Origin of the sequence: Pseudomonas sp. AM14(2022) (assembly GCF_036346455.1) — a bacterium.
In the GTDB taxonomy this organism is placed as follows: Bacteria; Pseudomonadota; Gammaproteobacteria; order Pseudomonadales; family Pseudomonadaceae; genus Aquipseudomonas; species Aquipseudomonas putida_A.
In genome coordinates this window covers 113,444-171,114 of record NZ_JAOTNY010000013.1, presented here as the reverse complement: position 1 = coordinate 171,114, position 57,671 = coordinate 113,444, and the positions used below count along the sequence as shown (strand labels likewise).

At 60.4% G+C, this 57,671-nt stretch carries 41 protein-coding genes and 1 pseudogene (2 of these 42 running past the window's edge); 25 read left to right on the top strand and 17 right to left on the bottom strand.

Annotated features, from left to right (window positions below):
* The 5 genes in view from V3W27_RS23050 to V3W27_RS23030 are tightly spaced (at most 40 nt apart) and all read left to right on the top strand, a layout consistent with a single transcriptional unit that may run on beyond the window.
* Positions 1–1,629: the 3' portion of a GGDEF/EAL domain-containing response regulator gene (locus V3W27_RS23050; protein ID WP_330207639.1), read on the top strand. Its footprint begins 636 nt before the window's first position; the window shows 1,629 of its 2,265 coding nt (coding positions 637–2,265); the start codon falls outside the window, past its left edge; it ends in the stop codon at positions 1,627–1,629.
* Positions 1,626–3,500 (top strand): putative bifunctional diguanylate cyclase/phosphodiesterase, encoded by a 1,875-nt coding sequence (locus V3W27_RS23045; protein ID WP_330207638.1) that lies wholly within the window; start codon positions 1,626–1,628, stop codon positions 3,498–3,500. Before V3W27_RS23050 ends, V3W27_RS23045 begins: the two co-directional genes overlap by 4 nt.
* A gap of 40 nt (positions 3,501–3,540) precedes the next feature.
* Positions 3,541–4,494, top strand: a complete 954-nt coding sequence (locus V3W27_RS23040) for a cytochrome-c peroxidase (protein ID WP_330207637.1) — start codon at positions 3,541–3,543, stop codon at positions 4,492–4,494.
* Positions 4,491–6,305 (top strand): DAHL domain-containing protein, encoded by a 1,815-nt coding sequence (locus V3W27_RS23035; protein ID WP_330207636.1) that lies wholly within the window; start codon positions 4,491–4,493, stop codon positions 6,303–6,305. Before V3W27_RS23040 ends, V3W27_RS23035 begins: the two co-directional genes overlap by 4 nt.
* Positions 6,302–7,705, top strand: coding sequence for an ATP-binding protein (locus tag V3W27_RS23030; RefSeq protein ID WP_123588571.1), 1,404 nt, complete (start codon positions 6,302–6,304; stop codon positions 7,703–7,705). Before V3W27_RS23035 ends, V3W27_RS23030 begins: the two co-directional genes overlap by 4 nt.
* A 6-nt stretch (positions 7,706–7,711) precedes the next feature.
* On the opposite strand, the gene V3W27_RS23025 is transcribed toward V3W27_RS23030, so the two are convergent.
* Entirely contained in the window at positions 7,712–9,037 is a 1,326-nt protein-coding gene (locus tag V3W27_RS23025; RefSeq protein ID WP_330207635.1) for an APC family permease, read from the bottom strand.
* Positions 9,038–9,244: 207 nt separating this feature from the next.
* Complete coding sequence (locus tag V3W27_RS23020; protein WP_330207634.1) at positions 9,245–10,066, bottom strand: carbon-nitrogen hydrolase family protein; 822 nt, start codon at positions 10,064–10,066, stop codon at positions 9,245–9,247.
* A gap of 125 nt (positions 10,067–10,191) precedes the next feature.
* On the opposite strand from V3W27_RS23020, the gene V3W27_RS23015 reads away from it, so the two are divergent.
* Both V3W27_RS23015 and V3W27_RS23010 read left to right on the top strand, forming a co-directional pair.
* Positions 10,192–10,992 (top strand): helix-turn-helix transcriptional regulator, encoded by an 801-nt coding sequence (locus V3W27_RS23015; RefSeq protein ID WP_330207633.1) that lies wholly within the window; start codon positions 10,192–10,194, stop codon positions 10,990–10,992.
* 233 nt (positions 10,993–11,225) lie between these two features.
* Complete coding sequence (locus tag V3W27_RS23010) at positions 11,226–12,845, top strand: FMN-binding glutamate synthase family protein (protein WP_150368542.1); 1,620 nt, start codon at positions 11,226–11,228, stop codon at positions 12,843–12,845.
* Positions 12,846–12,851: 6 nt separating this feature from the next.
* Here V3W27_RS23010 and V3W27_RS23005 read toward each other — a convergent pair whose 3' ends face one another.
* Together V3W27_RS23005 and V3W27_RS23000 are read right to left on the bottom strand one after the other, a co-directional pair.
* Positions 12,852–14,339 (bottom strand): glucosyltransferase domain-containing protein, encoded by a 1,488-nt coding sequence (locus V3W27_RS23005; RefSeq protein ID WP_330207632.1) that lies wholly within the window; start codon positions 14,337–14,339, stop codon positions 12,852–12,854.
* A 164-nt stretch (positions 14,340–14,503) separates the two neighbouring features.
* Positions 14,504–15,922, bottom strand: coding sequence for an amino acid permease (locus V3W27_RS23000; RefSeq protein ID WP_027612097.1), 1,419 nt, complete (start codon positions 15,920–15,922; stop codon positions 14,504–14,506).
* A gap of 626 nt (positions 15,923–16,548) precedes the next feature.
* Between V3W27_RS23000 and V3W27_RS22995 the strand changes: the two genes are divergently transcribed.
* The 3 genes from V3W27_RS22995 (at position 16,549) to V3W27_RS22985 (ending at position 25,234) form a co-directional block, all read left to right on the top strand.
* Entirely contained in the window at positions 16,549–17,007 is a 459-nt protein-coding gene (locus V3W27_RS22995; protein WP_330207631.1) for an REP-associated tyrosine transposase, read from the top strand.
* A gap of 265 nt (positions 17,008–17,272) precedes the next feature.
* Entirely contained in the window at positions 17,273–20,386 is a 3,114-nt protein-coding gene (locus V3W27_RS22990) for a transglycosylase domain-containing protein (RefSeq protein ID WP_330207630.1), read from the top strand.
* A 165-nt stretch (positions 20,387–20,551) separates the two neighbouring features.
* Positions 20,552–25,234, top strand: coding sequence for an NEL-type E3 ubiquitin ligase domain-containing protein (locus V3W27_RS22985; protein WP_330207629.1), 4,683 nt, complete (start codon positions 20,552–20,554; stop codon positions 25,232–25,234).
* Between the two features lie 48 nt (positions 25,235–25,282).
* On the opposite strand, the gene V3W27_RS22980 is transcribed toward V3W27_RS22985, so the two are convergent.
* The 5 genes from V3W27_RS22980 to V3W27_RS22960 form a co-directional block, all read right to left on the bottom strand.
* Positions 25,283–25,774, bottom strand: a complete 492-nt coding sequence (locus tag V3W27_RS22980; protein ID WP_096795545.1) for a CS1 type fimbrial major subunit — start codon at positions 25,772–25,774, stop codon at positions 25,283–25,285.
* Positions 25,771–26,535, bottom strand: coding sequence for a molecular chaperone (locus tag V3W27_RS22975; protein ID WP_330207628.1), 765 nt, complete (start codon positions 26,533–26,535; stop codon positions 25,771–25,773). Before V3W27_RS22975 ends, V3W27_RS22980 begins: the two co-directional genes overlap by 4 nt.
* Before the next feature lie 59 nt (positions 26,536–26,594).
* Positions 26,595–27,851, bottom strand: a complete 1,257-nt coding sequence (locus V3W27_RS22970) for a hypothetical protein (protein ID WP_247268042.1) — start codon at positions 27,849–27,851, stop codon at positions 26,595–26,597.
* A 28-nt stretch (positions 27,852–27,879) separates the two neighbouring features.
* Entirely contained in the window at positions 27,880–30,402 is a 2,523-nt protein-coding gene (locus tag V3W27_RS22965) for a CS1-pili formation C-terminal domain-containing protein (protein ID WP_330207627.1), read from the bottom strand.
* Positions 30,403–30,507: 105 nt separating this feature from the next.
* On the bottom strand, positions 30,508–30,984 hold the full coding sequence (locus V3W27_RS22960; protein ID WP_330207626.1) for a CS1 type fimbrial major subunit: 477 nt from the start codon (positions 30,982–30,984) through the stop codon (positions 30,508–30,510).
* A gap of 515 nt (positions 30,985–31,499) precedes the next feature.
* On the opposite strand from V3W27_RS22960, the gene V3W27_RS22955 reads away from it, so the two are divergent.
* Both V3W27_RS22955 and V3W27_RS22950 read left to right on the top strand, forming a co-directional pair.
* Positions 31,500–32,081 (top strand): PadR family transcriptional regulator, encoded by a 582-nt coding sequence (locus V3W27_RS22955; protein WP_096795541.1) that lies wholly within the window; start codon positions 31,500–31,502, stop codon positions 32,079–32,081.
* On the top strand, positions 32,078–32,863 hold the full coding sequence (locus tag V3W27_RS22950; RefSeq protein WP_330207625.1) for a siderophore-interacting protein: 786 nt from the start codon (positions 32,078–32,080) through the stop codon (positions 32,861–32,863). Before V3W27_RS22955 ends, V3W27_RS22950 begins: the two co-directional genes overlap by 4 nt.
* A 106-nt stretch (positions 32,864–32,969) precedes the next feature.
* On the opposite strand, the gene V3W27_RS22940 is transcribed toward V3W27_RS22950, so the two are convergent.
* Positions 32,970–33,608: a Pr6Pr family membrane protein gene (locus tag V3W27_RS22940; protein ID WP_330207624.1), complete on the bottom strand. Its 639-nt coding sequence runs from the start codon at positions 33,606–33,608 to the stop codon at positions 32,970–32,972.
* Between the two features lies 1 nt (position 33,609).
* On the bottom strand, positions 33,610–33,840 hold the full coding sequence (locus tag V3W27_RS22935) for a VF530 family DNA-binding protein (RefSeq protein ID WP_003227831.1): 231 nt from the start codon (positions 33,838–33,840) through the stop codon (positions 33,610–33,612).
* 300 nt (positions 33,841–34,140) lie between these two features.
* Between V3W27_RS22935 and V3W27_RS22930 the strand changes: the two genes are divergently transcribed.
* The 11 genes and pseudogenes from V3W27_RS22930 to cmoB all read left to right on the top strand — a co-directional run bounded on the left by V3W27_RS22930 (position 34,141) and on the right by cmoB (position 47,236).
* A complete protein-coding gene (locus V3W27_RS22930) occupies positions 34,141–35,502 on the top strand; it encodes a carbohydrate porin (protein ID WP_330207623.1) in 1,362 nt (453 codons plus the stop codon).
* 225 nt (positions 35,503–35,727) lie between these two features.
* Positions 35,728–38,139 (top strand): glucose/quinate/shikimate family membrane-bound PQQ-dependent dehydrogenase, encoded by a 2,412-nt coding sequence (locus V3W27_RS22925; protein WP_096795537.1) that lies wholly within the window; start codon positions 35,728–35,730, stop codon positions 38,137–38,139.
* Between the two features lie 540 nt (positions 38,140–38,679).
* On the top strand, positions 38,680–39,054 hold the full coding sequence (locus V3W27_RS22915; RefSeq protein WP_115988969.1) for a DUF6124 family protein: 375 nt from the start codon (positions 38,680–38,682) through the stop codon (positions 39,052–39,054).
* A 755-nt stretch (positions 39,055–39,809) separates the two neighbouring features.
* Positions 39,810–42,227 carry an endopeptidase La gene (gene lon / locus V3W27_RS22910; protein ID WP_027612113.1) on the top strand — a complete coding sequence of 806 codons (2,418 nt, stop codon included), beginning with the start codon at positions 39,810–39,812 and terminating at the stop codon, positions 42,225–42,227.
* A 178-nt stretch (positions 42,228–42,405) separates the two neighbouring features.
* Complete coding sequence (locus V3W27_RS22905; protein WP_330207622.1) at positions 42,406–42,834, top strand: hypothetical protein; 429 nt, start codon at positions 42,406–42,408, stop codon at positions 42,832–42,834.
* 46 nt (positions 42,835–42,880) lie between these two features.
* Positions 42,881–42,958, top strand: a pseudogene (locus V3W27_RS28270) (hypothetical protein); the annotation flags it as partial.
* Positions 42,959–43,138: 180 nt separating this feature from the next.
* Positions 43,139–44,158: a hypothetical protein gene (locus V3W27_RS22900; protein WP_330207621.1), complete on the top strand. Its 1,020-nt coding sequence runs from the start codon at positions 43,139–43,141 to the stop codon at positions 44,156–44,158.
* Between the two features lie 141 nt (positions 44,159–44,299).
* Entirely contained in the window at positions 44,300–44,692 is a 393-nt protein-coding gene (locus V3W27_RS22895) for a protease inhibitor I42 family protein (protein WP_096795534.1), read from the top strand.
* A 2-nt stretch (positions 44,693–44,694) separates the two neighbouring features.
* Positions 44,695–45,330 carry a lysoplasmalogenase gene (locus V3W27_RS22890; RefSeq protein WP_177408920.1) on the top strand — a complete coding sequence of 212 codons (636 nt, stop codon included), beginning with the start codon at positions 44,695–44,697 and terminating at the stop codon, positions 45,328–45,330.
* 245 nt (positions 45,331–45,575) lie between these two features.
* A complete protein-coding gene (cmoA, locus tag V3W27_RS22885; protein ID WP_219737930.1) occupies positions 45,576–46,283 on the top strand; it encodes a carboxy-S-adenosyl-L-methionine synthase CmoA in 708 nt (235 codons plus the stop codon).
* Positions 46,280–47,236 carry a tRNA 5-methoxyuridine(34)/uridine 5-oxyacetic acid(34) synthase CmoB gene (gene cmoB, locus V3W27_RS22880; RefSeq protein ID WP_330207620.1) on the top strand — a complete coding sequence of 319 codons (957 nt, stop codon included), beginning with the start codon at positions 46,280–46,282 and terminating at the stop codon, positions 47,234–47,236. The genes cmoA and cmoB overlap by 4 nt, the downstream gene beginning before the upstream one ends.
* Before the next feature lie 126 nt (positions 47,237–47,362).
* Here cmoB and tadA read toward each other — a convergent pair whose 3' ends face one another.
* Both tadA and V3W27_RS22870 read right to left on the bottom strand, forming a co-directional pair.
* A complete protein-coding gene (gene tadA / locus V3W27_RS22875; protein ID WP_183783944.1) occupies positions 47,363–47,860 on the bottom strand; it encodes a tRNA adenosine(34) deaminase TadA in 498 nt (165 codons plus the stop codon).
* Positions 47,860–49,236, bottom strand: a complete 1,377-nt coding sequence (locus V3W27_RS22870; RefSeq protein ID WP_096795530.1) for a multicopper oxidase family protein — start codon at positions 49,234–49,236, stop codon at positions 47,860–47,862. Before V3W27_RS22870 ends, tadA begins: the two co-directional genes overlap by 1 nt.
* A gap of 226 nt (positions 49,237–49,462) precedes the next feature.
* Between V3W27_RS22870 and V3W27_RS22865 the strand changes: the two genes are divergently transcribed.
* Entirely contained in the window at positions 49,463–52,405 is a 2,943-nt protein-coding gene (locus tag V3W27_RS22865) for a membrane-targeted effector domain-containing toxin (RefSeq protein ID WP_330207619.1), read from the top strand.
* Between the two features lie 82 nt (positions 52,406–52,487).
* On the opposite strand, the gene guaA is transcribed toward V3W27_RS22865, so the two are convergent.
* From guaA to V3W27_RS22845, 4 genes are all read right to left on the bottom strand, one after another.
* Positions 52,488–54,065 (bottom strand): glutamine-hydrolyzing GMP synthase, encoded by a 1,578-nt coding sequence (gene guaA, locus V3W27_RS22860; RefSeq protein WP_150368528.1) that lies wholly within the window; start codon positions 54,063–54,065, stop codon positions 52,488–52,490.
* 99 nt (positions 54,066–54,164) lie between these two features.
* The gene (guaB, locus tag V3W27_RS22855; RefSeq protein WP_027612123.1) at positions 54,165–55,634 is read right to left on the bottom strand and encodes an IMP dehydrogenase; all 1,470 of its coding nucleotides are present in this window, start codon (positions 55,632–55,634) and stop codon (positions 54,165–54,167) included.
* 218 nt (positions 55,635–55,852) lie between these two features.
* On the bottom strand, positions 55,853–56,401 hold the full coding sequence (locus tag V3W27_RS22850) for a sugar ABC transporter ATPase (RefSeq protein WP_330207618.1): 549 nt from the start codon (positions 56,399–56,401) through the stop codon (positions 55,853–55,855).
* A gap of 173 nt (positions 56,402–56,574) precedes the next feature.
* Complete coding sequence (locus V3W27_RS22845) at positions 56,575–57,348, bottom strand: sulfite exporter TauE/SafE family protein (protein WP_223008014.1); 774 nt, start codon at positions 57,346–57,348, stop codon at positions 56,575–56,577.
* Between the two features lie 100 nt (positions 57,349–57,448).
* Here V3W27_RS22845 and V3W27_RS22840 point away from each other — a divergent pair, with 100 nt between their 5' ends.
* Positions 57,449–57,671, top strand: partial view of a LysR family transcriptional regulator gene (locus V3W27_RS22840; protein WP_330207617.1) — the 5' end (the start) only. Its footprint extends 707 nt past the window's final position; the window shows 223 of its 930 coding nt (coding positions 1–223); its start codon is at positions 57,449–57,451; its stop codon lies off the right edge, out of view.

The window sequence follows — 57,671 nt, the reverse complement described above, 5'->3', positions numbered from 1 at the left end:
ATCTCCCACAACATCACCCGCTACGGCCATGTCGCCGCTGACCTGCTGCGCTCGCCCAACTGGGCGCAGGAACTGATTCACCCGGACGATCAGGCCAGCGTCGATGCCGCCATGGCCCGGGTGCTGGATCGGCATGCGTCGGGCGCGTCGATCGAATTTCGCCTGAGAACCGGCCAGGGCACTTGGCGCTGGGTGGAAAACCGCTACATCCCGGTGCGCGATGATGACGGCCGTCTGCTGGAAGTCGAAGGCATCATCCTCGACATCACCGAGCGTCGCGTGGCCGAAGAAAAACTGGCGTTGCTGGCCCGCTCCGACGGCCTGACAGGCCTGGCCAATCGCGCCACGCTGATCGAACGCCTGCATCAGGCCTTCGCCGCCGCGCGTCGGGGCGCTGCGCCTTTTGCGGTGTTTTATCTGGATCTTGACCACTTCAAACGGATCAACGACACCTTGGGCCACCCGGTCGGCGATCTGCTGCTGCAGGAAGTCGCCCGCCGCATCAAATCAGGCGTGCGCGAAAGCGACGTGGTGGCGCGTCTGGGCGGCGATGAGTTCGCGATCCTGCAACTGGACGTCAGCGATCCGACCCAATCAGCCGCCATGGCAGCCAATATCCGCGACACGCTGCTGGCGCCCTACAACCTGGCCGGCAATGCGCTGCACATTTCGGTGAGCATCGGCATCAGCAGTTACAGCGGGCTCAGCCTCGACGCCGACAGCCTGCTCGGGCAGGCCGACATGGCGCTGTACCGCGCCAAGGAAATGGGGCGCAACCAGTATCACTTCCACTCCGAGGACATCTCGCGGGAAGTGGCCGAACGCATGACCCTGGTCGACGAATTGACCAGCGCCCTTCAGGGCAATCAACTGTTGCTGCATTACGCACCGGAGATTGATCTGCACAGCGGCAGGATTCTGGGCATGGAGGCGCAAATCCTCTGGCAACATCCGCGCCTCGGCCTGCTGCCGGCCTCCGCTTTCGTACCGATAGCGGAGAAAACCGGCGCGATCATTCCGCTCGGACGCTGGGTACTGAATCACGCCTGCCACCAGATGCACCTGTGGCGAAATGACGGGGTCGCCCCGCCAGTGATGGCGATCAAGATTTCCCTGGCACAGCTCAAAAGTGGCCCCGAACTGATCTACGACGTTCTGCGCACCACCGCACGCTGGGAACTCGCCCCCTGGGACCTGCGATTCGATGTCACCGAAGCCACGCTGGCCCAGACCAAGTGGACCCACAACGATGCATTGCCGCGCCTGCGTGAGCTGGGCGTGGCGATTGCCATCGATGATTTCGGCACCGAATATTCCTCGTTCGATTACCTGAAAACCTACCGGGTCAATCACCTCAAACTGGCCCAGGGCTTTATCGCCAGCGCGTCCCAGGATGCGGCCGGAGCCAACGCCCTGCGAGCGATCGTCAATTTCGCCCGGGATCTGGACATCGGCATCATCGCCGAAGGCCAGACACCCCTGAATCGACCCGATGTGCCCCATGCCGAAGCACCGCTGCCCAGCGCACAGGGGTTGTATTTCAGCGAAGCGGTCAGCGCCGAACAGGCGGGCCGGTTGCTCCGGGACGTGCCCCGCCCGGCGCCCTCCCCCAAGGAGGATGAGGCATGAAAACGGCCTTCCCCCAGACCAACCGGCGCATCCTGATCATCGATGACACGCCAGCGATTCATGAGGACTTTCGCAAGATTCTGGCCCCGCAGGCGCAGGACGAGGTCGACTTGCATCAGTTGGAACAGACGCTGTTCGGTACCCGCCAATCGCCGCACCTGACCTTCCAGCTCGACTCCGCCTATCAGGGCCAGGAAGCCCTGGCCCTGGTCAAACACGCGCTGGCCAGCGGTAACCCGTATGCCCTGGCGTTCATCGACATGCGCATGCCACCGGGCTGGGATGGCCTGGAAACCATCGAGCAGCTATGGCGTGTCGATCCAAATCTGCAGGTTGCCCTGTGCACCGCGTACAGCGACTACAGCTGGGAAGCGATGGCCGAACGGCTGGAATTCGGCGACCAGTTGCTGATCCTGAAAAAGCCGTTCGACAGTCTGGAAATCCGTCAGATGGCCAACGCCCTGACCTGGAAATGGCAACTGGCGCAGGACGCGGCGCTGAAGATGCTCAGCCTTGAGCAGACCATCGAGGCGCGGGTTCACGAATTGCTCAAGGTCTCGCATCTGTTGCAATACGACAGCCTCACGGAGCTGCCCAACAGCACCCTGCTGGGTGATCGCCTGAGCCAGGCCATGGCTGTCTGCCGGCGCCATGACAAGCAACTGGTGGTGATGTTTCTCGGCCTGGATCGCTTCAAGCGCATCAACAATGCGCTGGGCCATCCGGCGGGCGATGAAATGCTCAAACGCACCGCCCGCCAACTGCTGTCATGCGTGCGTGATTCCGACTCAGTGTTTCGCTATGGCTCGGACGAGTTCGTGGTGATCCTCGGCGACATCAACCATCCCCAGCAAACCCACGGCGTCGCGGAAAAACTGCTGGCCGCCATTCGTCTGCCGCAGACGATAGCCGGGCATGACGTCAGCGTCACCGCCAGCGTCGGCATCAGCGTGTACCCCGATGACGGCCTCGAAGCCATCGAGCTGATCAAAAAAGCCGAGACGGCGATGCGCAACGTCAAGGAGCACGGCCCTGACAGCGTTGGCTTCTTCATCGAAGCCATGAACCAGCACGCCCGCGAGCAGCACAGCATCGAGTCGGGCATTCGCCGCGCTCTGCACGAGCACGAGTTTGTCCTGCACTATCAGCCGAAAATCGACCTGCGCAGCGGCACCGTGGTCGGCGCCGAAGCGCTGATACGCTGGCAGAAACCGGGACACGGCTGGATCTACCCGGCGGAGTTCATTCCGGTGGCAGAGGACAGTGGACTGATCGTGCCCTTGAGCAAATGGGTACTGGGCGAAGCCTGTCGCCAGACCCGCGCCTGGCAAACAGCCGGTCTGCCGCCGATCCGCATGTCGGTGAACATGTCACCCATCGATTTTCGCCAGCGTGACTTCGTTGCGGGCGTCGAACGCGTGCTTGAGCAGACAGGCCTGGCCCCTGACTGGCTGGAGATCGAAATCACCGAAGGTGTGCTGATGCAGAACGTCGAAACAACGATGGTAGCGCTCAATCGTTTGAAGGCGCTGGGCACCCGCCTGGCCATCGATGACTTCGGCACCGGCTATTCCAGCCTGAGTTACCTGCGCCGGTTTCCGATTGATGTGCTGAAGATCGACCAGTCGTTCATTCGCGGTCTGTGCAACGACAGCAACGATGCGGCACTGGTCAGCGCCATCATCAGCCTGGGCAAGAGTCTGGGGCTCAACGTCATCGCCGAAGGCATCGAAACCGCCGAGCAACTGGCGTTTCTCAAGGCCCACGACTGCGAAGAAGGTCAGGGCTACTTTTTCAGCAAGGCATTACCGGCTGACGACTTTGCGCACTGGCTGGCCAGCGCAGCCCCGCCACCGTGGACAGCGCGATGAACGCCTCGATACCGGCCTTGAGTCAAGGAGACGATTGCCGATGAACCTGTTCCGTCACGCCATGGAGCTGCTGCTGTGCGGACTCTGCGCCGGGGCCGGTGCCGACCCGCTGGACGAGCCGCTCAAACCGTTGCCCGCCGTGCCACAGCAGGACGCCCGGCGCGTGGAACTGGGACGTCGGTTATTCCACGAGCCACGCTTGTCGATCAACAACACACTGTCCTGTGCCAGTTGCCACCAACTGGACAAGAACGGTGCCGACAGCCGGGCGCTCTCGCTGGGGTTCGACGGCAAACCGGTGGCGGTCAACACACCGACCGTGTTCAACGCCAGCCTCAATTTCCGCCAGTTCTGGGACGGCCGCGTCGAGACGCTGGAAGAACAGAGCAATGTCGTCATCACCAGCCCCCATGAAATGGGCAGCGACTGGAGCACGGTCGTCGAGCGGATCGCCAACGACGCCGATTACCGCCGCGATTTCGCCGCCACCTACCCGGACGGCGTGACCAAGACCAACATCCAGCAGGCGCTGGCCAGTTTCGAACGTACCTTGCTGACCCCCAACTCACGCTTCGATCAGTACCTGCTGGGCAATACCGACATCCTCACGCTGGACGAAAAATACGGTTATCAGCGCTTCAAGGAGTACGGCTGTATCGCCTGCCATCAGGGGGTGAACATCGGCGGCAACATGTTCCAGAAATTCGGCGTGTTCGGTGATTACATTGCCGATCGCGGCAACCCGACCGTGGCCGATCAGGGTCGTTTCAACGTGACCGGCGACGAAGTCGACCGGGCGGTGTTCAAGGTGCCGAGCCTGCGCAATGTCGCGATCACCGCACCGTATTTCCACGACGGCTCGGCGCCCACCCTCGAACGGGCCGTGGATGTGATGTTCCAGTATCAGTTGGGGCGCATGCCCAGCGAAGAGGACAAACGGCTGATCATGCTGTTTCTGACAACCCTGACCGGCCAACGGGAAGACAAACCATGATCAACATCTCGCGGCGACGCAGCCTGCTGTTGCTGACCCTGGTCGCCCTGGCACTGGCCTCGATCCTGCTGTTTCTGTACTTCAAGTCCAGCTCCGGCCAGACCATGACGTACACCGAGTCGCGGGATCTGATCCGGCAGATCAAACAGCAGAACTCACTGTGGGAAAACGAGATCCTCAAGGCCAGGGTGGCACTGACCCACAATTACGATCCGCTGGTGTCACCGATGAACGAGATGAACCGGCTCTGGGCGCGCTTCGACGCAATCGAATCCGGGCATGGTCGCAGCGACTCGGCGCAATGGAACGAAGCTCACGAGGGTTTTCTGCAGGCGATGCAGGAGAAGACCCGTCTGGTCGAACAGTTCAAATCGCACAACGCGCTGCTGCGCAATTCCCTGGCCTTTTTGCCCACCGCCGAAGACGACATCCAAGAGCAGCTCGCCAACCTGGCGGACCTGGATAAATTACAGCTGCAGAACATCACCACCGACACCTATGACCTGCTGCTCAGCGCCTTGGAATTCGCCCAGGTCACCTCCGACGACAGGGCCGCCGACATCGAGGTCGGCCTGAACAAACTGAAGGTCAACGCCCAACGCCTTCCGCCGGCGTTTGAAGCCCCGATCAAGATCATGAGCAATCACATCAGCCTGATCGCTCGCGAGCAGCCACTGGTCAATCAGTTGCTCGAAAGCATCGAAAACATTCCCGTGGCCGAGCGCCTGGACACCCTCACCACCATGCTCGATCGCGATCAACAGCGCGTCGATCAGGTCGACCGCCAATACCACTTCTATCTGCTGCTGTTCTCGGTGCTGCTGATGTTGTCGCTGGTGTGGCTGGCCATCCGCCTGATCGGCAGTTTCGCCGAGATCAATCGGGTCAATACGGCCCTGCAAACCGCCAACGATGCACTGGAGCAACGCGTCGAGGAGCGCACCCGGGAACTCAAGAACGCCCAGAGCGAGCTGCTCGACGCTGCACGTCAGGCCGGCATGGCGGAAATCGCCACCAACGTGCTGCACAACGTCGGCAACGTGCTCAACAGCGTGAACATTTCCAGCGATCTGATCGCGCGCAAGCTGCGCAGCAGCAAGACCCAGGGCCTGGGCAAGGCGATGCAGCTGATCAACGAGCACCCGCACGACCTCGGCGCCTTTCTCAGCGAAGACGCCAAGGGCAAATTGCTCCCCGGTTATCTCAACCAGTTGGTCGGAGCCATCGCCCAGGAACAGCAGGAAATGATCGACGAATTGAACCAGATGAACAAAAGCGTCGATCACATCAAGGACATCGTCGCCACCCAGCAATCCTACGCCGGCGCCAACAGCATGACCGAGCCGCTGTTTATCAACGAGCTGCTCGAAGATGCGTTGCGCATGAACGCCGGGGCCCTGACCCGGCATCACGTCACGGTGGTCAAGGAGTACGCCGAGGTGCCGCAGGTGATGGGCGACAAACACCGTTTGCTGCTTATCCTGATCAACCTCATCAGCAATGCCAAATACGCGATGTCCGACCTCAGCAACCGCCCCCGCACCATGACTCTGGCGGTAAGGATCGTCGATGACAACTTCCTCGAAATCAGCGTCAGGGACGACGGCGAAGGCATCGCGCCGGAAAACATGACGCGGATCTTTGCCCACGGTTTCACCACCCGCAAGGAAGGTCACGGCTTTGGTCTGCACAGCTGCGCGCTGGCGGCCATCGAGATGAACGGACACCTCACCGCGCACAGCGACGGACCGGGCAAAGGCGCGCTGTTCACCTTGCAGATCCCCCTGATCAGCGTCACGGAGAACGCATGAGCGAGCTGTCGAACCGCCGCATTCTGCTGATCGACGACATGCCGTCGATTCATGAAGACTTCCGCAAGATCCTCGCGCCACCGGCAGCACAGTCAGTGGAACTGGACGAGATGGAAGCAGCACTGTTTGGCGCTCAGATTCGCGCCGAACGTCCGCCGTTCGAGCTGGACTCGGCCTACGGCGGCGAGGAAGGTCTGGGCAAACTGATGCAGGCCTTGCAGGAACAACGCCCTTACGCGCTGGCCTTCGTCGACATGCGCATGCCCGATGGCTGGGACGGCGCGAAGACCATCGAGCATCTATGGCAGCAAGACCCGCTGTTGCAGGTGGTGGTGTGCACCGCCTACTCGGATTATTCCTGGGATGAACTGCTCGAACGTCTGCAGGCGCATGACCGATTGCTGATCCTGAAAAAGCCGTTCGACAACATCGAAGTGCAGCAGATGGCCAACACCCTGCTGACCAAATGGCAGATGACCGAACGCGCCTCGTTGCAGATGCATCATCTGGAACATCTGGTCGATCAGCGTACCGCGCAGTTCAAGCAGGCCAGCGAAGAACTGCAGCGCGAAATAGATGAACGCAAGCAACTGGAAAGTCAGTTGGTGCAGTCGGAAAAGCTTGCTTCACTGGGACAAATGGCGGCCGGCGTGGCCCATGAAATCAATAACCCGATCGGATTCATCTCCTCCAACCTCGGCACCCTCGACGGCTACTTCAACCAATTGTTGAGCGTACTCGATGCCTGGCAGACGCTGGGCCCCACGCCGGACAGCGAATCCGTGGCCCGGCTTGAGCAACTGCGCAAAGACGCCGATCTGGATTTTCTGCTCGAAGACATTCCGGTGTTGATCCGCGAATCCAAGGAAGGCATTGGCCGGGTCGGACAGATCGTCAAGGATCTGAAAGATTTCTCCCGGGTCGATACCCATCAGCAATGGCAGTGGGCCAATCTGCAACAAGGCATCGACTCGACGCTGAACATCGTCGCCAGCGAACTCAAGTACAAGGCCGATGTGATCAAGGAATATCAACCGTTGCCGGACATCGAGTGCCTGCCCTCGCAAATCAATCAGGTGATCATGAATCTGGTGGTCAACGCGGCGCAGGCCATGGGCCCCGAGCGCGGCACCATCACTTTGCGTACCGGGCAGCAGCAGGACACGGCCTGGGTGGAAGTCGCGGATACCGGCGCGGGGATCGCGCCGGACATCCTGCAGAAAATCTTCGATCCGTTTTTCACCACCAAACCGGTCGGTCAGGGCACCGGGCTGGGCCTGTCCCTGTCCTACGGCATCGTGAAAAAACACGGTGGCGACATTTCAGTCCGCAGCGAACCGGGCGTAGGCACAACCTTTCGCATCGAGTTACCGATGCGCCAGAGCCGACCCGCAGCCTGAGGTGTCTCAGGTCGCTTCCTGAAAATCCATCTCCGGCGGCTGCCGACGAAAGCCGCCCGTGAGCACCGCCAGATACACCACGCCAATCGCCAGCCAGCTCAGGCCCAGATACACCGCCAGGTGATCCAGGCTGACCATCAGCCACAAGTCCGCCACCAACCCGATGAACGGGAAGAGCAGAAACAGCACCAGCTCACGCGGGCCTTTTTTCTCGCCGCCGATCCAGTAGTGAAAGATCACCGACAGGTTGACCAGACTGAACGCCAGGAACGCGCCGAAGTTGATGAACGAAGTGGACGTGGTCACGTCGAGTTTCAGCGCCAGCAACGCCACCACTGCACACAGCAGGATGCTGTTGACCGGTGTGCCGAAGCGCGCATGCAAGGTGCCGAAAAACGACTTGGGCAACACGCCGTCGCGGCCCATGGCAAACAGCAGGCGCGAACCGCTGGCCTGAGCAGATAGCCCCGAGGCGAACTGGCCGACGATCAAGCCAATGAGGAAGATCGAGACGAACAGATCGCCGCCGATGTTTCGCGCAATTTCATAGGCCGCCGAGTCGACGCTGTCGAATTCAAACGACGGGTGGGCGATCTGCACAAAGTACGACACCCCGACGAAGATCAGCCCGCCAATCAGCGTAATCAACATGATCGCCCGTGGAATGGTGCGGCGTGGGTCGCGGGTTTCTTCGGTCAGCGTACTGACCGCGTCGAAGCCGAGGAACGAATAACAGGCGATGGCCGCGCCGCTCATGATCAGCGGCATCTGCATGTCGCCGTTGAAAAACGGTTTGATCGACCACAACGGCGTGCGCGCATCGCCGCCGACGTAGTGCACGCACAACGCGACGAAAGCGATCAGCACCAGAAATTGCACCAGCATCAGCAAGGCGTTGATGCCGTTGGCCAGTTTCAGACCGATGATGTTGATCGCGCTGGTGATGCCGATGAACGCCAGTACCCAGATCCACTGCGGGATCGACGGGAACGCCGAAGCGAGGTACGCCGCGCCGATCAGCCAGATGGCCATCGGCAAAAACAGGTAATCGAGCAGCACCGCCCAACCGGCGATGAAGCCGAGCTTGGGGCTGATCGCCTTGCGCACGTAGCTGTAGGCGGAACCGGCGACGGGGAACGCGGCGGCCATGCGCCCGTAGCTCATGGCGGTGAAGAACATCGCCACCAGTGCTGCCAGGTACGCGGCCGGGACCATGCCGGCGGTGGATTGCGCGAGGATGCCGAAAGTGCCGAGGACAATGATCGGCGTCATGTAGGCGATGCCGAACAGCACCACCGACCCTAATGACAGGGTGCGTTGCAAACGAGCCATGGGCGACTTACTCCGAATGTTATTGGATTTATGGCAGAGCCGAGTTCGGCGAATGTTTCGGGTGTGGCTTTGTTGTTTTTTGGATCAAGCAGGTGTGTTGTCTGGACTGGCCTCTTCGCGAGCAAGCCCGCTCCCACAGTGACCGCATTCCCCTGTGGGAGCGGGCTTGCTCGCGAAGGCGTCAGCCCGACCGACACAGCATCCCGATCAGTGCGCAGGAATCAGCAACTCGCGCAGTCCGCCAGCGTGCTCCACCACCTCCCCCGGCAGTTTCAAACGCTGATCATCCAGGTAGCGGTAATCCTTGCGCGCAATCACCAACCGGTCGAAATCCAGCTCGACGCTGAACTGCCCCTCTTCCCGCCCCGCTTCGAACAGCAATTCCCCCAACGGATCCACCAGCGCACTGCCGCCGGCAAACATCAAACCGTCATCCCCGGCCTCGACGCGGTTGACCATCAGCGCAAACGCCTGGTTTTCCTGGGCGCGGGCCATGATCGCGGTGCGGTGGGTCGGGGCGTATGGGTCCATGTTGCCGTTGGTCACGATCAGCAACCCGGCGCCCAGTTGCGCCAGTGCACGGGCGGATTCGGGGAACTCGATGTCGTAGCAGATCAGCAGGCCGACGCGCACGCCCTTCCACTCGCAAGTGGCATAGCGGTCGCCGGGCTCGAACACGCCGCGATCCGAAGCCCAGAGGTGGGTCTTGCGGTACTTGAGGGCGATGCCTTCGGGAGTGATCAACAGCGTGGTGTTGTAGAAGCGCCCGTTGTCGCTTTCGGCCATGCCGATCACCACGGCGATATTGCGCTCGCGGGCGGCGGCCAGCACCGCGCTGACGGTCGGGCCATCCAGCGGCTCGGCGATCTGCGCCACGGTGTCGGCGCTCGGGAAGCCCATCAGGTGGGTTTCCGGGAACACGATCAATTGCGTGTCGGCGGCGCATGCGGCAATCGCCGCGAGGGCACGTTCGAGGTTGTACGCCGTGTCTTTGTCACGGCCCGCCAGTTGGGCGAGTTCGACTTTCATCGCGAGTCCTTATGGTCATGGCCGGGCGCTGAAAGATTGCCCGGTGGCTGTCTGTGGGCCAGTATGCGCAGCAAGCAACCGGCCAGGGAATCACGCGGCCGGGGTAACCCGATAGGGGTAGATCCATGACCGTTTCGTTTGATGACATCACCTGGCACCGCGCCGTCGGGCAACTGATCGACGCGCTGGACAAGCCGAATTTCTGGGCGCAACTGGTGCGTCTGCTCGACCAGTACGTGGCGTTCGATAGTTGGGTGGTGCTGCTGTTCAGTGCCGATCAGCACCCGCAGGTGTTCGCCGAATGCCCCGGCGAGGACGGCAGTCCCGACTCGCTGTTTCAGGATTATCTGCGCGGGTTGTACCTGCTCGACCCGTTCTACATCGCCTGCCGCGAGCAGTCGCGCACCGGGCTGTACCGCCTGTCCGAGGTGGCACCGGAGCATTTCGAGCTGACCGAGTATTACCAGCGATACTTTCGTCTGAATGTGGTCGCCGACGAAATCCAGTTCAATTGCCAACTCGAAGGCGAGCGCATGCTGTGTCTGTCGCTGGGCAGTGAAAAACGTTTCACTGGCGAACAGATCGCCTTGCTGTCTTTGATCCAGCCGTGGGTGCTGGGCCTGTTGCGTCAGCGCCTGCCGTACGAGATCAACCAGACCGTGGCCCTCGCTGCCGCGCCAGCTGCGGCCGACTGGCGGGTGCAACTGGAAGCCTCGGTGCAACAACTCAAGGGTGCGCAACTGACCGCCCGGGAGCTGGATGTCGGGCGTTTGATGCTCAGCGGTTGCTCCAGTAAAGAAATCGCCCGTAAGCTGGAAATCTCCGTAGAAACCGTGAAAGTCCATAAGAAACACATGTACAGCAAGCTGGGGATCAAATCCCAGTCGGAGCTGTTTTCGATTTTTCTCCAGGCGCAGAACGCCTGAATAGCCTTGGTACGCAGGAGATATCTGAAGCTTGGAATCCCCTGTGGCGAGGGAGCTTGCTCCCGCTCGACTGCGCAGCAGTCGCAAAACCTGGTCACGCGATGCAGCAGACAGACCGTGATGGCCGGGTTTGGGGCTGCTGCGCAACCCAGCGGGAGCAAGCTCCCTCGCCACAAGAGCAAGCCAGTCTGCGCGCCATGGGTAACCATTGAGTCCGAACCCAAGGAAACCGTATGAGCCTGTCACTCCTGAGCCGCTACGCCTTCTTTGCCGTCTGCGTGATTTTCACCCTCGCCAGCCTGCCCTTTCTCGAACACGACTGGCTGTGGCCGATCACCGCCGTCACCGGCGTACTGAGCCTGCTTGGTCTGTTCGACCTGCTGCAGAGCCCGCACGCGGTGCGCCGCAACTACCCGATCCTGGGCAACATCCGCTATCTGGTCGAAGGCATCCGCCCGGAGATCCGCCAGTACCTGCTGGAATCCGACAGCGACGCCCTGCCCTTCTCCCGCGCCCAGCGTTCGCTGGTGTACTCGCGGGCGAAAAATGAAAGCGCCGACAAACCCTTCGGCACGCTGATCGACGTGTATCAATCGGGCTTCGAATTCATCGGCCACTCGATGCGCCCGGCACCGTTGAGCGACCCCAACAGTTTCCGCGTCACCGTCGGCGGCCCGCAGTGCACCCAGCCGTATTCGGCCTCGGTGTTCAACATCTCGGCGATGAGCTTCGGCTCGCTCAGCGCCAACGCCATCCGCGCGTTGAATCAGGGCGCCAAGCTCGGCAACTTCGCCCACGACACCGGCGAAGGCAGCATCAGCCCGTATCACCGTGAACACGGCGGCGACCTGACCTGGGAACTGGGCAGCGGCTACTTCGGCTGCCGCACCAGCGACGGCCGTTTCGACCCGGAGCGCTTCGCCACTCAGGCACAGAATCCGCAGGTGCGGATGATCGAAATCAAGATGAGCCAGGGCGCCAAACCCGGTCACGGCGGGATCCTGCCCAAGCACAAGGTCACCCAGGAAATCGCCGACACCCGCGGCATCATGATGGGCGAAGACTGCATCTCGCCGTCACGCCACAGCGCGTTTTCCACGCCGATCGAAATGATGCACTTCATCCAGCAACTGCGCGAACTGTCCGGCGGCAAACCGGTGGGCTTCAAGTTCTGCCTCGGGCATCCGTGGGAGTTCATGGGCATCGCCAAGGCCATGCTGGAAACCGGGATTCTGCCGGATTTCATCGTGGTCGACGGCAAGGAAGGTGGCACCGGCGCCGCGCCCGTGGAGTTCACCGACCACATCGGCGTACCGATGCGCGAGGGTCTGCTGTTTGTGCACAACACCCTGGTCGGCCTGAATCTGCGCGACAAGATCAAACTCGGCGCCAGCGGCAAGATCGTCAGTGCCTTCGACATCGCCAGCGTGCTGGCCATCGGCGCCGACTGGGCCAACTCCGCGCGCGGCTTCATGTTCGCCATCGGCTGCATCCAGTCGCAAAGCTGCCACACCAACAAATGCCCGACCGGCGTCGCCACCCAGGATGCTCTTCGCCAACGCGCCCTCGTCGTCCCGGACAAGGCTCAGCGCGTCTACAACTTCCACCGCAACACGCTCAAGGCGCTGGCAGAAATGCTCGCCGCCGCAGGCCTTGAGCATCCGTCGCAACTGTCGGCCAAGCACCTGGTACGGCGCATGTCGGCGACCGAGATCAAACTGTTCTCGCAGCTGCATGTGTTTCTGAAACCGGGGGAATTGCTCACGGGTGAGGTGAATGGCGAGTTCTATTCGCGGATGTGGCAGATGGCGCGAGCAGACAGCTTTGAGCCGCAGGAAGTGGCGGCAGCCTGAGCCTCGTCACCAACTGAGCAGGCGGTGGGGCGGCGGCTCTTTCATGACGATGAAACCGTAATCGCCAATCAGGTAAATCCGGTAATACAGGCTGTCCACCAGCGCTGGAAAACCCTGATAACCGACGCGGGTGGCGTTGCGCCGCTCGCGTTCGGCGACCACGTTGGTAATGCCTGCTGACGGCAGATTTTCCGCGAGCATGAAGTAGTCGACGTTGAGTAGATAGTGCAGCACCGGTAGCCGTTTGAATGAACCGGTCGCACTGACCAGCCAGCGATCGGAGTAGCTCACCGAGAGATAGATCCGCTTGGCTTCACGCAACTCGCGATGGGCGGCGATGTCGTGGCTCAGGCTGTACAGCGCGCTGTTGGCGAAGGTTTTCTGCAGATTCAGTACCCGGCCGTAGGCGAAGGACAGCGAGAGTGTCGCCAGCAGCGGAATAATCAGCAGCAAGGGCAAGCGACGGTGCGCGGATGCCAACGCAACGTGAGACAGATAGAACAACCCCAGCAACAACACGCCGAAGCCCATCAGGGTGCGCGCGCCTTCATTGAAATCACGGAACAGCAGCGTGATCCCCGGCACCAGCAAAGTCAGGACAGGCAGCGTGAGCAAGCACAGCAGCAAGTCTGGCCAACGGTGCGGGCGGCACTGAACCAGTCGCACACTGCCAGCGATCGCACACAACACCAGCGCAGCGAAAACCCACGGGTAGCCACCGTGAAACAGAAGCGCGACTTTCTCCAGGACCCGAGCGAAATTGATGCCGATCTGCAACAGCGGATCGGCGTCCAGGTTCAACAGATCCGTTTTTCGCAACGTTTCCATGAACGGGTACGCCGTGGCGCTGTAGATCAGGATGCCCAGGCCCGCTTGTGCGAGTTTCCAGCCCAGCATCCGCAGAATCTCCGGCCACTGCGTTCGCCGCTGAACAGCCCTGATCAACTCGACACAACACAGCCCGAGAAACACATTGAAGCTGATCTGATAAAGACCGATTGCCAGCGCCAGCAACGCCGCCGGCACCAGCCAGCGCTGCACCCGCGATGAACCTTCGAATGTGATGGCGTAGATCGCCGCGACCATGCTCAGGGCCATGATCGGGCCGTCGTATTGATAGGACAGGTTCTGCAACAGGAACGGGTTGTACCAGAGTGGCAACGGCACCAGACAGCAGGCCAGCGTCGGTTCTGCAAAGTAGTGAAAGGTCAGGCGCGTCAGGGCCAGACTCATCGCTACGACGGCGAGCAACAGCGGCAACGGAAAGATGTTCGGCGCGGCGCCGGTGAACGTCAGCGCTTGATAAAACCAGTCGGCAAACAATCGCCCCTGCCCGGCCCAGGCATTGCCGGCGGCCAGCGTGCGCCAGTTGTCGTCGATGTACGGGAAGTCGGCGAGGATCAGGGGCAGGACGTACAACGCGGTAGCCAGCAGGAAGAACAGCGCGACCTGACGCTGACTGAGTTCTCGTTGGAGAAATGCGCTCGTTCTCATGTGCGCGCCCCGTTTCAATGCCGCGCGAAATTGCCAAGTGATACAGGTTTGAGCCTTGCTTCGAGGTTTTTATCGCGCTTTCAGACCGGCGGTTACAGCTTCTGAAACGCCCATAAAAAACCCCGACCAATAGGCCGGGGCTTGTTTGTTACCGTACTGTCGACTTACGAGACCGAACGCACCGCACCCTGCGTTTCACCGGTCGGTTGCAGCTTGAACACGTAGAACAACACGGTCAGCAGCACCAGGAACACCGGCCCCACATATAGCGCCACGCGGGTGTCCGGGAAGTACGCCATCAGGCCGACCACCAGCACCAGAAACGCCAGCGCGAAGTACGAGCTGACCGGGTACAACCACATCTTGTATTTCAGGCCGGCACGTTCGCTGGCGCTCAGGCCTTTGCGGAATTTCAGTTGCGCCAGCAGGATCATCACCCAGGTCCAGATCGCGCCGAAGGTCGCAATCGACGTCACCCAGACGAAGACTTTCTCCGGCACCAGGTAGTTGAGCAGCACGCCGATCAGCAGCGCGAAAATCGACAGCAGCAGCGCGCGGCGTGGCACGCCATTGGAGGTCTTGGCGAACCCGGCCGGAGCCTGGCCGTTCTGCGCCAGGCTGTAGAGCATGCGCCCGGTGCTGAAGATGCCACCGTTGCACGACGACAGCGCCGCAGTGATCACCACGAAGTTGATGATGCCGGCGGCGGTCTTGATCCCCAGACGCTCGAAGGTCATCACGAACGGGCTGCCCTGGGTGCCGATTTCGTTCCACGGGTAGATCGACAGGATCACGAACAGCGCGCCGACGTAGAACAGCAGAATGCGCCAGAACACCGAGCCGATCGCATCGGGAATGGTCTTCTGCGGGTTCTTCGCTTCACCGGCGGTCAGGCCGATCATTTCGACACCGAGGTAGGCGAACATGACCATTTGCAGGGACATCAGCACACCGGTCACGCCGTTGGGCATGAAGCCGCCGTGGGCCCACAGGTTGGAAATCCCCAGCGCCACGCCGTCGTTGCCGAAACCGAAAGCAATGATGCCGACGCCGCCGATGACCATGGCGATGATGGTGACGATCTTGATCAGGGCGAACCAGAACTCGAATTCACCGAAGGCTTTTACCGCGATGAGGTTGATCGAGCCCATGCTGATCAGCGCCGCGAGGGCCCAGATCCAGCGCGGTACATCGGGGAACCAGATGCCCATGTACACGGCGACGGCGGTGATTTCCGCGACGCAGGTCACCAGCCACAGGAACCAGTAGTTCCAGCCAGTGAGAAAGCCCGCCAGCGGGCCGAGGTAGTCCTGGGCGTAGCGGCTGAACGAGCCGGCCACCGGGTTGTGTACGGCCATTTCACCGAGGGCGCGCATGATCACCAGGATCGCCAGACCGCCGAGAATGTACGACAGCATGATCGCCGGGCCGGCCATTTCAATGGCCTTGGCCGAGCCGAGAAACAGGCCGACGCCGATACAGGCACCGAGTGCCATCAGGCGAATATGCCGTTCGCCGAGTTCGCGTTTAAGCGGGCCGCCGTGAGCGGTCTCGCCATGGGGCAGGTGATTGCCGACTGGCATAGGGATACAACCTCGTCTTGTTATTGGATATGACCACCGTGTGTCGAAGCCTCGACCGATAGGCCTCAGCTTCCCGACACCGCGCCTGCTTCGTGGGCAGACACGTCATGCAGGACCCTGCCTGCAAGATCAGCGGGGCGTGCAGTATAGAAAGCTTGTCACAGGGCTTTTCACTCTATAAGTGACAACATTCAGCTAGAAGTCTCGGCAAAAAGCCGCTTTGCGGAGAGATATTACCTGATATGCGTAGGAATATTCACCACAAAAAATCCCGGCGAGTATTGCACGATGATGGTGCACCGTCATGGCCCTGCTTTGGTGGTATTGCGTGGGGGACGGCTCTAGCACAGCCGTTTCGATGAACTTGACTGTTTAACCCCCTGTGGCGTGGGAGCTTGCTCCCGCTCGGCGGCGCAGCCGTCGTATTACCTGCGCACGCGGTGTTTCAGACAGATCGCGATTAGAGGGATTGGGGCTGCTACGCAACCCAGCGGGAGCAAGCTCCCTCGCCACAGAGAAGGCGACATCTGGAAATTTTCGGAAATTTCGTACAGTCATCGCAGACCCAATTCTTGAATGCTGCGACTAGCGTGAATAGGGATTGAACTCGCAAAGGACGCAACGGAATGCGTAAACCCCTACATTCACATCGGCTCCGCCGAGGGCGTTGTTCGGAGTCAGGACGTGCTTATCTCATAACCGCCGTGGTGTATCAGCGACGCAGAATATTCAGCGATTGGCAGGTGGGGCGTTTGTTGGTAGCGGAACTCCGGCGAGCTCATGACCAGCGATGGGTCGACTCGATCGCCTGGGTGGTGATGCCTGACCACTTCCATTGGTTGGTCCAGCTGGAAGAAATACATATTGAACGTCTGATGCAAGCGGTGAAATCCCGCAGCACATTGTCGATTAACCGTGTCCTGAACCGAAAAGGCGCGTTTTGGCAAACCGGCTATCACCACCGAGTCATCCGTGATGGAGAAGACTTGAAACCCTTCGCCCGATACATCATCGCCAATCCGCTACGGGCCGGCCTGGTAGAAAAAATTGGTGACTACCCACTCTGGGATGCCTGCTGGCTCTAAAGCTCCCCCCCCTGTGGCGAGGGAGCTTGCTCCCGCTCGGCGGCGCAGCTGTCGTATTACCCGCGCACGCGGTGTTTCAGACAGAGCGCGATTAGAGGGATTAGGGCTGCTTACGCAACCCAACGGGAGCAAGCTCCCTTGCCACAGGTGCAGTTTTCTTCAGAAACCGCTCCCACCCAAACCCCGCACTTTTTTTTCCCCATCACCAACCACCGTCTAAGCTTCAGTCAAGTCCGATCAATCTGCGTGAATGGATCAATCGACTATGGGCGCTTTGTGGCAAACCGATTCGAGTAAAGCCGTGGTTCCGACTGAACGTGTGGATGAAGCGCCTGTCCCCCCCAAAAAACGCCGCAGCCGGCATGGCTGGAAGGCGTTCTGGTTATTGCTGCTGATTATCGCCATCGTGGTGGGTCTGGCCGCGAGCAAGGAGATGCGTACCTCGCGTTTCCAGTCCCGGGAGCTGAGCCAGTACGCCGCCTCGCTCAAATATCAGCTGGAGCCCGGCCCCAGCGAAGCGATCCGCTATCCGGGCAACGGGCCGTTCGATCTGCGTCTGGGCTACAGCTCTCTCGATGAATTCCTGCCACGCCTGCTCAAGCGCAATTATGTGATCACCGAGCAGACGCGATTTTCACCCGCGCTGTTGAGCTACACCGACAAGGGCCTGTTCGTGCCCTATTCGGAAAAGATCCAGGCCGGGCTGTCGATCACCGATTGCCGCGCTGCGCCGTTGTATCAGTACAAGTACCCGCAGCAGCTGTATTCGAGTTTTGCGGCGATTCCGCCGGTGGTGGTCAGCAGTCTGTTGTTCATCGAAAACCGCTTTCTGCTCGACCCCAAGCAGCCGCTGGCCAACCCGGCGGTGGACTGGCCGCGTTTCGGCATGGCCGCGTGGTCGCAGGTGGCGAAGTTGCTCCATCTGCCGGGGCAATCGGCGGGCGGCAGCACCCTGGCGACGCAACTGGAGAAGTACCGGCACTCGCCCGATGGCCTGACGGTGTCCGGCGCCGAGAAGATCCGTCAGATGATTTCCGCCAGCGTGCGTGCCTATCAGCCCGGCCCGCAAACCCTCGGCGCGCGGCAGAACATTATCCGCGACTACCTCAACAGCGTGCCGCTTTCCGCTGTACCGGGGCACGGTGAAGTACACGGCATGGCCGAAGGTTTGCGGGTTTGGTACGGCAGCGATTTCAACCAGGCCAATGCACAGCTGAACAGCCCGGCCACCGATGCGAAAACCATGGCCGACAAAGGCCTGGCCCTGCGCGAAATGCTCTCGCTGATGATCGCCCAGCGCCGCCCTTCGCATTACCTGACCAAAGGCCGCGAGGAACTCGCCGACCTCACCGACAGCCACCTGCGCCTGCTCAAACAGGGCGGCGTGATCGACAGCGCGCTGGCCGATGCCGCACTGGCGAGCAAGGTCACTTACCGCGACTGGCAGACCCAGCCGACCCTTCAACCGATCGAAACCAACAAGGGCATCAGCGTCGCCCGCAGCCGTCTGGCGAGTATGCTCAACCGTCCGCTGTACGACCTTGATCGCCTCGACCTCTCAGCCACCAGCACCTTGCAGGGCGAGTTGCAGACCCAGGCTACCGATTACCTGAAAAAACTCGCCGACCCCACGTTTGCCGGGCAGATCGGCCTGATTGGCGAACGCCTGCTCACCCCCACCAGCACCACCCAGGTGCGTTACAGCTTCACCCTGTTCGAACTGACCCCGGACGGCTCGCGGGTGCGCGTGCAGACCGACAGCACCGACCAGCCGTTCGACATCAACGAGGGCAGCAAGCTGGAGCTCGGCTCAACGGCGAAGATGCGCGTGCTGACGACCTACCTGCAGATCATCTCCGAACTGCACGACAAGTACGGCGCCATGAGCGTGCCGGAACTGAAGAAAGTCGAAGTGCCGGATCAGGACCGCCTCAGCCAGTGGGTGATCGATTACCTGATCCAGAACAAGGACCACGACCTGTCGAAAATGCTCGGCGCCGCGCTCGACCGCAAATATTCGGCCAGCCCCGGCGAGGCGTTTTTCACCGGTGGCGGCCTGCATGTGTTCCACAACTTTCGCAAGGAAGACAACGGCCGCCTGCCGACCCTGCGCGATGCGCTGCGCGAGTCGATCAACCTGCCATTCATTCGCCTGATGCGCGACGTGGTGCGCTACGTCACCTACTCCGGCCCCAACAGCAGCGCCGAACTGCTCAAAGACGACCGCGATCCGCGACGTCAGGAATACCTGGCCAGTTTCGCTGACCGCGAAGGCACCTCGTTCCTGCTCAAGTTCTGGAAGAAGTACAAGAACAAGGACACCCAGGCGCGCCTCGACACCTTCCTCGACAGCATGCGCCCGACCCCGATCCGCATGGCCGCGGTGCATCGTTATCTGCTGCCCAATGCCAGTCAGGAAGACTTCAACAGCTTCGTGCGCGCCCACCTCAAAGGCGCCAAGCTCACCGAGAAACTCACCGACGATCGCCTGATCCGGTTGTACGACGCCTACGGCCCGGGCACCTACGATCTGCCGGATCAGGGCTTCATCGCCAAGGTCCACCCGCTGGACCTGTGGTTGATGGGCTACCTGCTGCACAACCCGGACGCCACTTTCAGTCAGGTGGTCAAGGCCAGCCAGTTCGAGCGTCAGGAAGTCTATAGCTGGCTGTTCAAGAGCAAGCACAAGGGCGCCCGCGACAGCCGCATCCGCACCATGCTCGAGATCGAAGCGTTCCTGGAGATTCACCAGCGCTGGCAGAAAGTCGGCTATCCGTTCGACCATCTGGTGCCGTCGCTGGCCACCGCCATCGGCAGCTCCGGCGATCGTCCTGCCGCGCTGGCCGAACTGATCGGCACCATCCTCAACGATGGCGTGCGCATGCCGACGCTGCGCATCGACAGCCTGCACTTTGCTGCAGACACCCCGTATGAAACGCGTCTGACCAACGACCCGCATGTGGGCAAACGGGTGATGCCATCGGAGGTCGCCACGGCAATGCGCGAAGCGTTGTCGCAAGTGGTGGACTCGGGCACGGCGAAACGGGTGTCCGGCAGTTTCAAAACCGCCGACGGCACCCCGCTGGTGATGGGCGGCAAGACCGGCACCGGCGACAACCGCATCGAAGCCATCGGCTCCGGCGGGCGCATCCTCAGTTCGAAGTCGATCAACCGTACCGCGACCTTCGTGTTCTACATCGGCAACAACCACTTCGGCACGCTCACCGCATTCGTCCCCGGGCGCTCGGCGGAGAACTTCAAGTTCACCTCGGCGCTGCCGGTGCAAGTGCTCAAGGGCATGGCGCCGATCCTTTCGCCATACCTGCAACCGGGCACGCACACGATGTGCCAGGCGCCGGAGGTCACCGCCGCCCGGTAAGCCACGAAAGCAGCGTGGCGTGGTGGTAACTGTGTATTTTTCCCTCCGTGTTTTTCGAAGGCTCCGTACGCAACCCCGGCGCTTTCAACCGGGTATTTGCGCTTTTTTCACCCACTGTCCTTGCCTAGGCTGATCGCTCCATTTTTGATCAAGGACGATCCAGCAATGCCCACCCTTTCCCCGCAGGGGCAACCGCCACGCACAGCGCACCTCGTCTCACCGGATGTCAGTGTTCATTATCAAACGATCGAAAAAGCCATTCCGGCGTGGCTACGCGCAAGCTCAGCAAAGCGGGTCAATGAATTGCAGCTGCACCGACTGAAGCTGCCGGCCTGGTATCAAGAGGTGTCGGACGCCGAACACCTGCGCCTGCAACAGCAGATGGAAAATGCCTGGAAGGCGCAAAACCAAGTGGACAAGGCCTTGAGCAGTCTGCAAGACGTCTACGCCTTCGCCAAGCCGTTATTACAGCAGGCGTTGCGACAGCGCTTCGGCGTCGAGGACGATGTCGAGAACACCTGGCTGCGCCTGTACGCCCCCGTCAACAGCGCGTGGTGGGCCCATGACTTTGCCGGTGCAACCACCAGCCGGACCGTCTCGCTGCTCGACGCTGCATTGCATAATTTCGCTTGGGATGAGGTGTTCAGTCCGGACTCGGAGTTCATCACCCGCCCCGATGCCAACGGCCACTTCACGGTCAGGCCGCTCAAGCACAAACTGAGTATCGAGCAGTTCAAGTCACTGTGCCGCGAGCTGAATATCGGCGCCCGTTACGAGCAGCATTTGAACGAGTTTCTGGGCTCGGGCAACCGTGTCGCCCGCCAGGTTTTGCAATACCGGGTCATCTTCAGTCAAAAAAGTACATTGAGCGTCTGTGCCCAGTTGGCTCTGGCAAAAAAGGACATTGACCGCGACGCCTACGAGGTCATTCAGGGCATGCTCGATGACCGGCGCAACCTGCGCTGGCGCGGGCGTGCCATCAACTACTACAACCTCGCCATGATGGATACGGCGCTGACCGGTATCACCCTCATCGCCCCTGACGTGGACACCGCCAACGCCCCGGTCCCGGTGATTGCCTATGTGCCCCACGACCCGGAACACCCGCTCAAACAATACCCCTCGGCGCTGGACTTCATGGCGGAACTGACGCGGCAACTGCGCGACCGCGACGCTGCCGGCAGCTATCAGCGGTTTTTCAGCCAGTTCGTCAACCATCAGCAGCGCGGGCATTTTTTTGCAGGGTTGAACGCCCGCCTGAGCAACGTGAAATGGCACGCCGTACCGCCGGGAACCAACCTGCCCAGTTGGCGCGAGACACCTGTGGATCACCCCGACCTGCGCTTTCGTCTGACGAAAGTCCAGGACGACCGCGATACCCGCTACACCGGCAGTCTCTGGACTTACTTCTATCAGCAGAAGCTCAACAAGATTTTCAATGACGCCCGGGAGATCGCCATTTCCACCGAGTATGCCGACCGCATGGCCCGCTGGGCCTGGTGGGACAACCTGGGGAAAATCCTCTCGGATATCTTCAACGTGGCGCTGCTGGTGGTGACCCCGCTGGTGCCGGGGCTCGGCGAATTGATGCTGGCCTACACCACGTATCAACTGCTCGACGGCGTCTTTGAAGGCATCGTCGACATGGCCGAAGGGCATTTGGCCGAAGCGGGTGAGCAAGCCATTGGCGTGCTGCAAAGCATCGTCCAGCTCGGCGCCTTCGCCGCTGGCGCCAGCCTGGGACGTGTCGCACGGGTCAAGCTGTCGTCGTTTGTCGAAGGCCTGAAACCGGTGCAGTTGGCCGATGGCCAGACCCGTCTGTGGAATCCGGATCTGGCGCCCTATCGCCTGCCGGAACAAACCCTGTCGAGCCCGGCCCGCCCCGATGCGTACGGCGTTCATACGCTGGGGGACAAACAATTGCTGCGCCTGGATCAACACCTGTTCGAGGTGACCAAGGATCCGGTTTCCGGGAAACACCGCCTGCGCCATCCGCGACGTCCCCGGGCCTACGCACCGACGCTTGCGCACAACGCCGACGGGGCCTGGGTCTGTGAAACGGAAAACCCGCGTCTGTGGGACGGGCGAAAACTGCTGCGGCGCATCGGTCATCGCACCGATGGTTTCAGCGACGCGCAACTGGAGCACATGCGCCTGCTGACCGGCACCGACGAGGACATGCTGCGTCGCATGCATGTCGACAACACCCCGCCGCCACCATTGCTCAGCGACACGCTGGATCGACTTGGCCCGGCGCGTCCGGTGCAGCCCGACGCGCCACTCTCGCCGGCGGCCAGCCAGGTGATGGTGGATTGTCCACAGTTGACGCCGGTTCTCGCCGAACGGGTGGTGTCCCATGCCCGGCCGCTGGAACAGCAGCAAGCCACGACGCAACGCCGTCTGCCCTTGCGTTTGCGCACGACCGCCCGCGAGGTGCAGTTTGAATTGCAGTCCGTGCGCGCCGCCCAGGGTTTGCAGCAGGAAGCCCTGAGCAACATCGACAGCGAACGGCTGATCCTCGGCGCGCTGCGGCATTACAGCGATACCTTCGGGGCGCTGCGGATTGAAATCCGTGAAGGCACGTTCGACGGCGAGTTGCGTTGCGAGGCCGGTGCCGCGGTCGCCGAGCGCATCCGGGTGCTGGTGCGGGTTGCTGCCGATCGCTATCAAGTGCGCGATGGCGCGAACCTGCCGATCCACCCCGCCAGTGGCCTGTACGAGGCAATCCTGCAGGCGATCAATCACGATGGTCGTAGTGCCTTGGGGTATCGAACCGACGATATCGAACCGTTCAAGCAGTGGATCATCGCCAGAACCCAGGCCCCCAGCGAGCGGCGCACGCTACTCGCCAGTCCGCCGATCCGCCCGATCGCGGAATACAACACCCTGTTTCTGGTGCGCGGCCCGGGCCTGAGCCGCAATGCCGCCACGCTGGAGCAACGCATCCAGGATCTGCATCCGCATTTCAGCCCGAGCGAGGTCGAAGCGTTTGCCAATGCTCTGACCGAACGCGGCGAGCCGCTCAAGGCCATCGAGGAGCACGAAAACGAACTCGATGAACTGCGGGTCATCGTCCATCGCTGGCGCTATCAGCAACCGCAGACCTGGGGGCCGGGCAGTCAGGGGTTCCGTGACGGTGGCGGGCTGCATATCTACGAAAGTCTGCTGGACTGCTTCGAGCGCAGGAACGCGCATCTGGGCAACCGCGCCGACCCGTCGGCCTATGCGCTGGACCTGTCGCGGGAACTACTCTCTACGAATCTGGAAACCTGGTGGGCGAAACGTCCACCGCTGAAGAAGTTTCTCGACAAGGTCACGCTGCTCAACCTCGATAACGCGCGGTTTTCCCCCGACGCCAACGGCCTGCTCAAAGACTTTCCGAACGTGGTCGAGCTGAGCGCCAAATACTGCGAGTTGACGCGCTTGCCGGACCGCATCGGAACCACGATGCGCCGCCTCGAACGTCTGCGCCTGAACAACAACCACATTGTGCTGGACCGTGCCGCCGTCGAACGGCTAGGCAACCTGACCTACCTCGAAGTGCTGAGAATGGACGACAACCCGCTGGGGCTGTCGCCTGATCTGTCACGCATGCCGCGCCTCAAAGTGGTGGCGCTGAAGAACACCGGCCTGACCACCTGGCCGGACGGCATTCTGGCCAAGCCTCGGCCACGCGGTCTGCTGCTCGATCTGCGCGGCAACCCGCTGACGGTAATCCCCGACGTGCCGAGCGGTTCCGATGGGCAATGGCTGGTGGCGCGCACGCGTCTGGACGTCGCCGCCCTGTCGGACCTCAACCAGTTGCGTTACCAGGACAGTCGCCGTTCGATGGCACTGCCACCGGAGCCGATCATGCCGGTCGCCATCCCGGGCACCTCGATCATCTCCAACTATGGCGCCGACTACTGGTCCGACGTGCCGGGCTGGGGCATTGATCGCGAAACACCGTGGACAGAGCTGGTGGAAGATCCCATGGCCGCACCGTTCATGGCGACGTTGCTCAGCGTGCGTGAGTTTGCCGATTTCCGTGCTGGCGGAGCGGCGCGCGAGCAGTTGATGCAACGCGTCTGGCGCATGCTCGACGCCGTGCATGTCGACAGTCGCTTGCGCGAAAAACTGTTCACCATGGTGGTGGCGCCGGTAGATTGCGCCGATGCCGGCGCGCAGCTGTTCAACCACATGGGGGTGAACGTCCTGGCCTACGAGGCCCATGCCTATTCGGTCGAGCCGAAGGAACTGGAACTGAAGCTGGTGACGCTGGCCAAAGGTGCAGCGCGTCTGGAACAGGTCAATGAAATCGCCCGGGCCGATGTCGCCAGTCGTGGCGGCAACCCCGATGACGTGGAGGTTTATCTGGCCTACCAGACCGGTCTGGCCAAACGTCTCGGCTTGCCCTGGCAGTCCGAGGGCATGCTGTACCGGCCGGTGTCCGGCGTCACTGACGCGATGATCGATCAGGCCTACGACACGGTACTGGCGCTGGGTGAAGGTGATGGCCTGGTCAACCAGATGCTTGAGCTCGACTTCTGGAAAGAGTATTTGAGCGAGCGCTATCCCGTGCGCCTGGAAAGCAACAAGCGTCTGTTCCAGCACCGCTACGAAGCCCTTGAATCGCTGCGCGAAATCCAGCTCCAGTGGGTGCAGTCGACCGTGGCCGAGGAACGCGCAGCCTTGCGCGAACAGCTCAAGACGTTGATGAACGATCTGCCGGCGCCGGCAACCGTGGTGTTCAATGAGGAGCCGATTAGCGACACGCTGTTCGAGCGGCTGCTGGTCGATCTGGCGGATGACGAAAAAGAACTCGCGCGTCGCCTGACCCGTGAAGCCCTGACCCGCGCCGGGCTTTGATAACGGCGCGCCGGTCTGCCCGTTGCACATCGGGCAGGCCGGGCAACCTCAGGGTGCCGCCGCATTGAAGATCAGGTGCACGTTGCCATAGTAATTCCCCGGCTTATAGCCGCCGGCGGGCGTGATCGGCTGGATCTCCAGCGCATAACGCCCGCCGGCCCTGGCCTGCTCCGCAGAAACCACCTGACGCGGCGTCTCGTGAGTCAGCACGGTATCGGCGAAGCTGACGCGCAGATAAATGTTCTGCTCCTCGCGACCATTGGACAGAAACGCTGCGTTCTCCAGGCGGGCCTCGATGGCACTGGTGTCGTGCCTGAGGTCGAAGTGTTTGCGCATTCCGCCGAGGCTCTTGGTGCTGATATTCCACGGCAGAATCTGCGCACGATGAATCCAGTCCGTTTCGGCCGGTATCACATAAAAACCCAGCGTCGGAATATCCACCGACACCTCGAACCGGTGCTCTTCGCGTGCCGCAAACGATTCTGCACTGAACAGGGTCAGAACGCCCGCGCACAGAGTCATCAACGATGGCTTGATCATCTCAGGTCACCCCGTGATGAGAGGCCGGCTACGCGCAGGGACTTCTTGCTGTCGCCTTCCACCAGATTGAAGCGGTATTCACGTCCGGCCTGCTTGGCGAACTCGAAACTGTTGCCTGCGCGGAGGTGGTGTTTGGTGGTTGGCTCGCAGGCGGTTTCGTCTTTCAGCGCACAATTGCGGAACTCGTCGATCAGCACCACGGTGTTGCCGTTATTGCGCACTCGATAGGTTGTCGGGGTGTCTTCGATCACGCTGTCGAAATGGCTGTCTTTCGGGCGCACAAAGAACACCGTACCGAAACCGGTCATGACGTTGACCCCGGCCGACAAGGTGGTTTTGTATTGTTCACGCTCCTCGGCGGACACGGCGAATTCGTCTTCCTTTTCCGGGACAACGGGGATGAACCGCACGCGGAAATAGCGCTCCCGGTCACGCTCGCCCATCATCAACAAACGCGTACCCTGCATGCCGTTGGCCGGCACGATCAGCCGCGCGGGGCTGGCCATCAGGCCGTCTCGACTGCTCATGTCGGCCTGGCTCCTGACCTCGATTTCCCGCGAGGTGCCGTCGGCGTCGTAGAGGATTTCGAGGATGTTGACCTTGACGAATGCAGTGCTGTCGCCGCTGTTGAATACCCGTTTCAGGTACGTGCTCTTGTCACCGTCGAGGTAGTCGTAGACCGTCCCGACATTGATCTGCGGGCCGGCCTGCAGGGCAAAGGGCAGCCCGCTCAAAACCATTGCTAACACCAGACGCTTCATCACCTTGATTCCTTGGTCGTTGAACACAATGCCGAGTCGACTCATCGCTGAATGGCCCATCAGATATCCGAATCCCAGATCACAATGACAGTGCCGGAATAGCTGTCGCTCACGCCGGGCTGCAGCATCTCTGCCATCGAATGCGGCGGAACTTCGAAATGCAGAGTTCCCGGGGCTCGATCCACATAAAAACCGGGCTTGAAATACAGGGCACTCCCGACGCCGGGCTTCAATCGCATGCGCCGCACCGGCTGGCCGGCAAGATCGGTTATGCCATTGGGCATGCTGACGCTGACGTACAGCTCGACTCGACGGTAATTATTGCTGTCCTGCAATCCGCACTCGCCACCTACTCCGGGACCGCAGTTGATCAGCATCTTGAAACGCGATGACGCCGAAATGTTGAAGGTCTGGTCGCGGAACAGCCCGACCGGCCGCCGTCCGGCCTGCAGCCAGCTCTGCCAGCCACCGTTGGGAACCAGGCGGACTTTCTCGCCACCGGGCGGGATGTCGACCTTGAGGGTGTGCTGCACATTCAGATTGAAATTCAAAGTCAGAGACGAACTCGACGGCAACATCACATCGCCAAAATCGAAATCCGCATTCGGCCCGACGCTGTAGGTCAGCGAACCGCTGTAGTCCCCCGACGACATCCCAAGCGGGTCGGGGGTGACCAGTTCATAGGCAAAATCGAGGTGTTCCAGACGCAACCACGGCACATCGAACTTCGCCTGTTTGGTACAGGCAGCGGCCGCTGGCGTTTTCCAGAAAAACGAGTATGAATCGGGGGAGTACCACCCCACACCGCTGTACTGACAGGGCGCCGGAGCATAGACCCAACTTGAGCCCCACAACAGGTTGTGGGCGCTGCGATCGTCTTCGGCGCCCTCCACCAGTTTCATCACTTTCTCGGTCACATAGCGCGAACCGATACCGACGATCCGCACCTTGACGATTTTTGGCTCGCGGGTGGTCTCGTGATAGACCGTCAGCTCACGCCACTGCACGGGTACCTGAAACGTTGCCCCTTGCCGCGGCGAAGGATGATTCGCCGCAATCGGCGCACGAGCGTTGAACTGAATCGGCACCTGCAAGCTGAATATTTCGTGCTGCTCGCACTGCGCCGGATCGTAGGTGCAGTAACCACTGGAAGGCGTGGTGTTGTGGAACTTGTTGCGGTGCGGATAAGACGAGTCCGGCTTGAACTCGGCGGTGATCGACACCTGTTCGGCGTGAGCCGCAGATACCGTGCCGGCGACTAGCACAACAGCGGCCAGCCCGCGACGCAGGTATGTAGCCAAGGGTGAGACGTTCATGTCTGCAAATCTCCTGAAGCAGGCCGGATCAACCCGCGGTGTGAGCCTTTTGGGTGACGTCGGCCAACGTGTCCGGCGAGCAGCGCAAATCGCCGATCATCAGCACGTTGTTTTCGCTACGGTGTTGGTCGGGGTCGAGCCGGAACTGGCACAGCAGTTGATCGGCGTAGCGCACTTCGAGGGTCGGTGAGCCGGCGTGCATCTCCATCGAGAAAAACCCGTCGACTTCGCTGACCCCGCGACTGGCGTGATTGATCACGTGATGGCCTTTGAGCGGCTGGCCCTGGGAGTCGAGCAGGCGTCCGAGTACGGTGACGGTTTTCATCACCCGCACCTTGCGGTACTCCACGCCGCCCTTGTTCAGGTGATAGCGGGCGCGAGACGGTTCGATGTTGGCGGCCGGAACGTGATTGCCTTCGAAATCGAAGCCCACCGAACTGTTGCGGTAGGCCGTGAGCGGGATGAAATTACGCCCCGGCCGCAGCGCTGAACTGCCGCCGCTGAGGTCGTCGGCGCGCAGGGTGACGTCGGCGATATCCGACTCGACATCGACGATCATTCCGGCGCCACGGCCCTGATGCTGGCTGGTCATGACCAGTCGCTGACCGCCGACGATCACGCTGCTGTCGAGGTTAACGCCACCGGTGAAGTTGCCGTTGTAGGACGAGCGCTGCACAAAGCCGTCGCCATTGACCCAGTCGGTACGGAAGTTGGCCAGGCTCGAAAGACCGACGCCGTAGGTGTCGGTCAGCGCCGTGACCGAAACGCTTTGCAGAATGTGATTCTGCAGATCCTTGCGATAGCCGATCGAGCCATTGTTGTCGCGCCCGCCATCGCGGGCGGTGCGGCTGCCGATGCTGCCGGAAATCTGCTGGCCCGGCCCGCCCAGCGCCATGTTGATGCTCAGGTCGATCCCGCGATTACGCGCCTCGCCACTGCTGTAACTGCCCGGCCGGTCGAACAGCGACAGCCGCCAGTTGGCATCACTGCCAAACAGCTCGGTGCGCTGCGTCCAGCCCAGGTCCATGCCCACACCTTCGACGTTGCCTGTGCTGTGCGAGACCCGCGCACTCAGCGAATCCTTGCGGCTGATACGGTGGTTGAGCGCCAGCGACGAGTTACTGGTTTCGCCGGTGAACACATTGCGCTGCCGTACGCGGGTGCCGTCGGGCAGCGTGTCGTAACTGTTACGGGTATCGAGCCAACTGCGGTTGTGGCTGACCACCAGACTGCCGGCGCCATAGTTGTACAGGCCCTGCACATCGGCGCCGGTGCCGTGGTCTTCGGTCTGATAGAGGTTGGCGAAGAGGCTGATGCTGTCGGCCAGGCTCCAGTCGATCGAAGTGCCGTACTGCAAGGTGTCGCGTACCTGACGCGCCGACAGGCCGAGGATCACCCGCGGGTGCAGCAGGTAGTTGAGCGCGACGCCGGCGGTGAGATCACCGCTTTGCTGTTCTTCCCAATTGCTCAGCAGTTTGCTTTCCTGCCCGGCGAACACATTATAGCGCCAGCGCTGGTCGAGGTTTTGCCAGTTCACCGGTTTGTAGACCAGCTCCTGAGTAGTCGCGGTGGTCTGGCCATCCTCGACCAGGCGCACTTCGACTTCATAGATGCCGCCGGGCAAGGGCCGGGTATCCAGCGTCTGCAACCCGGCCGGCACGGCTTGCGTATTGATCAGCAGGCCATCGCGATAGATCTCCACCGACGCCTGGCGATTGGCCGTGACGAAAATCGGGTAGACGCTGGGTCGCGGGCTGTCGATCGCCAGGCTGTCGGAGCTGCCATACATCACGCCCACCGCCGTGTCCGGGCTGGTACCGAACGACCGGGGTTGGCGGGTCAGGCCTTCGGAATTGGGGGTGAAATAGCCCAGGCGGAAAAAACTGCCCTGCAGTTCGCGCTGGGTGTAGAGCTCGTGTACCGCATGATAGGTCTTGGTGTCCGGCCCGCCGAGGCGCGCCAGCTGCATATTGAAGGCCTGGCTCCAGTTGCCGAGACTGGCACTGGCTTCCAGACCGAAGCGTCCGCCCAGATCCTGGTTCTGGCCGCCATTGAGGTTCAACTGATTGCGCAGCATCAGACCGCTGCTGCCCCCCTCGGGCTGCTCGTGGAAGCGTTGCGTCTGCAGATCGCGCTCGGCGTTTTCGGTGGCGATCGAGAGCAGTGAGTTTTCCAGGTTGTAATGCACCGCCAGCAGTTGCTCGGGGCATTGCCCGCTGCAGTTGCCAAGCGCTACGCCGGATTTGAGGAGACTGGCCCAGGTTTCGCGCTCGGCGGCACTGATACGGCTGTCACTGGTGTCGGTGAAGTCGAGCAAGGTAATGCGATCATCACGCGACAATACAATCATTGCCTCGCCCAGCGGTTGTTGATCAAGTTCGACACGAACCGCCAAAGGCACATCAAAGAAATGCTCTTCAAAGTCCGCCGGAAGACCTTTCGCCTGAGCCAGCAAACTTCGCGGGGTATTATCGACTGGAGGCGGCGCCGCCAGTACGCTGCTGCTCAAAAGCAACGCAAGCGCAGCCGCGATGGGCGTCATCGGATACATGAATTAATACTCTGATTACCGGAAGTAAAAGCCCGGCCGGGCAACTTCAAAGTTGCCGGCCGGTTACGTTACTGGACAAGTAACGTCAGGTATTGCCGTTATGACTCAAACCGAAGGTTCGACGACCAGCATGACCACACCGGTGTAATCGCCAGCGGCCGGTTTGGCACCGGTAGCGCTGATCTTGAAGGGCGCGCGATAACGCGTATTGGACTCGGTATCACCCACGACTTCCTGCGAGGTGGTGGTCAGCGTCCTGCCGTTGAGTTCGACTTTCAGGTCGATGGTGTTGCTACCGCCAATCAGCTTCGGCACCCCTTCCAGACGTGCATGAACCTTGCCGGCAGTGTGCAGCACGTCGAAGTGTCCGTTGACTTCGCGCATCGAATTGGTGGCCGGGTTGTAGCTCATGTCCTGATCCTTGTTGACCAGATCGGCATCCACCGGCACCGCATAGAAGTCGTCAGCCGGTACGTGCGCCACGAGACTGATGGAGTGCTTGGCTTCAGTGGCGGCAAACGCCATCGAGGCGCTCATGGCCAGGACAGTCAGAGGGGCGGCAAAGGCGAGTTTCTTGAGCATCATTGAATACCTGTCTTATATAAATTAGTTGAGTCGTCGAGCAGTCACGGCGAACTGAACAGTCACGAGCAGTCAGTGCTAACCGTTAACTTTCAACGCCGAAGAATGTTCAACCAATTTATCTTTAAAGTAAGCAGGCAACGTCCTGCGACCTTGTAGCCTGGACGCCATTAGATGGGAAAGAAAAAACCGTGAAATTCAGGAAAGTTCCTGTCCAACTGTAAGATACAGACTACAGTGCGCCAGCCGAATGACTGCACGCGCCACAACTTCATAGCAACTTCCGTAAGACATGTACCACACTTTCCCGGAAATAAAGGGCGAAACGGAATATTAGAGAACCAGCACTAATCTGCGCCTTTGCCAGGGGATTTAATACTGCTTTTTCTTGATCATTTTCCGGTTTTTTCGACCGCAGATTCGATCGGTCAGGTGAGCGCCGTTGGTCAGGAACCCTTGTCAGCGCGTAAAGATATATCTTAAGTTGTATCTAAACACGACGAGAGAGCAGGAAAATGAGAGACCATCATTCCCCCCATCATCACCGCGAACACGGCGACGGCCGTGACGGCTTCGAAAAACGCCCCGGCCGCGAACGCGGTGGACGCGGCCCACGGGTCTTCGCCCCCGGTGATCTGAAATTGTTGCTGCTGGCGCTGATCGCCGAGCAGCCGTGCCACGGCTATGACCTGATCCGCCAGATCGAAGGCATGTTCGACGGCGCCTACAGCCCAAGCCCCGGCGTGATCTACCCGACCCTGACCTTCCTTGAAGAAAGCGACTTGATCAGCGGCGACGCCGAGGCCGGCAAAAAACGCTACAGCGTGACCGACGCCGGTCGTTTGTCCCTAAGCGAACAAGCGGTAGCGCTGGACGGCGTGCGCATGCGCATCGACGTCAGCAAACGCTCGTTGCGCGGCCATGACCGGCCGCCGGAAATCCACGAGGCGGTGCACAACCTGCGCCACGCCTTGCAACTGCACCACGGACGCTGGAGCGCGGAAGAAATCCAGCGGGTTGCCGCGCTGCTCAACGACACCGCCAAAGCCATCGTCGACGGCCCCGCCGTTCAAACTGCCCCGGAGAAAGCCGAATGACTGCAGTCGATACGCAAACCATTCACCGCGTGATGCACGAAATCAAACGCCGCAAACTCGAAGTGCTGCGCGTGGTCGACCTGACCCCGCGTATGCGCCGCATCACCCTCGGCGGGCCAGAGCTGGCCGGGTTCATCAGCCTGGGCACCGACGATCACGTGAAATTGCTGTTCCCGCAGAATGCCGAACAGGCTGCGGCGCTGGAAACCATGGTGCTCGGCGCCGGCAAGGACAACGGACCGCTGCCCGAGATGCGCGACTACACCCCGCGCCGCTATGACCTGGACAAACTCGAGCTGGACATCGACTTCGTCCTGCACGGCGACGGCCCTGCCTCGACCTGGGCTGAACAGGCCAAGCCGGGACAGTTTCTGCACATCGGCGGGCCGCGCGGTTCGATGATCGTGCCGGACATCTTCGACAGCTATTTGCTGATCGGCGACGAAACCGCCCTCCCCGCCATCGCCCGCCGCCTCGAAGGCCTGGCGAGCAATCGCAAGGCGCTGGTGGTGATCGAAGTGGAAAACGGTGCCGAGCAACAAGTGCTGGAGAGCGCGGCGCAGGTCAATGTGATCTGGGTCCTGCGCGACGGGGGCAAGGACAACCTGCTGACCACGGTCAAAGAGCTGCAGGTGCCCAAGGGCAATCTGTATGCATGGGTGGCGACCGAGACCAAGGTCTCGCGGCAGATCCGTCGGGTGCTGCTGGATGAGCATGGGCTCAATGAACAATTCGTCAAAGCCGTCGGCTACTGGCGCGCCGAGGGTTCGGCAGAAGAGTGATTTACCCTTGTGGGAGCGGGCTTGCTCGCGAATGCGGTCGATCATTCAACCATGATGTTGACTGACCTGACGCCTTCGCGAGCAAGCCCGCTCCCACATTGACCTTTTAACTTCGTCCTGACTGCCAGCGGTCGATGCCGATCACCAGCAAGCCAATCAGCACAACCCCCACCAATATCCCTCCGGCATTGATGAACACCTGTGCATAACCCAGCAGCGCCACATCGATGAACGGATACGCATACGCGCCAAGCAGATGCCCGCGCAGCAACGCGTAAATGAAATACACCAACGGGTAAATCAGCCACAGCGGCAGGTGCCAAAGGCGCAACGTGCCTTTGGGTACGCAAAACCACCAGTAACCGAGAAACAGCAGCGGCATCACGTCGTGCAGCAGTTCGTCAGCGATAAACTGCCAGCCCTGCGGGTGCCACAAATGCCGCAGCAAAATGCTGTAGGCCAGCCCCACCACAGCAATGCTAACTGCCACCCCGCTACTGACCCACGGTTGCAGAAACCAGCGCTGCGCAGCGGATTCACGCCGGGTGACCGCGCAGGTCAGCACCGTTGCCACCAGCGTGTTGGTCAACACCGTGAAGTAACTGAAGAAACTCACCAGCCCGCCCAGCAGGCTGGCGTCGACACTCAGCCGCGCAAGGAAAATCAGGTACAGCTGGATACTCAGCCCGGCCCAACCGAGCGTGGCGATGAGCGTGATCAGGCGTCGCCGCGTAACGGCGTCCATCTCAGAGCGGACGCTTGGTGCGCATCAGTTTCACGTACAAGCGCTCGACCTTCTCCCGCGCCCACGGCGTTTTGCGCAGGAAGGTCAGGCTCGACTTGATGCTCGGATCGCTCTTGAAGCAGCGGATATCGATGCGCTCGGCCAACCCTGACCACTCGTAATGCGCCACCAGCGCATTGAGGATCTGTTCGAGGGTTACGCCATGCAGCGGATCGGGAGTGTGGTCGTTCATGCCAGGCCTTTGGACGGAGGGAAAATGCACAAGCCGCGCACCTTAGCCGACGGGCCGGTCAGGTGAAAGGCCTTGCATCAAATGTAGGCCAACCCGAGAAGATCGCAGCCTGCAGCCATCGCCACAATGCGCCCGTTTGCCGCACTGTTACCGAATCAGAAATGCTGCATGTCTGCAAAAGCCCTTTGTCTTTTTGTTACAGATCATTATCCTGCCGCCCTTCAGCTGAATCGCTTCACTGCCTGCGTCAAATTGAAGCGCTCGGTTTACCCCCGTAAAACACCAAAAAAAGACTGACCCATGCCTGATTTTTCCTTCTCCCGAGACAGCGCTATCTCAACCCTGCGCCTGCTCGGCGGCTGCACCGCGCTCGGCTTCGCCACCTACGCCCAGGCGGCCCCCGCCTTCGACAGCGACTCACCGTGGATGCTCGGTGACTGGAACGGCACGCGTACCGAACTGGCGGAAAAAGGCTACGACTTCAAACTCGACTACACCGGCGAAATGGGCAGCAACCTGCACGGCGGCTACGACCACGATCGCACTGCGCGCTACAGCGATCAGTTCGGTCTGGGCACGCACCTGGACCTGCAAAAAATCCTCGGCTGGGACGATGCCGAATTTCAGCTGACCATCACCAAGCGCAGCGGCAACAACATCAGCAACGACCGGATCAACGATCCACGCGTGGGCGGCTTCACCTCGGCCCAGGAAGTCTGGGGCCGTGGCCAGACCACGCGCCTGACGCAGATGTGGTACCAGCAGAAATTCTTCGACCAGAAGCTCGACATCAAGGTCGGCCGCTTCGGCGAAGGCGAAGACTTCAACAGCTTCCCGTGCGACTTCCAGAACCTGGCCTTCTGCGGCTCGCAGGTCGGCAACTGGGTCGGCGGCATCTGGTACAACTGGCCGGTCAGCCAATGGGCGCTGCGGGTCAAATATCACCTGACCCCAGAGTTGTACGCGCAGGTCGGCGCCTACGAGCAGAACCCGTCAAACCTCGATCGCGGCAACGGCTTCAAACTCAGCGGCAGCGGCACCCAGGGCGCGGTGCTGCCAGTCGAACTGGTGTGGACGCCGAAACTCAATGGTCTGCCGGGCGAATACCGCGCCGGTTACTACTACAGCAGCGCCAAGGCCTCTGACGTCTATAAAGACCAGAACGGCCAGCCTGCTGCACTGAGCGGCGAAGCCTACCGCAGCGCGTCGAGCAAACACGGCGTGTGGTTCGGTGCCCAGCAGCAAGTCACCAGCCTCGCCAGCGATCACTCGCGCGGCTTGAGCGTGTTTGCCAACGCGACGATGCACGACAAGAAAACCAACGCGATCGACAACTACGTGCAGGCCGGCGTGGTCTACAAAGGCCCGTTCGATGCCCGCGCCAAGGACGACATCGGTTTCGCCCTGGCTCGCGTGCACGTCAACCCGGCTTTCCGCAAGAACGCCGAAGCGAGCAATCAGGCGCACGCCGTCTACGACTATGACGACCCGTCCTTCCTGCCGCCGCAGGACACCGAATACAGCGCCGAACTGTATTACGGCGTGCACGTCGCCAACTGGCTGACCGTGCGCCCGAACCTGCAATACATCCGCCATCCGGGCGGCGTGAACAATGTCGACGACGCCCTGATCGCGGGGATCAAGATCCAGTCGTCGTTCTAAAGCACACCGAAATACTCAATGTGGGAGCGAGCCTGCTCGCGAAGGCGGCGTGTCAGTCGATGCATCAGCCTTCTGATACACCGCTTTCGCGAGCAAGCCCGCTCCCACAGGGGGATTTATGAAATTCGTTAGCTACACAAGTTTTATCTGAACCATACCTGTGCCCAATCGTCATCTAAAGTGACTACAGCGCGGGACTACATAAACGTCACGGAGAATCACACTATGAGCACCGAAAGTGCTTCGAGTCGGGGCCGTCTGCTACCGAGCCTGCTCGGCATTCTGCTTCTACTGATGGGCCTGGCCATGTTGGCCGGGGGAGTCAAGCTGAGCATGCTCGGCGGCTCGCTGTACTACCTGCTGGCCGGTATCGGCATCGCGCTGAGCGGCATTCTGTTGCTGTTGCGTCGTCGTGCAGCGCTGGGCCTGTACGCCATCGTGCTGTTCGCCAGCACGGTCTGGGCCTTGTGGGAAGTCGGTCTGGACTGGTGGCAACTGGTACCGCGTCTGGCGCTGTGGTTCGTTCTCGGCATCGTGATGTTGCTGCCGTGGTTCCGTCGTCCGCTGCTGCTCAATGGCCCGGCGCCGATGGGCACAGGTGGCCTGACCGTGGCCGTGGTGCTGGCCGGTGTCACTGCCCTGGCCAGCCTGTTCACCCACCCGGGCGAAACCTTTGGCGAATTGGGCCGCGACACCGCGGACATGACCAGCACCGCACCGCAAATGCCTGATGGCGACTGGCAGGCCTATGGCCGCACCGAGTTCGGTGACCGCTACTCGCCACTCAAGCAGATCACTCCGGCCAACGTCGGCAAGCTGCAAGAAGCCTGGCGCATCCAGACCGGCGACCTGCCAACCGCCGATGACCCGGTCGAGTTGACCAACGAAAACACCCCGCTCAAAGCCAACGGCATGCTCTATGCCTGCACCGCGCACAGCAAAGTGCTGGCGCTGGATCCGGACACCGGCAAGGAACTGTGGCGCTTCGACCCGCAGATCAAGAGCCCGGTGGGCTTCAAGGGCTTTGCCCACATGACCTGCCGTGGCGTGTCGTACTACGACGAAGCCGCTTACGCGAAAGCTGATAACGCCGCCTCGGCCGTTATCTCCGAAGCCGGCAAAGCCGTTGCCCAGGCCTGCCCGCGTCGTCTGTACCTGCCAACCGCCGATGCACGCCTGATCGCACTGAACGCCGACACCGGCAAGATCTGCGAAGGCTTCGGCAAAAACGGCGTGGTCGACCTGACCCAAGGCATCGGCCCATTCACCGCCGGTGGCTACTACTCCACCTCGCCAGCGGCGATTACCCGTGATCTGGTGATCATGGGCGGTCACGTCACCGACAACGAGTCGACCAACGAGCCATCGGGCGTAATCCGCGCCTTCGACGTGCGCGACGGTCACCTGGTGTGGAACTGGGACAGCGACAAGCCGGACGCCACCGAGCCATTGGCCCCAGGCGAAACCTACAGCCGCAACTCGGCCAACATGTGGTCGCTGGCCAGCGTCGACGAAAAACTCGGCATGGTTTACCTGCCACTGGGCAACCAGACTCCAGACCAGTGGGGCGCAGACCGCACTCCAGGCGCCGAGAAATTCAGCGCCGGCATCGTCGCCCTCGACCTGGCCACCGGTAAAGTGCGCTGGAACTACCAGTTCACCCACCACGACCTGTGGGACATGGACGTTGGCAGCCAGCCAACCCTGCTCGACATGAAAACCGCAGACGGCGTGAAACCGGCGCTGATCGCCCCGACCAAGCAGGGCAGCCTGTACGTCCTCGACCGTCGTGACGGCACGCCGATCATCCCGATCAAGGAAATCCCGGTTCCGCAAGGCGCCGTGAAAGGCGATCACACCGCACCGACCCAGGCCCGTTCGGACCTCAACCTGCTGGCCCCGGAACTGACTGAAAAAGCCATGTGGGGCGCCAGCCCGTTCGACCAGATGCTGTGCCGCATCCAGTTCAAGGAACTGCGCTACGAAGGCCAATACACGCCTCCGTCGGAACAGGGCAGCCTGATCTATCCGGGTAACGTCGGCGTGTTCAACTGGGGCGGCGTCTCGGTCGACCCGGTTCGCCAGATGCTGTTCACCAGCCCGAACTACATGGCCTTCGTCTCGAAAATGGTGCCACGCGAGAAAGTCGCCGCCGGCAGCAAACGCGAGAGCGAAACCGCTGGCGTGCAGCCAAACACCGGCGCGCCTTACGCGGTGATCATGCACCCGTTCATGTCGCCACTGGGCGTACCGTGCCAGGCCCCGGCCTGGGGCTACGTTGCCGGTATCGACCTGACCACTGGCAAAGTCGTGTGGAAACGCAAAAACGGCACCAGCCGCGACAGCTCGCCAATCCCGATCGGCTTCACCCTGGGCGTGCCAAGCATGGGCGGTTCGATGGTCACTGCAGGCGGCGTCGGCTTCCTCAGCGGCACCCTCGACCAGTACCTGCGCGCCTACGACGTGAACACCGGTAAAGAACTGTGGAAATCGCGTCTGCCTGCCGGCGGCCAAGCGACCCCGATGACCTACACCGGCAAGGACGGCAAGCAATACGTGCTGCTCGTTGTCGGCGGTCACGGCTCGCTGGGCACCAAGATGGGTGACTATGTGATTGCGTACAAACTGCCGGAATAAGTTTCAGCGGCGGTAAAGGAAAGGCGATGCTCCGTGAGGGGCATCGCCTTTTTTGTGCCCACCCTTTCTGCATACACCTGAGAACCCTGTGGGAGCGAGCCTGCTCGCGAAGGCGTCAGCACATTCCACATCTACGGTGCCTGACACAATGCTTTCGCGAGCAGGCTCGCTCCCACAGGTTGAAAAGTGTTTGTCTGTGGGAAATGTGCTCGTCCTACAAATGCTGGTGATTGCACGGAGTTTTCCGACAGGTCGCGTCGGTTGTGCCTCGGAAATCGACTGGATAGGCTCTGAGGGTCGCTGAAAATTCAGCGAACGGGCGTCGCGGCCCGAGCAGTTCATTCGATTTGATGCATAATCGCCAGCCCAAACGGGAGCGCTCAGGTGTTCTGTGTTTGGTTTGATGGTGGCTGTGCGCGGGATACCTTCGGGTATGCCGAGATTGCCGAATGGCTCGGTCCGCGAACCCGCGTACAGCTGCCTCCTGTTATCGCGTCGCGGCGATATGTGGCAGCTCCACTTCTCATTCGGAGCTTCACCATGATCAAACCAACTCCCAATCCGCCCGCAGCGGAAAGCACATCCCCCTACGAATCCCTCGATTCCAGAAAACTCCACGACGCCGCCGAACGCGCCCTCGACCACTACCTGAAACCCTCCGCCGCCGCGGTGAGATTCCACAAACCCAGCAACATGTTCCAGGTCGCCCCGGACATGGACAACGAAAGCCTGCTGGTCCACGCCTGCGAATCGCTGGCCCAAGCCAGCCTCATGACCAGCGACATCGCCGCGTACATCGACATCCCGCAGCGCCGGACGATACTGGCCATTCAGCAAATCATCATGCTCGCCGAACTGGCGGTGAATCGGGTGCTGGATAATGTGGAAATCACCCAATCTGCGGCACACAGCTGAGCCATAGTGGGAGCGAGCTTGCTCGCGAAAGCGTCAGCACATCCAACACTTGCGGTGACTGACACACCGCTTTCGCGAGCAAGCCCGCTCCCACAGTGGAATTGGGTGAGTCAGGTGGAGATGGGTCGGCTCGTAGGCCGCCATCGCGAGCAGGCTCACTCCTACAGTTTGAACCCGGTGCATTCAGGTGGAGATGGGTCGGCTGTCAGGCCGCCATCGCTGGCAAGCCAGCTCCCACAGCTTTGATTTGTGCATGCCCCATGCGGCGCAGCCGCCCCACTCAAAACAATGAGCGCAAGCTCGAGTACCGCTCTTGATCTTGATCCTCGGGCGACGTCGGAAGGCTGAGTGGAGGGATTGATCCGGGGGTGGGAGCGCAGCGACCGTTTGGCGCAGCCAAACACAGCGAGAGGAGGTGCAGCGAAGCAAACCGGAGGCGCTGCCCCACGGATCAGTCCCGCAGCGAAGGAACCCCGAGCCCCAGCGAGCGGGCCGAACGCAGGAGCAAGCCTTTTCGGTTACCTTTTCGGCGTCTGGAAAAGGTGACTCGCCGTAAGGGCGAAACCGCCAGCCGCCACACCCAAAAAAACGGATAAACACCCAAAACCCCATGAACATGGTCGGCCCAAAGGCCGCCAAGTCCAAAGCGTGACGCCTGTCAAAACCCTGAACGCACAAGCAGAAACACCGCCCCCCATTGAAACCACCCAAAGCCTGCCCCATCTAAGACCCATACCCCATTGCGCAGGTGCCCCATGAGCGACCAGCAAGAATTCCCGGACAACCCAGACGACTACACAGAAGCAGAACACATCGAACACACCTCATCCGGCAAAGGCCTGGCCCTGCCCGGCCAGAACCTGCCGGACAAGGTCTACGTCATCCCGATCCACAACCGCCCGTTCTTCCCGGCCCAAGTGCTGCCGGTCATCGTCAACGAAGAACCCTGGGCCGAAACCCTCGATCTGGTGAGCAAATCCGACCACCACTCCCTGGCCCTGTTCTTCATGGACACGCCCCAGGAAGACCCGCGCCACTTCAACACCGGCGCCCTCCCCGAATACGGCACCCTGGTCAAAGTCCACCACGCCAGCCGCGAAAACGGCAAACTGCAGTTCGTCGCCCAGGGCCTGAGCCGCGTGCGCATCAAGACCTGGCTCAAACACCACCGCCCGCCGTACCTGGTGGAAGTCGAATACCCGCACCAGCCGACCGAGCCGACCGACGAGGTCAAGGCCTACGGCATGGCGCTGATCAACGCGATCAAGGAACTGCTGCCGCTCAATCCGCTGTACAGCGAAGAGCTGAAGAACTACCTAAACCGCTTCAGCCCCAACGATCCGTCGCCGCTGACCGACTTCGCCGCCGCCCTCACTTCGGCGACAGGTAATGAACTGCAAGAAGTGCTCGACTGCGTTCCAATGCTCAAGCGCATGGAAAAAGTCCTGCCGATGCTGCGCAAGGAAGTCGAAGTCGCGCGCCTGCAGAAAGAGATCTCCGCCGAGGTCAATCGCAAGATTGGCGAGCATCAGCGCGAGTTCTTCCTTAAAGAACAGCTCAAGGTGATCCAGCAGGAACTCGGCCTGACCAAGGACGACCGCAGCGCCGACCTTGAACAGTTCGAACAACGCTTGGAAGGCAAAGTGCTGCCGGCACAGGTGCAGAAACGCCTCGAAGAGGAAATGAACAAACTGTCGATCCTCGAAACCGGCTCGCCAGAGTACGCGGTCACCCGCAACTACCTTGACTGGGCGACCTCGGTGCCGTGGGGCGTGTACGGCGAGGACAAACTCGATCTCAAGTACGCGCGCAAGGTACTCGACAAACACCACGCCGGCCTCGACGACATCAAGGATCGCATCCTCGAATTCCTTGCGGTCGGTGCCTACAAAGGCGAGATCAGCGGCTCGATCGTGCTGCTGGTCGGCCCGCCGGGCGTGGGTAAAACCAGCGTCGGCAAATCCATCGCCGAATCCCTCGGCCGCCCGTTCTACCGTTTCAGCCTCGGCGGCATGCGTGACGAGGCCGAGATCAAGGGCCACCGCCGCACCTACATCGGCGCGCAGCCGGGCAAACTCGTCCAGGCGTTGAAAGACGTCGAAGTGATGAACCCGGTGATCATGCTCGACGAAATCGACAAGATGGGCCAGAGCTACCAGGGCGACCCGGCGTCGGCGCTGCTGGAAACCCTCGACCCGGAACAGAACGTCGAATTCCTCGACCACTACCTCGACTTGCGCATGGACCTGTCGAAAGTCCTGTTCGTATGCACCGCCAACACCCTGGATTCGATTCCCGGGCCGTTGCTGGACCGCATGGAAGTGATTCGCCTGTCGGGCTACATCACCGAAGAAAAAGTCGCCATCGCCAAGCGTCACCTGTGGCCGAAACTGCTGGAAAAGGCCGGCGTGTCCAAAGGCAGCCTGAGCATCAGCGACAGCGCGCTCAAAGCCTTGATCGACGGCTACGCCCGCGAAGCCGGGGTGCGCCAACTGGAAAAACAGATGGGCAAACTGGTGCGCAAAGCCGTGATGAAACTGATCGACGACCCGAAAGCAGTGATCAAGCTCGGCCCGAAAGACCTCGAAGCCTCGCTGGGCCATCCGGTGTTCCGCAATGAACAAGTGCTGTCGGGCACCGGTGTGATCACCGGGCTGGCCTGGACCAGCATGGGCGGCGCGACCCTGCCGATCGAAGCCACGCGGATCCATACGCTCAACCGTGGCTTCAAACTCACCGGGCAACTGGGCGACGTGATGAAAGAGTCGGCGGAGATCGCCTACAGCTACGTCAGCTCGCACCTGAAACAGTTCGGCGGTGATGCGAAATTCTTCGACGAAGCCTTCGTCCACCTGCACGTACCCGAAGGTGCCACACCGAAAGACGGCCCGAGCGCCGGCGTGACCATGGCCAGCGCCCTGCTCTCGCTCGCCCGCAATCAGCCGCCGAAAAAAGGCGTGGCGATGACCGGCGAACTGACCCTGACCGGTCATGTACTGCCGATTGGCGGCGTGCGTGAGAAGGTGATCGCGGCGAGAAGGCAGAAGATTTTCGAACTGATCCTGCCGGAGCCGAACCGGGGCAACTTTGAGGAGTTACCGGATTATCTGAAGGAAGGGATTACGGTGCACTTTGCCAAGCGCTTTGCGGATGTAGCGAAAGTTTTGTTCTGATTCAGACATTGGTCGTTATCAATCAAACAACGATAACGACCAATACTTCTTCGCATAGCCGAGCACTTCATAATTGCCAAGCGATATAAAAAACTGACATTTCTGACAGTACCGAAGTTTTCTATCTTGAATAAGCTCTACCTTGTTTCTCCCCCAGGTTAGACACAGGAGCTTCAAGATGAATAACTCAAAAGATGCAAGGACGTTTGCTCGCGGCATTTTGACAGCCTACATTCCAGAGGACGTCAACTTCTCGACCGATAAACTAATCATAAGTACTCATAAAGAAACCCTAGCCCTGGAAGGAATCTACCTCCGTACTGACCAACCGAACTTTTCAAGAAACGTCAGGGTTTTCCTGACAAAAAAAGACCAGAAGTATCCGGACAATGGCTGGCATAACTTTCCTGCAGAAAATATCAGAGTCGGATATGACGGAAATTTTAACGCCGATTTTTTTAGGACCATTCCGGGAGAAGGCGTTATTTTTCTCAACCTTGACCCTGCCACCCATTGCTACTCCTATGCTATGGATATAAGTTTCACAAAAGAGGGCAGTAACGAAAGTTTTCATGTTATCTGCTCATCTACAATGATCCATCAATAATCTGCTGCTGATCAAAATCAGCATTTTTGCATCGGCCGACGCTACGTTGCCGGATTATCTGAAGGAAGGGATTACGGTGCACTTTGCCAAGCGCTTTGCGGATGTGGCGAAGGTGTTGTTCTAACCCTGAGGCAATAAAAGCGCTGCAGGCTCGCGCCTGCAACGCTTTTTTATTTCGGTTAGTTTGTTAAAAACATAAAAGACAGCACAAAACAGCCTAAACAACTGTCAAGTCTGACAGTACCTTTTCTCAACTGCGCTATTGATACTGCGTGCTCAATTGGCTTCCAAAAGCGAGCACACAATGGAAAATCTGAACGCTACCCCTGCAGGTACTCTGCAAAATCTCTCCGGAGAATTCAAGGCGACATTTACCAGCGACACTGTTTCGGGCGCAGCACGGTATCAATACCAATCTCAACAACTCCAAAACAATCTGGCTGCCGCACCTGAGTATCTGGATTTTTACAGCACCTCAAGTTCAAGTCCTGACAGCCAATCCATCACCAATGATCGTCGAAGTATCAGGATTATATTCAGATCCGATCTTGCGCCTGGCACCTATGAGTTTCCTCCGGAAGGCGCTATAAGAAACGTGATTTACAGTGAAGTGCAAAAAGTCGGCATCGGTTTCTACGATACGAGCCACATAGCAACAAACGCCAGACTTGAGCTAAAGATCACCGAAGATGGCCGTCGTTACTCGGGCAAACTCGACTTCGACGTACTGATCAATGGAGAAACCCTTACAGTAAACTCCCACTTCGATGTTGTATTGCACTTCACCGCCCTCCCCTCAGGACAAGTCAACGTATCCAACTCCTCTTCTACTGAGGCACGCACTTCGGATGCTGTCCCGCAGAATATAACGGGCAAATTCAATGCGACATTCCCAACCTCACTCAATCCCGGTGAAACCTCTTTCGCAAGAGCCCCCTACCAATCCTCAAGCCTGAGCTACGACACGCTATTTCTGATTCCTGACATTAATTTTCTTAGCCGTAGCGGAATTCAACCCTTGGACAGTGACAGGACAAGCGACGCACGCGGATTTGAAATTTATTTGAAAAAAGGAATCACCTCTGGAACGTACCGCTACCCGGATCCGCTCAGCCCAATTACAAAATTGCTATACAGCGAAGTACGCCGAATAGGCGAAAAATATATAAATTTAAACTTTGAAACCTTAGAAGCGACTATTGAACTTGAAGTTTTCGATGAGCGTCGTCATGTCGCAAAAAGTTTAACCATGAAGGCCCGCCCACCCGCAGGGGCGATCTTGAATATCAACGCCGACTTTGACATTTATCTGTCCACTGATTAAACCCGACACGGGTTCTGAACGGCTTGACCGCCGCGCTCGGTTAAGCCGTTATCCGTGACCAATCCACACGCTCCGCGACACACTTTGTCTCATTCTCAGTTATGCTCGCCGTTCGTCGTCAACGCCGGAGCCACTGAGCCTATGTCCGCCACTCGCCTGTTTGTCCCTCTCGCCCTCTCTTTGTTGGCCGCCTGCGCCACGCAGCCAAAACAGAACGTGACCGTGGAAAACCAGAGCGAATGCCCCGTGCGTCTCACCAACGGTCAAAATCTGATCGTGATGCTGCCGAGCAACCCGACCACGGGCTATCGCTGGGCAATTCAGGATTCCGCCGGCGGCGTGCTACATGCACTCAGCCCTGAGGTTTACAGCAGTCCGAAAGATTCCGGCATGGTCGGCGCGGGCGGTTTTTCCACCTGGCGCTTCCAGGCCTTTGCCACCGGCAACGGCCGCCTGCGCCTGACCTCGCAGCAGCCGTGGGAACCGGAAGTTGAACCGGCAGAAACCTTCGACTGCGCCATTTCGGTGAACTGATCGTGGGCTGGCTGATTCTGGCGCTGATGGGCGCGGTGACGTTTCTCTACGGCGTGAGCACCCATGCGGCATTGCTCTGCCTGCTGGTCAAACCGTTACCGGTGCTGGCGCTGCTCGGCTGGCTGCACGATGCGCCACCCAGCGACTATCGACGCTGGATCAGTCTGGGGCTGATTTTCTCTGTGCTCGGTGACGTGTTGCTGGCGTGGCCGGGGGATTTGTTTGTGTTTGGCCTGGGGGCGTTTCTGGTGGCGCATCTGGCGTATCTCAAGGCTTACCTCAGCGATTGCAAGCGTTTGGCGCTCTTGCCGCTGGTGCTCGCGCTCGGCGTCGGCGCGGTGCTGCTGGGGATTTTGATTTCCAGTGGCCTCGGGCCGTTGCTAGTGCCAGTGGTCGTCTATGGCACCGCGATCAGCGCCATGCTCTGGCGCGCCCTCGCCCGCCTCGGCACCGATGTGCCCAAGCGATCGGCGCTGCTGGCGGCGGCGGGTGCGCTGGCGTTCGTGTTCTCCGACAGTGTGATCGGCATTGATCGCTTCGTATCGCCATTCCACGCCGCGCCGTACGTGATCATCCTCAGTTACTGGCTGGGGCAGTGGGGGATTGCCGCTTCGGCGTTTTCCGTGAAACACCGCTAACTTTGTAGTGAGGGGATTTATCCCCGATGGGCTGCGCAGCGGCCCTGAAACCGGTCAATCAGGTATGTCAGACAGACCGCAGGCACAGATCTTGGGGCTGCTTCGCAGCCCATCGGGGATAAATCCCCTCGCCACGTCGGACAACCCAAGCATCCCGACGCCACTTTGGCTAAAATGCCGGCCTTTTCATCAACACCGCCGGAACCGCCGTGAGCAAAGAACCCGATCGCATTTTCGCCCAGCCGATGGCCCAGGTGCCTGACTTCGCCTTCAACGAGGACGTGGTGCGGGTGTTCCCGGACATGATCAAGCGCTCGGTGCCGGGTTACCCGACCATCGTCGAAAACCTCGGCGTACTCGCGGCGCAATTTGCCCAACCGAACAGCGTTCTGTACGACCTCGGTGCTTCGCTCGGCGCCGTGACTCAAGCCTTGCGCCGTCACGTGCGCACCGACGGTTGCCGGGTGATCGCGGTGGATAACTCGGCGGCGATGGTCGAACGCTGCCGCGAGTACCTCAACGGTCAGGATTCGATGTTCCAGGAGTTGTTACCGGTCGAAGTGATCGAAGGCGACATTCTCGCGCTCGAATTCAAACCGGCCTCGGTGGTGGCGCTGAACTTCACCCTGCAATTCATCGCCCCGGAGCAGCGCACCGCGTTGCTTTCGCGTATCCGCCAGTCGCTGCTGCCCGGCGGCGCGCTGATTCTCTCGGAGAAGCTGCGCTTCAACGATGCCGAAGAACACGCGCTGCTCACCGATCTGCACGTCGCGTTCAAACGCGCCAACGGCTACAGCGAACTGGAAATTGCCCAGAAGCGCAGCGCCATCGAAAACGTCATGAAGCCCGACAGCCTCGAAGAACACCGTGAACGCCTGCTGGCCGCCGGGTTCTCGAAAGTCGTGCCGTGGTTCCAGTGTCTTAACTTTGCCTCGTTGATTGCCTTGCCATGATTGATCTGTCCCCCCTCGCCCGCCGTCTGGCCGGTAGCCCGCTGGCCGACTGGGCCAACACCCTGCAAGGGCAACTCGACAAGAAAATGGAGAAAGGTCACGGCGATCTGGAGCGCTGGCAGAGTGCGCTGGACGCGTTGCCGAAACTTGAGTTGACTGAAGTCGATCTGCTCAACGGCCTGAAACTCGACACCGACTGCGACGACGAAACCCGCGCGCAGATGCGCACCGCGCTGATGGGCCTGTCGCCGTGGCGCAAGGGGCCGTTCGACCTGTTCGGCGTACACGTCGACACCGAATGGCGCTCGGACTGGAAGTGGTCGCGGGTCGCCCCGCATCTGGACCTGAAGGGCAAACGCATCCTCGACGTCGGTTGCGGCAACGGCTATTACATGTGGCGCATGCTCGGCGCCGGTGCCGACAGCGTGATCGGCGTCGATCCGAACTGGCTGTTCTTCTGCCAGTTCCAGGCCGTGCAGCGTTATCTGTCCGAGCCGAATGCCTGGCACCTGCCGTTCCCGTTCGAAGACCTGCCGCCGAACCTCGAAGGCTTCGACACAGTGTTCTCGATGGGCGTGTTCTACCACCGTCGTTCGCCGATCGAGCATTTGCTGGCGCTGAAGGATTGCCTGGTCAAGGGCGGCGAGCTGGTGCTGGAAACGCTAGTGGTTGAAGGCGACAAGCATCAAGTGCTGGTGCCGGAAGATCGCTACGCGCAGATGCGCAACGTGTGGTTCCTGCCATCGGTACCGGCGCTGGAGTTGTGGCTGCGTCGGGCAGGTTTCACCGATGTGAAATGCGTGGACGTCAGCACCACCACCGTTGAAGAACAACGCGGTACCGAGTGGATGAAGTATCAGTCGTTGAGCGACTTCCTTGATCCCGAGGATCACAGCAAGACTATCGAAGGGCTGCCGGCGCCGATGCGCGCGGTGATTGTGGCCCGTAAGTAACCCTCTCAAACACCGCATAACCTTGTAGGAGTGAGCCTGCTCGCGATAGCGGTCTGACAGTCAAAGCAATGTTGAATGTCAGACCGCTATCGCGAGCAGGCTCACTCCTACAGTTGGGGGTTGTGTTTATTCAGATGGTTTTGCGCGACGGGCTCTGAAGAATTCGGTCAGCACTGCTCCACATTCTTCGGCCAGCACCCCACCTTCATACAACACCCGGTGATTCAAAAAGCCCTGGGTAAAGAACTGCCCCTGACTCTGCACAATCCCGGCCTTCGGCTCCAGCGCGCCATACACCACCCGCGCAATGCGTGAATGCACGATCAGCCCTGCGCACATGCTGCACGGTTCCAGCGTCACGTACAGCGTGCTGCCCGGCAGGCGATAGTTGTTGATGGCCTGGGCAGCAGCGCGGATCGCGACCATTTCCGCGTGGGCACTCGGGTCGCTGGTGGTGATCGGGCAGTTGTAGCCACGCCCGATGATCTCGCCGTTCTGCACCAGCACCGCGCCCACCGGCACTTCGCCGAGGGCTGCGCCTTGGGCAGCAAGCTCCAGCGCTTCGCGCATGAAGTCGCGGTCACGGCTGCGGTCGATGATCGCGGCGGGGCGAATCTGGCGCATCACTTCACCTCGATGGCGGCCATCAGGCCGGTTTCCATGTGGTCGATCACGTGGCAATGGAACATCCATACCCCCGGGTTATCCGCCACCAGCGCCACTTGCGCACGCTCGTTCTTGCCCAGCAGATAGGTGTCGGTGAAGTACGGAGTGATCTTGTGCCGGTTCGACGCAATCACCTTGAAGCTCATGCCGTGCAGGTGAATCGGGTGCTGGTACTGGGTCATGTTCTTCAGTTCGAAGATGTAGCTCTGGCCCAGCTTCAGGCTGGCAATCGGCCGGTCGGCGCAGGTCTTGTCCGTGATGTCCCAGGCCTTGCCGTTGATCTGCCACAGGCTCGGTGGCTTGCCGTTGTCGACATTCACCGACACCGAACCAACCCATTCGAAATTGAAGTTGAGTTTCTCGGCATTCGCCAGATCCGGCTCGGCCACCGGGTTGGCGGGCAAGGCTTTCGGCCACGTGGTCGGCGCATCGTTATTGGCCACCGAACGCAATGTGCCCAACCGCACCGGGCCATTGCGCAGCGACAACTCTTCACCAGCCGGCGGCGCCTTGATCGCCAGGCAAATGCGCATGCCCGGGCCCAGCCAGTATTCCTTGCCCAAGGGGCGCGGCTCGACCGGGTTGCCGTCCAGCGCATAGATCTGCGCTTCGACGCCGGGGATGTTGATGCGATACGTCAGGGTGTTGTCGAGATTGAGCAAACGCACCCGGGTGATCTGCCCGGCCGGCAACTCGATCACCGGCGTTGGCACGCCGTTGATGGTCGACAAGCGCCCCGCCGTACCGCCACGCGCCGCTTCACGGGGAATGCTGAACTCGACGAAATTGCCTTGCTCGTCGATGTGCCAGTTCTTCAGGCTCAGGGTCTTTTCGTACTTGAAACCGGTGGGCTCGCGCTCTTCGACAATCAACGGCCCGACCAGCCCGCGCCCCAGCTCCTCGCTGCTGCTGACGTGCGGGTGATACCAGTAGCTGCCGGCGTCCGGCACGCGGAATTTGTAATCGAAATATTCACCGGGCAGCACCGGCAATTGCGAGACGTACGGCACGCCGTCCATCTCCAGCGGCAGACGGATGCCGTGCCAGTGAATGGTGGTCGCCACCGGCAGGTGGTTGATGAAGCGCACCCGCAGCCACTCGCCCTGACGCACGCGCAGTTCAGTGCCCGGCGCCGATGGGCCGAACGCCCATGCCTCGGTCTTGTGCCCCGGCACCAGCTCAACGTCCAGTGGCGCCGCGATCAGCTCGTAGTCGTGGCCCGCGTCAGCATCGGCCATCTTGCCCAGCCAGTAGCGCGACGCGCCTCCCGCTCCGACACCAACGACAACAAGACCGGCCAGGCCACCGAGGATTTGGCGACGGGTAAAGGACATGAACTCAACTACCTCACGTATCTGCTTCGGGCACCGGGCCCGCAAAAGGCAAATACGATACACCTGCAATTGCGAAACAGTAAGGGCAGCGCGGCGGATGGACGCAGTTGCGCCTCGCGCGTACACGATTTCGATCGATCAAGTGACATAACTATGTAGTGCACATGCATCGAACAGCCGGGCCATCCTGTGCCACCCGTTTCTCAAGGAAAGAGAGCCCAAACACATGCCCAACCCGATGCCCAACGCCGCCGACAAGGCCGCGCTCAAGGCGATTGCCGCCACCGTCATCCAGACCTGCCCGAGCCTGCAGGACGCTGCTCGACAGGTCGCCAGCGACTTGTTGATCAAATACCAGATCCACGGTCTGGATCCGGATCAAGTGTATTTCCACCGCTTCGACGCCTCGCAAAGCAGTTCGAAAGCCTTCACCGGCTGGGAGCATGTGCACGCCACGCCCACTTCAAGCATGACCCTGACCCAGTTGGTGATTCACCGCTTCCGCGTCACCGATCAGGACAACGCCGACCTGCTCGACGTCTATGGCGGTTTCTATACTGCCGGTCCCGATGCCCGCACCTTCGATGAACGCAATGAAGTGCGCCTGCACGGCAACGATGTGCTCAAGGACTTCTGGAGCATCGACTTCAGCGCACTGTACGACGCTCAACTGAACGCTTTCTGGAATACCAGCGGCAGCGACTTTCGTACCCTGGCCAAGTGCAATTTCCTGATCAAAGCGCTACAGGCGCGGGACAAACGTCAGCTGAGTGGCGAGGATTTCCAGTTCGTCACGCAAGCGGCGATCGGCCCGCTGACGTGGCCAGTCAGCCTGCCATTGCTGCAGACCAGCCACCCTTGCCCGGACAGTGTGCGCACGCTGGACATTGCCGGTTACGCCGCTACCAACGTCCTGCGCTTCGTCGCGCCCCAGGGTCGGCAGATCCTCTACCTGCCCGGCGACAGCGATGCATTCCATGTACTGGAAAGCGCCACCGACCTGCACTTCTGGATCCTGCAGCGGATGAACACACCTGCGGCGCGCGAGACATTCCTTGCGCATTTCTCGCTGGCCGACCGGCAGCAGATCAACGCCAACCTCGGTGACCTGATGAATCGCCTGGTGGCGACGTGGGGCCGCTACGACCATTCGCTGATCAATCAGGACAACCGCGCGGTCAGTGGCGACGCCTTCACCTGGCTGAGTGACTCGACCCGCGCGGCGATGTTTGCCGAAGCCAGCCTGTCCCTGACCTCCAACGGTGACCTGCGCAAGAAGCTGTGGATCGGCTACCTCAGCGCCGGGGTCAAGGTGTTCGGGCCAATGGCGGTGGTCGGCTGGCCAGTCGCATTGCCGGTGATCGGCGCCAGCATTGCCAACATGGGGCTGAACATCGATCAGGCGGTCAATGGCAAAACCGCGGCCGAGCGCAAGGCCGGGATTGTCGGGGCGGTGCTCAACGGCATCGACATGCTGTTCAATCTGCTGGCACTCAAGGGTCCGGGATCGCTGGCCGAGGTCGGCCCCGAGGTGGATGCCGCCGAAGCGGCGGAAATGAGCGACCTGACCGATAAAGTCGGGACGCCGATGGGTGGGCCTCAGCCGCCGATTGCCACCCCCCTGATTGAAGACACCCCGCGACCGGTCATTCCGCCGAGCTGGCAAGCCAATGAGTTGCTCGACGGCATTACGCCGGTGAGCGAGCCCGGAAAATTCCAGGGCATTTATCTGCTCGATTCGAACCCCTCAACCGCCATCCTGATGGACGACACCGCCTATTACGTCCGCTACGAAGCCGACATCAACGGCAGCGGACACTGGGCGGTCATCGATCCTAAGCACCCCCACGGCTTTACTCGCTCGATCCCGGTACGCCTGAACCCTGAGGGTGAATGGGAAGCCATGCCTCGCGCAGGACTCAGCGGCGGCGGCAAGTCTTCGGGTCTGGCCGGTTCAAGCAGCCGCAGCACCGTGGCCGCCCTGCCCGCCTCGCAATACGACGTACCTGCCCCACTCAAGGCGAACCTTGAAGAAGGCGCGGCCGGGCTGAATGACGAGGCCTTGCGCGATTTCTACGACAGCCTGAACGAGTTCGATGCATTCAGGGATTTCAAGGTCATCCGCAAACGCCTGTATCACGATGCACTGGATTTTTTCAGCACGCTGCGCCTGCCCGTTCGTCCTCCGGTGCCCGCCCTGGCGGCAGACGCGACCGCCGAAGAAATCATCGAGAAAATCCTCGAACATGCCCGGGGCCTGGTCATCGGCGAGAGCCACACGGCCATCGGCAGCAAGCAATGGCTGATCGAGAACATGCAATTGCTCGCCAGCAAACAGGTGAAGAGCCTGTACATGGAGCACCTGCTGACCGATTTCCATCAAGCCGCGCTGGATGAGTTCTTCCGCACCGGCAACATGCCGCAAAAACTCGAGACCTATCTCAAGGCACTCGACGTCGGCAACATGACCGATCCGCTGGAGCGCTACACGTTCCTGGAACTGGTCAAGGAAGCCAGAAAGCAGGGGATCCATGTACAAGCCATCGATTGCATGGCGAGTTACCGACTCAACGGCATGGACTTGCCATTGGGCAACAACACCGCGCGGCAGAAAATGATGAATTACTTCGCGCGTCTGATGATCCGTGCCGATCAGTCCGCACGCGGCGCGCACAAATGGGTGGCGCTGATGGGCAACTCTCACTCCAACACTTTTGATGGGGTTGCCGGCGTCAGCGAACTGGAAGAGGCGATCGGCATTCGCGTCGAGGATGTCGCCGAAGGGACTTCACGGGGCATTGAAGTCGATCCCGGGAGAATCCTGCCCTTGGGCGGTACGGCGCACGATCGTTCCGCGCTGGTCAGAGGCGACTTGCGCCTGCAAATCGAAACACCCTGGACCGCGCACACGATGACCGAATTCGAAACCCTGCTGCCTCGCTACGGCATGTACTCCCTGAAGCAGCAACCCAACCTGACGTTCATCGTCCATCGCAGCCGCACCCGAGAACTGGTACGGACCGTCATCGACACAGACGGCAAGCACTTCTACATCGAACGCCCCGGCTGGCCTTCGGTGAGCGGTAAACGCTACCCGAGCATGAAAGCGCTGCTGCAAGCTCTGGATGACATGGGCATGCAACTGGGTGGCTGGTCAAAACCGCTGTAACGCAAAAACAGAAAAGCCGTGTGAAACGGATTTCACACGGCTTTTCGGTTGCAGCGATCAAGCCTTTACGGCTTGCGCGGGATCACTCCCACTCAATGGTCGCCGGCGGCTTGCTCGACACGTCGTAAGTAACGCGCGAAATGCCTTCGATTTCATTGATGATGCGGCCGGAAACGGTTTCCAGCAGTTCGTAAGGCAGGTGTGCCCAACGCGCGGTCATGAAGTCGATGGTTTCCACGGCACGCAGGGCCACGACCCAGGCGTAACGACGGCCGTCGCCGACCACGCCAACCGATTTCACTGGCTGGAACACCACGAAGGCCTGGCTGACTTTGTGGTACCAGTCGGCTTTGCGCAGTTCTTCGATGAAGATATGGTCGGCACGACGCAGCAGGTCGGCGTATTCCTTCTTCACTTCACCGAGGATGCGCACGCCCAGACCCGGGCCCGGGAACGGGTGACGGTAGACCATGTCGTACGGCAGGCCCAGTTCCAGACCCAGACGACGGACTTCGTCCTTGAACAGTTCGCGCAGTGGCTCGACCAGTTTCAGGTTCATCTCTTCCGGCAGGCCGCCCACGTTGTGGTGCGACTTGATCACGTGCGCCTTGCCGCTTTTCGCGCCAGCCGACTCGATCACGTCCGGGTAGATGGTGCCCTGTGCCAGGTACTTGATGTTGTCCAGCTTGCAGGATTCGGCATCGAACACGTCGATGAAGGTACGGCCGATGATCTTGCGCTTCTTCTCTGGATCGGCTTCGCCGGCCAGGTTGTTCAGGAACTGGTCTTCCGCGTTGGCGCGGATCACCTTGACGCCCATGTTCTCGGCGAACATGGCCATCACTTGCTCGCCTTCGTGCAGACGCAGCAGGCCGTTGTCGACGAAGACGCAGGTCAGTTGATCGCCGATGGCTTTGTGCAGCAGCGCCGCAACCACCGAGGAGTCAACGCCGCCGGACAGACCCAGCAGCACGTTGTCGGTGCCGACCTGTGCGCGGATGTTGGCGATGGCGTCTTCAGCGATCTTCGACGGAGTCCACAGGGCTTCACAGCCGCAGATGTCGAGCACGAAGCGCGAGAGGATGCGACCGCCCTGCTTGGTGTGGGTCACTTCCGGGTGGAACTGCACGCCGTAGTAAGCACGTTCGTCATTGAACATGCCGGCGATCGGGCAGCTCGGGGTGCTGGCCAGGATGTGGAAGTCTTCCGGCATCCTGGTGACCTTGTCACCGTGGCTCATCCACACGTCGAGACCGAACAGGCCATCGGCGTCGATGTGGTCCTCGATGCCGTCGAGCAGGCGGCTCTTGCCGACTACGTCAACGCGGGCGTAACCGAACTCACGCAGCTCGGAACCTTCAACCTTGCCGCCCAGTTGCTCGGCCATGGTCTGCATGCCGTAGCAGATACCGAAGACCGGCACGCCCAGATCGAAGACTGCCTGTGGGCAGCGCGGGCTGTTGGCTTCGTGCACGGACTCGGGGCCGCCGGCGAGGATGACGCCTTTAGGTGCGAATTCGCGGATCGCCTCTTCGTCCATGTCGAACGGGTGCAGCTCGCAATACACACCGATCTCGCGCACGCGGCGGGCAATCAGTTGGGTGTATTGCGAACCGAAGTCGAGGATCAGGATGCGGTGAGCGTGAATGTCGAGGGCCATGATTCAGTCTCGTCTAAGTAATTCAGAAACAGTCGTGATTCAGAAACAACTCGGGGCTGAATAAAACAGCCCCGGTTGCTTAACGATTTGCTTGAAGCATCAACCTACGCGGTAGTTTGGCGCTTCTTTGGTGATCTGCACGTCGTGAACGTGGGATTCGGCCATACCGGCACCGGTGATCCGCACGAACTCAGGCTTGGTGCGCATTTCTTCGATGTTGGCGCTGCCGGTGTAACCCATCGAGGAACGCAGACCGCCCATCAACTGGTGGATGATCGCCGTCAGGGTGCCTTTGTACGGCACACGGCCTTCGATCCCTTCCGGAACGAGCTTCTCGGCGCCTGCCGAGGAGTCCTGGAAGTAACGGTCGGAAGAACCTTGCGCCTGAGACATGGCGCCCAGCGAACCCATGCCGCGATAAGCCTTGTACGAACGGCCCTGGAACAGTTCGATCTCGCCCGGGGCTTCTTCAGTACCGGCGAACATCGAACCCATCATCACGCAGGACGCACCGGCCACGATGGCCTTGGACAGGTCACCGGAGAACCGGATGCCGCCGTCGGCGATCAACGGCACGCCAGTGCCTTCAAGGGCAGCGGCGACGTTGGCGATGGCACTGATTTGCGGCACGCCGACACCGGCGACAATACGGGTGGTGCAGATCGAGCCAGGGCCGATACCGACCTTGACCGCATCGGCACCCGCTTCGGCCAGGGCCTTGGCGGCTGCGCCGGTGGCGATATTGCCGCCGATCACCTGCACTTCAGGGAAATTCTCTTTGACCCAGCGAACGCGGTCGATCACGCCCTTGGAGTGACCGTGTGCGGTGTCGACCACCACCACGTCCACACCGGCGTTGACCAGCGCGGCAACGCGGTCACCGGTGTCTTTACCGGTACCGACGGCAGCGCCAACGCGCAGACGACCTTGATCGTCCTTGCTGGCCAGCGGGTAGGCTTTGGCTTTTTCGATGTCTTTGACGGTCATCATGCCTTTGAGGGCAAACTTGTCGTCGACGATCAGGACTTTTTCCAGGCGGTGCTTGTGCAGCAACTCGCGGACTTCGTTCTTGTCGGCGCCTTCACGCACGGTGACCAGACGCTCTTTAGGCGTCATCACTTCACGTACGGTGGCTTCCAGACGGGTTTCGAAGCGGACGTCACGGGAGGTGACGATGCCGACCAGGTCGCCATCGTGCAGCACCGGAACGCCGGAAATGTTATGCATGCGGGTCAGTTCGAACAGGTCACGCACCGTGGCATCAGCCTCGATGGTGATCGGATCTTTCACGACGCCGGCTTCGAACTTCTTGACCTTACGCACTTCGGCAGCTTGCTGCTCGATGGTCATGTTCTTGTGGATGATACCGATACCACCTTCCTGAGCCATGGCAATTGCCAGACGGGCTTCAGTAACGGTGTCCATGGCGGCAGAAACCAGAGGAATATTCAGCTCGATGCCACGGGTAAGGCGGGTCTTGAGACTGACTTCGTTAGGAAGCACCTCGGAATAACCGGGCACTAGGAGAATGTCGTCGAATGTCAGAGCTTCTTGGCTGATACGCAGCATCGCGGGGGCTCCCGAGCGGGAAAATGGAAGCGCGCCATTATAGTCAGACACCCCCTGCTGTTCAATGTAAAACTCAGCTTTATATCAATGTTGCTGATATACGGAGACCCCTGCTTTTTGTAGGAGCTGCCGAAGGCTGCGATCTTTTGCTCTGGATTCTCGAAAACAAAAGCAAAAGATCGCAGCCTTCGGCAGCTCCTACAGGGACAAATTCAGGTTCAGAGTTCGACTTTTACCCAGCTGACAGGCTGGTCGAGCCAGTCGGCGAATTCGTCGATAAAGCTCTGCTTGAAGCCTGCTTCCAGCCAGTTGTTGAAGATGAAGCCGAGGTTGGAAAACGCACATTCCTGCAAGTACAGAAAGCCGTTGATATCGTCTTCATGCCCGCATTCCGGGCAGGTGAAGTTGTCGGTGCGGCCTGGAAACCAGTCTTCCAGGCTTTCGAACAGCGCTTCGCCAACTTCGCGGCGGCACTCGGCGCACCCGGCTTCTTCGAGAAAGCCCTTGGCCGGTGTGTAGATGCAGCGCTTGACGATGATCTCCAGTCCATTGACCGGCTCACCGAAGGGCAGCGCCTCGGGGTGCAGCACCACCGCACGCGCGCCGTCGGCAATCGCATGGGCCATGCGATTGCCGGTGCGGCCGCAAGTGGTCAGCTGTTCTTCGATGATGTTCTTGCGCACCAGCCAGCGCACGATCGCCCGCGCCCGGGGTTCGTGGACCGGCAGGGTGGAGATTTTCGGGACGATGATGCTTTGCGAATTCATGGTGCAAGCCTGCTGCAAATACCGAGATTTACCCCTGTAGGAGTGAGCCTGCTCGCGATAGCGGTGGGTCAGACACATCAAGATCAACTGATACACCGCTATCGCGAGCAGGCTCACTCCTACAAAGGAATTGCGGCCGGCAGCTTAATCCCTGACGAAATCCGGTCAAGTGCTCACGCCATACTAATAATGTAGCGTCCGATCAACGCAATCCCGCTCGCCAGCACCAGCCAGGTCACCAATCGCACAAACGCCTCGCGCGACAACCTCATGGTCAAACGCCGCCCGATCCACAGGCCCAGCACCATGGCCGGCAACAGACACAGCGCCAACATCAACAAGGGTAGCTCGGCATACACCCCGGCGATGGCGAACAGACTCAAACGCACCACCGTGCTACAACTGATCAGCGCACTTTGCGTAGCCCGCGCCGCGTCCTTGGGCAGGCGGCTGTTGAGATAGATCGCATATAGAAAGCCGCCACTGCCAAACAGCGCGCCAAACAGCCCGCCTACCGTGCCCATCGGTAGCGCCCATGCGGCAGACAACTGCGTCGGCCGGGTTTTCACCCACAGGCTGTAAACCGCATAAGTGCTGATGAATAACCCCATCAACAGCAGCAACAGGTCGGATTTGAGGTTGAGCAGGAAAATCACCCCCAACGTGCACCCCACCGCCATGCACGGCAGCAGCCGCAACAACTCGGGCTTGGCCACATCCCGGCGCGAGGGCAGCAGATTGCCGAACGCCGCGACGAAATCCAGCAGCACCAGCAGCGGCACGATTTTCGACAACGGCATGAACAGAATCAGAATCGGCCCCGCGACCAGTGCGGTACCGAACCCGGCAATCCCGAACACGATATAGGCCAGTGCGATTCCCAGTCCGATCACCACCCAGCCGCCCGCGCCCCACGTCCACTCGCTCAACAACCCCGCCACGCTCATCGGTCCGCTTCCTTTATAAGCCTGTGATGACTTTAGCCAGCGCCAAGCCTTGCGACTAATATGATCAAAGTCGCTCACTCATCTCGAAAAGGCATATCTGGTGCTTTCAACCCGTCAATTGCGCTACTTCGTGGAAATCGCCGAATGCGGCAGTTTCAGCGCCGCGGCTGAACGCCTGTTCATCGCGCAGTCGGCGCTGAGCCGGCAGATCAAGGACATGGAAGCGCGCCTGCAAACCTCGCTGTTCGAACGCACCGCACGCCAGCCCCGGCTCACGGCGGCGGGTGAGGCGTTTCTGCCGCGGGCCAGAAACCTGCTCAATG

Coding starts and splice junctions, on each gene's coding strand:
- V3W27_RS23045 (WP_330207638.1), top strand. CDS start 1,626: ATGAAAACGGCCTTCCCCCAGACCAACCGGCGCATCCTGATCATCGAT.
- V3W27_RS23040 (WP_330207637.1), top strand. CDS start 3,541: ATGAACCTGTTCCGTCACGCCATGGAGCTGCTGCTGTGCGGACTCTGC.
- V3W27_RS23035 (WP_330207636.1), top strand. CDS start 4,491: ATGATCAACATCTCGCGGCGACGCAGCCTGCTGTTGCTGACCCTGGTC.
- V3W27_RS23030 (WP_123588571.1), top strand. CDS start 6,302: ATGAGCGAGCTGTCGAACCGCCGCATTCTGCTGATCGACGACATGCCG.
- V3W27_RS23025 (WP_330207635.1), bottom strand. CDS start 9,037: ATGGCTCGTTTGCAACGCACCCTGTCATTAGGGTCGGTGGTGCTGTTC.
- V3W27_RS23020 (WP_330207634.1), bottom strand. CDS start 10,066: ATGAAAGTCGAACTCGCCCAACTGGCGGGCCGTGACAAAGACACGGCG.
- V3W27_RS23015 (WP_330207633.1), top strand. CDS start 10,192: ATGACCGTTTCGTTTGATGACATCACCTGGCACCGCGCCGTCGGGCAA.
- V3W27_RS23010 (WP_150368542.1), top strand. CDS start 11,226: ATGAGCCTGTCACTCCTGAGCCGCTACGCCTTCTTTGCCGTCTGCGTG.
- V3W27_RS23005 (WP_330207632.1), bottom strand. CDS start 14,339: ATGAGAACGAGCGCATTTCTCCAACGAGAACTCAGTCAGCGTCAGGTC.
- V3W27_RS23000 (WP_027612097.1), bottom strand. CDS start 15,922: ATGCCAGTCGGCAATCACCTGCCCCATGGCGAGACCGCTCACGGCGGC.
- V3W27_RS22995 (WP_330207631.1), top strand. CDS start 16,549: ATGCGTAAACCCCTACATTCACATCGGCTCCGCCGAGGGCGTTGTTCG.
- V3W27_RS22990 (WP_330207630.1), top strand. CDS start 17,273: ATGGGCGCTTTGTGGCAAACCGATTCGAGTAAAGCCGTGGTTCCGACT.
- V3W27_RS22985 (WP_330207629.1), top strand. CDS start 20,552: ATGCCCACCCTTTCCCCGCAGGGGCAACCGCCACGCACAGCGCACCTC.
- V3W27_RS22980 (WP_096795545.1), bottom strand. CDS start 25,774: ATGATCAAGCCATCGTTGATGACTCTGTGCGCGGGCGTTCTGACCCTG.
- V3W27_RS22975 (WP_330207628.1), bottom strand. CDS start 26,535: ATGAAGCGTCTGGTGTTAGCAATGGTTTTGAGCGGGCTGCCCTTTGCC.
- V3W27_RS22970 (WP_247268042.1), bottom strand. CDS start 27,851: ATGAACGTCTCACCCTTGGCTACATACCTGCGTCGCGGGCTGGCCGCT.
- V3W27_RS22965 (WP_330207627.1), bottom strand. CDS start 30,402: ATGTATCCGATGACGCCCATCGCGGCTGCGCTTGCGTTGCTTTTGAGC.
- V3W27_RS22960 (WP_330207626.1), bottom strand. CDS start 30,984: ATGCTCAAGAAACTCGCCTTTGCCGCCCCTCTGACTGTCCTGGCCATG.
- V3W27_RS22955 (WP_096795541.1), top strand. CDS start 31,500: ATGAGAGACCATCATTCCCCCCATCATCACCGCGAACACGGCGACGGC.
- V3W27_RS22950 (WP_330207625.1), top strand. CDS start 32,078: ATGACTGCAGTCGATACGCAAACCATTCACCGCGTGATGCACGAAATC.
- V3W27_RS22940 (WP_330207624.1), bottom strand. CDS start 33,608: ATGGACGCCGTTACGCGGCGACGCCTGATCACGCTCATCGCCACGCTC.
- V3W27_RS22935 (WP_003227831.1), bottom strand. CDS start 33,840: ATGAACGACCACACTCCCGATCCGCTGCATGGCGTAACCCTCGAACAG.
- V3W27_RS22930 (WP_330207623.1), top strand. CDS start 34,141: ATGCCTGATTTTTCCTTCTCCCGAGACAGCGCTATCTCAACCCTGCGC.
- V3W27_RS22925 (WP_096795537.1), top strand. CDS start 35,728: ATGAGCACCGAAAGTGCTTCGAGTCGGGGCCGTCTGCTACCGAGCCTG.
- V3W27_RS22915 (WP_115988969.1), top strand. CDS start 38,680: ATGATCAAACCAACTCCCAATCCGCCCGCAGCGGAAAGCACATCCCCC.
- lon (WP_027612113.1), top strand. CDS start 39,810: ATGAGCGACCAGCAAGAATTCCCGGACAACCCAGACGACTACACAGAA.
- V3W27_RS22905 (WP_330207622.1), top strand. CDS start 42,406: ATGAATAACTCAAAAGATGCAAGGACGTTTGCTCGCGGCATTTTGACA.
- V3W27_RS22900 (WP_330207621.1), top strand. CDS start 43,139: ATGGAAAATCTGAACGCTACCCCTGCAGGTACTCTGCAAAATCTCTCC.
- V3W27_RS22895 (WP_096795534.1), top strand. CDS start 44,300: ATGTCCGCCACTCGCCTGTTTGTCCCTCTCGCCCTCTCTTTGTTGGCC.
- cmoA (WP_219737930.1), top strand. CDS start 45,576: ATGGCCCAGGTGCCTGACTTCGCCTTCAACGAGGACGTGGTGCGGGTG.
- cmoB (WP_330207620.1), top strand. CDS start 46,280: ATGATTGATCTGTCCCCCCTCGCCCGCCGTCTGGCCGGTAGCCCGCTG.
- tadA (WP_183783944.1), bottom strand. CDS start 47,860: ATGCGCCAGATTCGCCCCGCCGCGATCATCGACCGCAGCCGTGACCGC.
- V3W27_RS22870 (WP_096795530.1), bottom strand. CDS start 49,236: ATGTCCTTTACCCGTCGCCAAATCCTCGGTGGCCTGGCCGGTCTTGTT.
- V3W27_RS22865 (WP_330207619.1), top strand. CDS start 49,463: ATGCCCAACCCGATGCCCAACGCCGCCGACAAGGCCGCGCTCAAGGCG.
- guaA (WP_150368528.1), bottom strand. CDS start 54,065: ATGGCCCTCGACATTCACGCTCACCGCATCCTGATCCTCGACTTCGGT.
- guaB (WP_027612123.1), bottom strand. CDS start 55,634: ATGCTGCGTATCAGCCAAGAAGCTCTGACATTCGACGACATTCTCCTA.
- V3W27_RS22850 (WP_330207618.1), bottom strand. CDS start 56,401: ATGAATTCGCAAAGCATCATCGTCCCGAAAATCTCCACCCTGCCGGTC.
- V3W27_RS22845 (WP_223008014.1), bottom strand. CDS start 57,348: ATGAGCGTGGCGGGGTTGTTGAGCGAGTGGACGTGGGGCGCGGGCGGC.